This is a genomic window from Franzmannia qiaohouensis (genome assembly GCF_031451695.1).
Taxonomy (GTDB): domain Bacteria; phylum Pseudomonadota; class Gammaproteobacteria; order Pseudomonadales; family Halomonadaceae; genus Franzmannia; species Franzmannia qiaohouensis.
Genome location: NZ_JARWAM010000006.1, coordinates 223,304 through 279,908 on the forward strand (window position 1 = coordinate 223,304; position 56,605 = coordinate 279,908).

Annotated in this window: 55 protein-coding genes and 1 pseudogene (2 of these 56 cut by a window edge); 17 read left to right on the plus strand and 39 right to left on the minus strand. The window is 59.5% G+C overall.

Annotated elements, in window-relative coordinates:
• Positions 1–787, plus strand: the 3' portion of a protein-coding gene (locus QC821_RS10175; protein WP_309720548.1) for an SIMPL domain-containing protein. It extends 2 nt beyond the left edge of the window; the window shows 787 of its 789 coding nt (coding positions 3–789); the start codon is cut by the window's left edge — 1 of its three bases falls inside, at position 1; its stop codon occupies positions 785–787.
• Positions 788–862: 75 nt separating this feature from the next.
• On the opposite strand, the gene serS is transcribed toward QC821_RS10175, so the two are convergent.
• On the minus strand, positions 863–2,140 hold the full coding sequence (serS, locus tag QC821_RS10180) for a serine--tRNA ligase (RefSeq protein WP_309720551.1): 1,278 nt from the start codon (positions 2,138–2,140) through the stop codon (positions 863–865).
• 202 nt (positions 2,141–2,342) lie between these two features.
• Here serS and ydiJ point away from each other — a divergent pair, with 202 nt between their 5' ends.
• The 7 genes from ydiJ (at position 2,343) to QC821_RS10215 (ending at position 10,318) form a co-directional block, all read left to right on the plus strand.
• A complete protein-coding gene (ydiJ, locus tag QC821_RS10185) occupies positions 2,343–5,462 on the plus strand; it encodes a D-2-hydroxyglutarate dehydrogenase YdiJ (protein WP_309720554.1) in 3,120 nt (1,039 codons plus the stop codon).
• Positions 5,463–5,498: 36 nt separating this feature from the next.
• Complete coding sequence (locus QC821_RS10190) at positions 5,499–7,106, plus strand: ATP-binding protein (RefSeq protein ID WP_309720556.1); 1,608 nt, start codon at positions 5,499–5,501, stop codon at positions 7,104–7,106.
• 17 nt (positions 7,107–7,123) lie between these two features.
• Entirely contained in the window at positions 7,124–7,825 is a 702-nt protein-coding gene (locus QC821_RS10195; protein WP_076748631.1) for a response regulator transcription factor, read from the plus strand.
• A gap of 130 nt (positions 7,826–7,955) precedes the next feature.
• Entirely contained in the window at positions 7,956–8,528 is a 573-nt protein-coding gene (locus QC821_RS10200; RefSeq protein ID WP_309720563.1) for a phosphoribosyl-AMP cyclohydrolase, read from the plus strand.
• Between the two features lie 95 nt (positions 8,529–8,623).
• The gene (locus QC821_RS10205) at positions 8,624–8,824 is read left to right on the plus strand and encodes a DUF2905 domain-containing protein (protein ID WP_309720568.1); all 201 of its coding nucleotides are present in this window, start codon (positions 8,624–8,626) and stop codon (positions 8,822–8,824) included.
• Positions 8,825–8,914: 90 nt separating this feature from the next.
• Positions 8,915–9,358, plus strand: a complete 444-nt coding sequence (locus QC821_RS10210; RefSeq protein WP_309720570.1) for a MarR family winged helix-turn-helix transcriptional regulator — start codon at positions 8,915–8,917, stop codon at positions 9,356–9,358.
• A gap of 138 nt (positions 9,359–9,496) precedes the next feature.
• Positions 9,497–10,318, plus strand: a complete 822-nt coding sequence (locus QC821_RS10215) for an alpha/beta fold hydrolase (protein ID WP_309720573.1) — start codon at positions 9,497–9,499, stop codon at positions 10,316–10,318.
• A 9-nt stretch (positions 10,319–10,327) separates the two neighbouring features.
• Here QC821_RS10215 and QC821_RS10220 read toward each other — a convergent pair whose 3' ends face one another.
• From QC821_RS10220 to QC821_RS10335, 24 genes and pseudogenes are all read right to left on the minus strand, one after another.
• Complete coding sequence (locus QC821_RS10220) at positions 10,328–11,266, minus strand: dihydrodipicolinate synthase family protein (protein ID WP_309720576.1); 939 nt, start codon at positions 11,264–11,266, stop codon at positions 10,328–10,330.
• Positions 11,223–11,522 carry a CcdB family protein gene (locus tag QC821_RS10225; RefSeq protein WP_309720579.1) on the minus strand — a complete coding sequence of 100 codons (300 nt, stop codon included), beginning with the start codon at positions 11,520–11,522 and terminating at the stop codon, positions 11,223–11,225. Before QC821_RS10225 ends, QC821_RS10220 begins: the two co-directional genes overlap by 44 nt.
• The gene (locus tag QC821_RS10230; protein WP_309720582.1) at positions 11,522–11,767 is read right to left on the minus strand and encodes a type II toxin-antitoxin system CcdA family antitoxin; all 246 of its coding nucleotides are present in this window, start codon (positions 11,765–11,767) and stop codon (positions 11,522–11,524) included. Before QC821_RS10230 ends, QC821_RS10225 begins: the two co-directional genes overlap by 1 nt.
• 102 nt (positions 11,768–11,869) lie before the next feature.
• Positions 11,870–12,175 (minus strand): annotated as a pseudogene (locus QC821_RS10235) (IS91 family transposase); the annotation flags it as partial.
• Entirely contained in the window at positions 12,176–12,328 is a 153-nt protein-coding gene (locus tag QC821_RS10240; RefSeq protein WP_309720587.1) for a helix-turn-helix domain-containing protein, read from the minus strand.
• A gap of 69 nt (positions 12,329–12,397) precedes the next feature.
• A complete protein-coding gene (locus QC821_RS10245) occupies positions 12,398–13,291 on the minus strand; it encodes a dihydrodipicolinate synthase family protein (protein ID WP_309720590.1) in 894 nt (297 codons plus the stop codon).
• A gap of 59 nt (positions 13,292–13,350) precedes the next feature.
• Complete coding sequence (locus QC821_RS10250) at positions 13,351–13,797, minus strand: GNAT family N-acetyltransferase (protein ID WP_309720593.1); 447 nt, start codon at positions 13,795–13,797, stop codon at positions 13,351–13,353.
• 41 nt (positions 13,798–13,838) lie between these two features.
• Positions 13,839–14,939: an SLC13 family permease gene (locus QC821_RS10255; protein ID WP_309720596.1), complete on the minus strand. Its 1,101-nt coding sequence runs from the start codon at positions 14,937–14,939 to the stop codon at positions 13,839–13,841.
• Positions 14,940–15,078: 139 nt separating this feature from the next.
• Positions 15,079–15,597, minus strand: a complete 519-nt coding sequence (locus QC821_RS10260; protein WP_309720599.1) for a GNAT family N-acetyltransferase — start codon at positions 15,595–15,597, stop codon at positions 15,079–15,081.
• A 122-nt stretch (positions 15,598–15,719) separates the two neighbouring features.
• Complete coding sequence (locus QC821_RS10265) at positions 15,720–16,205, minus strand: hypothetical protein (protein ID WP_309720602.1); 486 nt, start codon at positions 16,203–16,205, stop codon at positions 15,720–15,722.
• Positions 16,206–16,253: 48 nt separating this feature from the next.
• Positions 16,254–17,105, minus strand: coding sequence for a pPIWI-associating nuclease domain-containing protein (locus QC821_RS10270; RefSeq protein WP_309720604.1), 852 nt, complete (start codon positions 17,103–17,105; stop codon positions 16,254–16,256).
• A gap of 76 nt (positions 17,106–17,181) precedes the next feature.
• The gene (locus QC821_RS10275) at positions 17,182–17,856 is read right to left on the minus strand and encodes a hypothetical protein (protein WP_309720607.1); all 675 of its coding nucleotides are present in this window, start codon (positions 17,854–17,856) and stop codon (positions 17,182–17,184) included.
• A 154-nt stretch (positions 17,857–18,010) separates the two neighbouring features.
• A complete protein-coding gene (locus tag QC821_RS10280) occupies positions 18,011–19,780 on the minus strand; it encodes a hypothetical protein (RefSeq protein WP_309720610.1) in 1,770 nt (589 codons plus the stop codon).
• Positions 19,780–20,901 carry a dsDNA nuclease domain-containing protein gene (locus QC821_RS10285; RefSeq protein WP_309720613.1) on the minus strand — a complete coding sequence of 374 codons (1,122 nt, stop codon included), beginning with the start codon at positions 20,899–20,901 and terminating at the stop codon, positions 19,780–19,782. Before QC821_RS10285 ends, QC821_RS10280 begins: the two co-directional genes overlap by 1 nt.
• 207 nt (positions 20,902–21,108) lie before the next feature.
• Positions 21,109–23,052 carry a DUF3732 domain-containing protein gene (locus tag QC821_RS10290; protein WP_309720616.1) on the minus strand — a complete coding sequence of 648 codons (1,944 nt, stop codon included), beginning with the start codon at positions 23,050–23,052 and terminating at the stop codon, positions 21,109–21,111.
• Positions 23,049–23,537 carry a three component ABC system middle component gene (locus tag QC821_RS10295; protein WP_309720619.1) on the minus strand — a complete coding sequence of 163 codons (489 nt, stop codon included), beginning with the start codon at positions 23,535–23,537 and terminating at the stop codon, positions 23,049–23,051. The genes QC821_RS10290 and QC821_RS10295 overlap by 4 nt, the downstream gene beginning before the upstream one ends.
• Entirely contained in the window at positions 23,534–24,757 is a 1,224-nt protein-coding gene (locus QC821_RS10300) for an ABC-three component system protein (RefSeq protein WP_309720622.1), read from the minus strand. Before QC821_RS10300 ends, QC821_RS10295 begins: the two co-directional genes overlap by 4 nt.
• 199 nt (positions 24,758–24,956) lie before the next feature.
• Positions 24,957–25,454: a hypothetical protein gene (locus QC821_RS10305; protein WP_309720625.1), complete on the minus strand. Its 498-nt coding sequence runs from the start codon at positions 25,452–25,454 to the stop codon at positions 24,957–24,959.
• A 68-nt stretch (positions 25,455–25,522) separates the two neighbouring features.
• A complete protein-coding gene (locus QC821_RS10310; protein ID WP_309720628.1) occupies positions 25,523–26,080 on the minus strand; it encodes a LysE family translocator in 558 nt (185 codons plus the stop codon).
• Positions 26,081–26,268: 188 nt separating this feature from the next.
• Positions 26,269–27,573: a hypothetical protein gene (locus QC821_RS10315; RefSeq protein WP_309720631.1), complete on the minus strand. Its 1,305-nt coding sequence runs from the start codon at positions 27,571–27,573 to the stop codon at positions 26,269–26,271.
• 87 nt (positions 27,574–27,660) lie between these two features.
• Positions 27,661–28,782 (minus strand): PIN domain-containing protein, encoded by a 1,122-nt coding sequence (locus tag QC821_RS10320; RefSeq protein ID WP_309720634.1) that lies wholly within the window; start codon positions 28,780–28,782, stop codon positions 27,661–27,663.
• A gap of 379 nt (positions 28,783–29,161) precedes the next feature.
• Entirely contained in the window at positions 29,162–30,391 is a 1,230-nt protein-coding gene (locus QC821_RS10325) for an ISL3 family transposase (RefSeq protein WP_309720637.1), read from the minus strand.
• 326 nt (positions 30,392–30,717) lie between these two features.
• A complete protein-coding gene (locus QC821_RS10330; protein ID WP_309720778.1) occupies positions 30,718–31,146 on the minus strand; it encodes a fosfomycin resistance glutathione transferase in 429 nt (142 codons plus the stop codon).
• 297 nt (positions 31,147–31,443) lie between these two features.
• Positions 31,444–32,013, minus strand: a complete 570-nt coding sequence (locus QC821_RS10335) for a bactofilin family protein (protein ID WP_309720639.1) — start codon at positions 32,011–32,013, stop codon at positions 31,444–31,446.
• Between the two features lie 212 nt (positions 32,014–32,225).
• On the opposite strand from QC821_RS10335, the gene QC821_RS10340 reads away from it, so the two are divergent.
• Positions 32,226–32,753, plus strand: a complete 528-nt coding sequence (locus QC821_RS10340) for a bactofilin family protein (protein ID WP_309720641.1) — start codon at positions 32,226–32,228, stop codon at positions 32,751–32,753.
• A gap of 74 nt (positions 32,754–32,827) precedes the next feature.
• Here QC821_RS10340 and trpC read toward each other — a convergent pair whose 3' ends face one another.
• From trpC to QC821_RS10355, 3 genes are read right to left on the minus strand one after another with little or no spacing between them, the layout of a single operon-like run.
• Positions 32,828–33,634, minus strand: a complete 807-nt coding sequence (trpC, locus tag QC821_RS10345; RefSeq protein WP_309720644.1) for an indole-3-glycerol phosphate synthase TrpC — start codon at positions 33,632–33,634, stop codon at positions 32,828–32,830.
• Positions 33,635–33,670: 36 nt separating this feature from the next.
• Positions 33,671–34,690 carry an anthranilate phosphoribosyltransferase gene (trpD, locus tag QC821_RS10350; protein WP_309720647.1) on the minus strand — a complete coding sequence of 340 codons (1,020 nt, stop codon included), beginning with the start codon at positions 34,688–34,690 and terminating at the stop codon, positions 33,671–33,673.
• A 13-nt stretch (positions 34,691–34,703) separates the two neighbouring features.
• Positions 34,704–35,291: an anthranilate synthase component II gene (locus tag QC821_RS10355; protein WP_309720782.1), complete on the minus strand. Its 588-nt coding sequence runs from the start codon at positions 35,289–35,291 to the stop codon at positions 34,704–34,706.
• A gap of 407 nt (positions 35,292–35,698) precedes the next feature.
• On the opposite strand from QC821_RS10355, the gene QC821_RS10360 reads away from it, so the two are divergent.
• Both QC821_RS10360 and QC821_RS10365 read left to right on the plus strand, forming a co-directional pair.
• A complete protein-coding gene (locus tag QC821_RS10360; RefSeq protein ID WP_309720649.1) occupies positions 35,699–36,457 on the plus strand; it encodes a type IV toxin-antitoxin system AbiEi family antitoxin domain-containing protein in 759 nt (252 codons plus the stop codon).
• A complete protein-coding gene (locus tag QC821_RS10365) occupies positions 36,450–36,572 on the plus strand; it encodes a hypothetical protein (RefSeq protein ID WP_309720652.1) in 123 nt (40 codons plus the stop codon). The genes QC821_RS10360 and QC821_RS10365 overlap by 8 nt, the downstream gene beginning before the upstream one ends.
• A 278-nt stretch (positions 36,573–36,850) precedes the next feature.
• On the opposite strand, the gene QC821_RS10375 is transcribed toward QC821_RS10365, so the two are convergent.
• The 9 genes from QC821_RS10375 to QC821_RS10415 form a co-directional block, all read right to left on the minus strand.
• Complete coding sequence (locus tag QC821_RS10375; RefSeq protein ID WP_309720653.1) at positions 36,851–37,549, minus strand: hypothetical protein; 699 nt, start codon at positions 37,547–37,549, stop codon at positions 36,851–36,853.
• Positions 37,550–37,769: 220 nt separating this feature from the next.
• Positions 37,770–38,771, minus strand: a complete 1,002-nt coding sequence (locus QC821_RS10380; protein WP_309720655.1) for a tetratricopeptide repeat protein — start codon at positions 38,769–38,771, stop codon at positions 37,770–37,772.
• The gene (locus QC821_RS10385) at positions 38,771–39,772 is read right to left on the minus strand and encodes a tetratricopeptide repeat protein (protein WP_309720658.1); all 1,002 of its coding nucleotides are present in this window, start codon (positions 39,770–39,772) and stop codon (positions 38,771–38,773) included. The genes QC821_RS10380 and QC821_RS10385 overlap by 1 nt, the downstream gene beginning before the upstream one ends.
• Before the next feature lie 28 nt (positions 39,773–39,800).
• Positions 39,801–43,043 (minus strand): hypothetical protein, encoded by a 3,243-nt coding sequence (locus QC821_RS10390; RefSeq protein WP_309720660.1) that lies wholly within the window; start codon positions 43,041–43,043, stop codon positions 39,801–39,803.
• Entirely contained in the window at positions 43,040–43,867 is an 828-nt protein-coding gene (locus QC821_RS10395; RefSeq protein ID WP_309720662.1) for a DUF4123 domain-containing protein, read from the minus strand. The genes QC821_RS10390 and QC821_RS10395 overlap by 4 nt, the downstream gene beginning before the upstream one ends.
• On the minus strand, positions 43,852–45,954 hold the full coding sequence (locus QC821_RS10400) for a type VI secretion system Vgr family protein (RefSeq protein ID WP_309720665.1): 2,103 nt from the start codon (positions 45,952–45,954) through the stop codon (positions 43,852–43,854). The genes QC821_RS10395 and QC821_RS10400 overlap by 16 nt, the downstream gene beginning before the upstream one ends.
• 229 nt (positions 45,955–46,183) lie before the next feature.
• Positions 46,184–46,702, minus strand: a complete 519-nt coding sequence (locus QC821_RS10405) for an Hcp family type VI secretion system effector (RefSeq protein WP_309720668.1) — start codon at positions 46,700–46,702, stop codon at positions 46,184–46,186.
• 298 nt (positions 46,703–47,000) lie between these two features.
• Positions 47,001–48,497: an anthranilate synthase component I gene (gene trpE / locus QC821_RS10410; protein WP_422720105.1), complete on the minus strand. Its 1,497-nt coding sequence runs from the start codon at positions 48,495–48,497 to the stop codon at positions 47,001–47,003.
• 260 nt (positions 48,498–48,757) lie between these two features.
• Positions 48,758–49,423, minus strand: a complete 666-nt coding sequence (locus tag QC821_RS10415; RefSeq protein ID WP_309720674.1) for a phosphoglycolate phosphatase — start codon at positions 49,421–49,423, stop codon at positions 48,758–48,760.
• A 235-nt stretch (positions 49,424–49,658) separates the two neighbouring features.
• Here QC821_RS10415 and QC821_RS10420 point away from each other — a divergent pair, with 235 nt between their 5' ends.
• Positions 49,659–50,957, plus strand: coding sequence for an NAD(P)/FAD-dependent oxidoreductase (locus tag QC821_RS10420; protein WP_309720677.1), 1,299 nt, complete (start codon positions 49,659–49,661; stop codon positions 50,955–50,957).
• Here the strand turns inward: QC821_RS10420 and QC821_RS10425 are convergent.
• Positions 50,951–51,235 carry a GIY-YIG nuclease family protein gene (locus QC821_RS10425; RefSeq protein ID WP_309720680.1) on the minus strand — a complete coding sequence of 95 codons (285 nt, stop codon included), beginning with the start codon at positions 51,233–51,235 and terminating at the stop codon, positions 50,951–50,953. The two genes, QC821_RS10420 and QC821_RS10425, sit on opposite strands and share 7 nt — an antisense overlap.
• On the minus strand, positions 51,228–51,923 hold the full coding sequence (gene rpe / locus QC821_RS10430; protein ID WP_309720683.1) for a ribulose-phosphate 3-epimerase: 696 nt from the start codon (positions 51,921–51,923) through the stop codon (positions 51,228–51,230). Before rpe ends, QC821_RS10425 begins: the two co-directional genes overlap by 8 nt.
• An 83-nt stretch (positions 51,924–52,006) precedes the next feature.
• Between rpe and QC821_RS10435 the strand changes: the two genes are divergently transcribed.
• From QC821_RS10435 to QC821_RS10455, 5 genes are all read left to right on the plus strand, one after another.
• Positions 52,007–53,206 (plus strand): MFS transporter, encoded by a 1,200-nt coding sequence (locus QC821_RS10435; protein WP_309720685.1) that lies wholly within the window; start codon positions 52,007–52,009, stop codon positions 53,204–53,206.
• 108 nt (positions 53,207–53,314) lie between these two features.
• Entirely contained in the window at positions 53,315–54,337 is a 1,023-nt protein-coding gene (gene cysP / locus QC821_RS10440; protein WP_309720687.1) for a thiosulfate ABC transporter substrate-binding protein CysP, read from the plus strand.
• Positions 54,334–55,191: a sulfate ABC transporter permease subunit CysT gene (gene cysT / locus QC821_RS10445; protein ID WP_309720689.1), complete on the plus strand. Its 858-nt coding sequence runs from the start codon at positions 54,334–54,336 to the stop codon at positions 55,189–55,191. The genes cysP and cysT overlap by 4 nt, the downstream gene beginning before the upstream one ends.
• Entirely contained in the window at positions 55,191–56,012 is an 822-nt protein-coding gene (gene cysW, locus QC821_RS10450) for a sulfate ABC transporter permease subunit CysW (RefSeq protein ID WP_309720691.1), read from the plus strand. The genes cysT and cysW overlap by 1 nt, the downstream gene beginning before the upstream one ends.
• A 1-nt stretch (position 56,013) precedes the next feature.
• Positions 56,014–56,605, plus strand: partial view of a sulfate/molybdate ABC transporter ATP-binding protein gene (locus QC821_RS10455; protein WP_309720693.1) — the 5' portion only. Its footprint extends 500 nt past the window's final position; the window shows 592 of its 1,092 coding nt (coding positions 1–592); its start codon is at positions 56,014–56,016; its stop codon lies beyond the right edge, outside the window.

Sequence of the window (56,605 nt, forward strand, 5' to 3'; positions counted from 1 at the left end):
GATACTCTCCCGTTCCATGCGTCGTCCGTTCGCTCTGCCACTGGCGCTGCTGCTGGCTACCAGCCTCGCGGCCCCGCTGGCGATGGCCGACATGCCCCGCCCCCAGGAGTCACGCCTCAGCGTGCAGGCCCAATCCAGCGTCGAGGTAACCCCCGACAAGGCCAGCCTCAGCGCACGACTATGGGAGCGCACCCCGGCAGTGGCTGCCGGTGACGACCAGCAGACCGACCCCGACGCCCTGCGCGAGGCCCGCGAGCGCCTCGAGGAGCGCACCGGCGAGCTGATCCGCACCCTGGAAGAGGCCGGCCTGGAGCGCGACGCCATCAGCGCCGGCTCGCTCAACGTGCGGCCCGACCATGTCAATGCGCCGCGCCAGCAGGATGGCGAGCGCGAGACCCTGGTGCGCACCCAGCTCGAGCGGCCGATCACCCTGACCATCGACGATCTCGAGCAGCTGCCGGTGATTCTCGATGCCCTCACCGAGGCCGGCGTCAACGCGCTGGACGGCGTGCAGTACGACCTCCACGACCGCGACGCCGCCACCGACCGCGCCCTGACCCAGGCGCTGGAGAAGGCCCGCCACAAGGCGCAGCTGATGGCCGACACCCTGGAAGTGAGCCTGGGCAGCGTGACCAGCGTGAGTGAGGTGCAGTCGCCGGTGTTCATGCCGCGCATGATGGCGATGCGCGCCGACACCATGGAGAGCCAGGGCGCCGGCGCCGAGTACCGCCCCGGCACCATCGCCATCGACGCCGAGGTTAGCGTGAGCTGGGAAATTCAGGACTGAAGAAGAAAGAGCGAAGAAGGAAGAGGGAAGAAACAGAAACCCCACCATCGGTGGGGTTTCCGCGTATGGAACGTCTTACGCGTTGATCACTTCGACGCCGCCCATATAAGGCCGCAGCGCGGCGGGGATGGTGATCGAGCCGTCGGCCTGCTGGTGGTTCTCCATCACCGCCAGCAGGCAGCGGCCTACCGCCAGGCCGGAGCCGTTGAGGGTATGCAGCAGCTGCGGCTTCTTCTGCTCCGGATGACGGAAACGCGCCTGCATGCGCCGCGCCTGGAAGTCCTCGCAGTTGGAGACCGAGGAGATCTCGCGGTAGGTCTCCTGGCTGGGCAGCCACACTTCCAGGTCGTAGGTCTTGGCCGCGCCGAAGCCCATGTCGCCGGTGCACAGCGTCACCACCCGGTAGGGCAGCTCGAGCTTCTGCAGGATCGCCTCGGCGTGGCCGCGCATCTCCTCCAGGGCGTCGTAGCTGGTGGCCGGGTCGACCAGCTGCACCATCTCCACCTTGTCGAACTGGTGCTGGCGGATCATCCCGCGGGTATCGCGCCCGTGGGAGCCCGCCTCGCTGCGGAAGCACGGCGTATGCGCGGTAAGCTTCATCGGCAGCGCCTTGGCGTCGAGGATCTCGTCGCGGGCGAAGTTGGTCAGCGGCACCTCGGCGGTGGGGATCAGGTGGAAGCCGCGCTCGTCGTCGAGCTTGAACAGATCCTCGCCGAACTTGGGCAGCTGGCCGGTGCCGGTCAGCGACGCCTCGTTGACCATGTAGGGCACGTAGCACTCTTCATAGCCGTGCTCGAGGGTCTGGGTATCGAGCATGAACTGGGTCAGCGCGCGGTGCAGGCGCGCGATCTCACCGCGCATCACCGCGAAGCGCGAGCCGGTCAGCTTGACCGCCAGCTCGAAGTCGAGGTTGGCGCACTTGGCACCCAGGTCGACGTGATCGAGCACCTCGAAGTCGAAGGTCCGCGGGGTGCCCCAGCGATGCAGCTCGACGTTCTCCTCTTCGCTGTCGCCCTGGGGCACGCTCTCGTGGGGCAGGTTGGGCAGGCCCACGACCACCGCATCCCACTCGGCCTGCACCTCGGCCAGGCGCGCCTTGGCGGCGTCCAGGCGGTCGCCCAGGTCGCTCACCTCGTCGAGCAGCGGCTGGATGTCTTCGCCGGCCGCCTTGGCCTTGCCGATCGCCTTGGAGCGCGTGTTGCGCTCGTTCTGCAGGGTCTCGGTCTCGGTCTGGATCTCGCGACGCCGGGATTCCAGCGCCTCGAGTCGCGCGGTGTCGAGAGTAAAGCCACGCGTGGCCAGTCGTTGGGCAACCTGTTCGAGGTCACCACGCAGCAGTTTCGGATCGAGCATGGAATCCTGTCCGTCGCAATTCGGTGGTGGGGGAAACGCCAATCAGCCGCTTATTGTAGGGAAAAGCCCGCCCTTTCACCACGCCACCCGCCGCGCATCAAGATGCGCGGTGCATCCGCCTCGGGTAGAGTAGTGGCACGACTCCAACAGCCCGCGCGGCTTGCCAAAGCCGACGCCCGCGACCGATGGCTTGAAACGACCGATGATCGCACGACTGGATACTGACTCTCCCGCTGCCCTGCCCGACCTCGACCATCACTACCTGCGTTTTATCGAGGCGCTCAAGGCGGCCGGTTTCGAGGGCGAGATCGCCCCGGACTTCGCCAACCGCACGGTGTTGGCCACCGACAACTCGATCTACCAGCGCCTGCCCCAGGCGGTGCTCACCCCCAAGGGCGCGGATGACCTGCAGCGCATCGCCCATCTCGCCGGCCAGGTCGAGCATCGCCGGGTGGTGCTCACCCCGCGCGGCGGCGGCACCGGCACCAACGGCCAGTCGCTCACCGACGGCCTGGTGGTGGATGTCTCCAAGCACATGAACCGGATTCTCGACATCGACGTCGAGAACCGCCGGGTGCGGGTCCAGGCCGGGGTGGTCAAGGACCAGCTCAACGCCGCCCTCAAGCCCCACGGGCTGTTCTTCGCCCCGGAGCTCTCGACCTCCAACCGCGCCACCATCGGCGGCATGATCTCCACCGACGCCAGCGGCCAGGGCAGCTGCACCTACGGCAAGACCCGCGACCACGTGCTCGAGCTCGACACCCTGCTGCTCGGCGGCGAGCGCCTGACCAGCCGCCCGGTGGACGACGCCGAGCTGGAAGCGCTGTGCGCCCGCGACGATGCCACCGGCCGCGCCTACCGCACCGCCCGCGAGATCATCGACACCCAGCGCGAGCTGATCGACGCCAAGTTCCCGCCGCTCAACCGCTGCCTGACCGGCTACGACCTGGCGCATCTCAGGGACGCGGAAGGACGTCTCGACATCAACAGCCTGCTGTGCGGCTCGGAGGGCTCGCTGGGCCTGCTCAACGAGGCGGTGCTCAACGTGCTGCCGATCCCACAGCACGCCACCCTGGTCAACGTGCGCTACGCCGACTACATGCATGCGCTGCGCGACGCCAAGGCGCTGATGGGCGACGGCGACGATGCCCAGGCGCGCCCCACCTCCATCGAGACCGTCGACGACAGCGTGCTGCTGCTGGCCATGGACGACTTCGTGTGGGACAGCGTGGCGGAGTTCTTCCCCGCCGGCGACACCCCGGTGCGCGGCATCAACCTGGTGGAGTTCAACGACGACGACCCCGAGCGCCTGGCGGCGCGGGTCGAGGCGTTCTGCCAGCACCTGCAGGAGGACACCAGCGTCGAGCGGCTCGGCCACACCCAGGCCGTCGGCCGCGAGGCGATCAAGCGCGTCTACGCCATGCGCAAGCGCGCCGTGGGCCTGCTCGGCAACGCCAAGGGCGAGAAGCGTCCGATCCCCTTCATCGAGGACGCCGCGGTACCCCCGGAGCACCTCGCCGACTTCATCGCCGAGCTGCGCGCCGCGCTCAGCGGGCGCGGCCTCGACTACGGTATGTTCGGCCACGTCGACGCCGGGGTGCTGCACGTGCGCCCGGCCATCGACATGAAGGACCCCGAGCAAGCGACGCTGATCCGCGAGCTCTCCGACGAGGTCGCCGAACTGGCCCACAAGTACCACGGCCTGCTGTGGGGCGAGCACGGCAAGGGCGTACGTTCGGAGTACGCGCCCAAGTTCTTCGGCGAGCTCTACCCTAGCCTGCAGCGGGTCAAGGCGGCCTTCGACCCGCACAACCAGTTGAACCCGGGCAAGATTGCGACTCCCTCCGAGTCGCTTGAAGAACAACCCGTGCGCCTACTCGACCCCGGCCTGCTCACCGTCGATGGCGTCACCACCCGCGGCGAGCTCGACCGTACCATCGACGAGCGGGTGTGGCAGGCCTACGCCGCCGCGGTGTACTGCAACGGCAACGGCGCCTGCTACAACTACGACCCCGACGACGCCATGTGCCCGTCGTGGAAGGCGACCCGAGAGCGGGTGCACTCGCCCAAGGGCCGCGCCAGCCTGATCCGCGAATGGCTACGCCAGCAGGACGCCGCCGGCATCGACCTGGTCGAGGAGGCGCGCAAGAAGAAGGCCGAGGGCGCCTGGGGCTTTATCAAGGACCTGCCCAAGCGCAGCCTCAACAGCCTGCGCCGCAAGCGCGAGGCGGACGCCTCCCACGAGGTCTACGACGCCATGGCCGGCTGCCTGGCGTGCAAGTCCTGCGCCGGCCAGTGCCCGGTGAAGGTCAATATCCCCCAGGTGCGCTCGCAGTTCCTCGAGGTCTACCACGGCCGCTACCTGCGCCCGCTGCGCGACTACCTGATCGGCGGGCTGGAGTTCATGGTGCCGACCCTGGCCCGGGTGGCACCGCTCTACAACGGCCTGCTCGAGACCCGCCTGGTCGACCGGCTGCTGGCCGGGCCCATCGGCATGGTCGACAGCCCGCGGCTGTCCCGCGCCAGCCTCAAGAAGCAGCTGGCCGCCTGGGGCGTGGCGGAGGCCACCCCCACCTCGCTGGGGCTACTCACCGAGGCGCAGAAAGCCAGAAGCGTGGTGATCGTGCAGGACGCCTTCACCAGCTACTTCGAAGCCAAGCTGGTGATGGACATCGTCGAGCTGCTCAGCCGGCTCGACGTCAAGGTGTTCGTGGCGCCCTACTCGCCCAACGGCAAGCCGCTCAACGTACAGGGCTTCCTCGGCGCCTTCGAGCGCACCGCCGCCAAGCAGGCCAAGCGCCTGCGCAGCCTGGCCGAGCACGGCGTGGCGCTGGTCGGCATCGACCCGGCGATGACGCTCACCTACCGCCAGGAGTATGTCAAAGCGCTGGGCGCCGAGGCCGTGCCCGAGGTGCTGATGCTGCAGGAGTGGCTGGTCACCAATGCCCGCCGCCTGGCGCCCAGCGGCGTGACGCTCGACGACCCCGGCTACCGGCTGCTCAGCCACTGCACCGAGGCCACCAATGCCCCGGGCAGCCCCAAGGCGTGGCAGCAGGTGTTCGCCGCCTTCGGCCTGGAGCTTTCGCTGATCAATACCGGCTGCTGCGGCATGTCCGGCACCTACGGCCACGAGGCGCGCAACCTCGAAACCTCCAAGGCGATCTACGCGCTCTCGTGGCAAGCCCAGGTGGAGGACCCGGCCAACGCCGGCAAGCTGCTGGCCACCGGCTACTCCTGCCGCAGCCAGGCCAAGCGGCTCTCCGACCAGGCCCTGGCGCACCCGCTGCAGGCACTGCTCGGCCTGCTGCGCCAGCAGCACTGACAAACGCGACGGCAGATCACCGGAGTTCGATGGCCCATGTTTCAACGCCGCCTGGGAATTGCGCTGTTCACCCTCACGCTGCTGGCGTTGATCCAGGGCGGCATCGCCGTGTGGGCCATTGATGGCGCCCGGCAGAAAGTCGAGCTCGGCCGCCTCTCCAGCGACCTGCATAGCGGTTTCCTGGCGCTCTCCGACAGCAAGCACCGGCTGCAGACCTGGCTGTCTCGCGCCCAACACGACGCCAACCCCGACCTCGAGCAGCGCCAGGCGCTGCTCGAGGAGATGCGTGCGCACCTGGCGCGGCTTCACCAGCTCAGCGAAACCCTGGCCGACCATGCCCTGGTGGAGATGGAGCAGCCCGCCAGCCTGGTCGAGGAACGCCAGACGGCGTTGAACGTCTTCGATCAGTTCCTCGACACCCTGGAGAGCCAGGAGAGCGTCCCCCCGTTCGACCTCGAGGCCAGCGACCTCAACCAGTTCGAGGGCCGCGACCTGCGCCTGATGATGGCCGACACCCTGTCCCGGGAGCGCACGCTGCTCGCCAAGCAGCGCAACGAAGCCGACCGCTCCCTCCAGCAGCTGGTGCGCACGGTGATCCTCACCACGCTGACCCTGAGCGCCATCATCCTGCTGGTGTTCTGGCACTTCGCCCGTGCCCTGCGTCGCCCCATCGGCGAGCTGATGCGCGGCGCCCAGGCCCTGCAGCGCGGTGAGCTCAGCCACCGCCTGGACGACAGCCTGCAGGACGAATTCGGCCGCATCGCCGCGCATATCAACCACATGGCCAGCGAACTGGATCAGCATCGGCATACCGAGCGCGACCGCCAGCAGCGCCTGGAAGACCTGGTGGAAACACGCACCCGGGAGCTCGAACAGGCCCTGGAACGGCTCCGGCAGCTCTCCCAGCAGCGCCAGCAGTTGCTCGAGGACATCAGCCACGAGCTACGCACCCCGGCCACCTCGATACGCGGCGAGGCGGAGATCGCCCTGCGCGGCCAGCCGCGCAGCGAGAGCGAGTACCGCCAGGCACTGCAGCGCATCGCCGGCGATGCCGTTCACCTGAGCGGCGTCATCAGCGATCTACTGACCATGGCGCGCAGCGATATCGCCGAGTGGCAGATCCAGCACCAGCCCCTCGACCCGCTTGGCCCACTGCGCGATGCCATTGGCCAGGCCTCCACCCTGGGCCGGCTGCGCGGCATCAGCGTGACCACTGGCCAGCTGCAGACGGCCACGCTGCTCGGCGATGCCCAGCGCCTCCAGCAGGTCTTCGGCATCCTGCTCGACAATGCCGTCCAGTATTCGCATCCCGGCGGCCAGGTCAGGGTCGAAGCGCAGGTGATCGAGCACCAGGCCGGCAGCGTCTGGGAGCTGCGCATCCGCGACCACGGCATCGGATTGGCGGCCCAGGAGGCATCACGCGTCTTCGAGCGCGGCTACCGCAGTGCCGAGGCGCGTCGCCACCGCCCCGACGGGCAGGGAGTCGGGCTGGCCATCGCCATGCTGCTGATGCGCCTGCACGGCGGCCAGCTGCAACTCGAGAGCATGGACGATGGCGGATGCCTGGCCCTGCTGCGCCTGCCGGTGCATATGCCCGCGGCCGCCGCCATCGAAAGCCCCGCCCCTCCCCCTTCGTCGGCCTGATCTCGGAGCCCATCACCATGCATATCGTCATCGTCGAAGACGATCCCCGGATTCGTGACTTCCTGCAGCGCGGGCTGGCCGCCGAGGGCCACCAGGTACAGAGCTTCAGCGAGGGGCAACCGGCACTGCTACATCTCGTCCAGGCGGCACGCGACGGCGTGACCGCCTCGCCGCCTGTCGTCATCCTGGACCGCCTGCTGCCGGATATCGGCGGACTGGAAGTATGCCGCAACCTGCGCACCGCCGGGGTGACCTTCCCGATCCTGATGCTGACCGCCCTCGACAGCGTCGAGGACCGCGTCTCAGGGCTCGAGGCCGGTGCCGACGACTACCTGGTCAAGCCGTTTGCCTTCGAGGAGTTGCTGGCCCGGCTCGGCGCCATTTCGCGACGCCACGCGGGGCACGCCAGCGCCGAGCAGCGCATCGTCAGCGTTGGCGACCTGGTGCTCGATCGCGACCAGCGGCGTGTCACCCGCGGCGGCCGGCGGATCGATCTCACCCCGAAGGAACTCGCCATCCTCGAGCTGTTGATGTCCGCGCCCGGCAAGCTGTTCAGCCGCGAACGGATCCTGGCCAGCGTATGGGGCGCCCACGAAGATCCGCTGACCAATGTCGTCAATGTCTATATCCGGCGCCTGCGCCGCAAGCTGGACGACGGAGACACCGAAGAGTCGCTGATCACCACCCAACGCGGCTTCGGCTACCGGCTGGAGGCCTGAGCGTTCACCTTGTGTTAATCCTGGCGGCATTGCTTATTCACCCCGCGTCGATCGGAACGCAGTGCAGCCTGCGTTACGCTGGTCGGGCTTTTCCATTAGCCCTAACCCGCTTAGCGACAGGAGTTGAACGATGAATATCAAGACACTGGTTACCGCGACCGCCCTCAGCCTCAGCCTGGGCACCGCCGGCCTGGCAAGTGCCGCGCCGGTCACGCATCTGGGCGGAGACATCAGCGAAGAGCAGGTGCTGGAGGCACAGCGGGCCTGGGGCGACGCGCTGGTCGCGATCTCCAACGCCTACGAGGCAGAAGGCATCGACGCCGCCCGCGAGCTGGCCCGGGAGGTGATCGACAGCGCCTACGGCTACGACATGGGCGAGGTGCTCTTCAAGCCGACCCTGGCCGCCGCTCCGCAAACCTTCCGCACCACCCCGGAAGGCGCGCTGGCGTACTTCGTTGGCCATAGCGACGAATACAGCGACGACAGCGGTTTCGCCCTGAATGGCTGGCAGGAAGTCAGCATCGACAATGCCGCCATCCTGATCAGCGGCGATGTCGCCATGACCATGGGCAACGTCTCGATCCTCGATGCCGACGGCAACACCACCACCGTGGACAAGTCCTGGGGCTACCACCTGGACGACGAAGGCCAACTGCGGATCGTGCTGCACCACTCATCACTGCCCTTCAGTGAAGACGAGTAAGCGCTAGCTCTCCTAGTCTCAGGCGACCGGCGGGAACTCCCCGCCGGCCGCTTGCGGTCAAAACGTCGGCGCCACAGCAACGCACAGGAGGCCGCATGTCGCGCACCCTGATCCTTATCGGCCTGATCATCGTCGCCATCGGCATCCTCTGGCCGTGGCTCTCCAAGCTGCCCTTCGGCCAGCTGCCCGGCGACATCGCCGTGCGCCGTGAGGGTTTCTCGTTCTTCTTCCCCATCACCACCATGATCCTGGTCAGCGTAGTGCTCTCGCTGATCATGTGGCTAACGGGGCGATAAGTGAGCGGCCACACACCCAACAGCCCACTAGTCGGTTGCGCTGCTGGCATCGAGTAGACAGACCCAACCTGCATAGTGTATATACACATTATGGACGACGAGATTTCAAATGAAGCACTGGATCTGGTGGCCGGCGAGTGTATCTGCCGGCGCGCCAGGATGGTGGCACGCACGGTCACCCGCGTCTTCGACGACGCGCTGCGGCCCTGTGGACTGCGCATTACCCAGTTCACCCTGCTAGTGGCAATCGGCAAGGGGGCGCCCGACTCCATTTCTCTCCTGGCGGAGTGGTTGGCCATGGAGCGTACCACCCTGGTGCGCAACCTCCAGCTTCTGGAAAAGGAGGGCCTGATCGAGCGTGGCCCCGAAGGAGGGCGTCGCGCCAAAGCCACCCGACTGACCCAGGCGGGCCGCCAGCGGTTGGCTGAAGCCTTCCCCTATTGGGAACAGGCCCAGAAGACGATGCATCAGCGCCTCGGAGACGAGTGGCAATTGACCCAGAGCACGCTGGATAAGCTGGTGCGCAGCGGGTGATATTTTTTTACTTATTGTCGTGTAGTTACACATGTGGAGGCGATGAATATGCGTACACAGCAAACACGCTGGTGGCCCATGGCGCTTGCCTGCTGCCCAACGGCTTCGCGGCACAACAGCGTGAGGTGATCCATGTCCATGCAACGGCGTCTTCGCTTACTGACCGTGCGCGGCCTCTCCTGCCTGCTTCCGGGCTACTTCGGCACGCTGGGCGCTCGCGCCTTCATGCGCCCCCGCCTCTCCAGGCGCCACCACCGCTGGAACAGTGCCTTCGCGGCAAGCACGCCGGTCATGGTCGACATCGATGAGGTACGGGTGCCGGTATGGCGCTTGGGAAGCGGCTCGCCTGTGCTGCTGGTGCACGGCTGGGAGCAGGATCACGATGCGCTGGGCGGCTTCGTGCAACCGCTGCTGGATGCCGGCTACTCGGTGGTGGCCTTCGACCTGCCGGCACACGGCGCCGCCACCGGCAAGCAGGCCCCGCTTCCGCTCATGGCGCGAGCCATCGCCGCGGTTGTCGAGTCAGTCGGCCCCTTGCATGGCGTGGTCGCCCATTCGGTCGGCGGAGCGATGACGGTGCTCGCCGCGCGAGATTTCGGCCTGCAGACGGGCAAGGCGGTCTTGATCGGCGCGCCGAGTGGAGCCCGCGCCTATGCGCTGGCCCAGGGGCGGCGTCAGGGGCTGTCGCGGCGGGCGCTAGCGAGGATGGAAGCGCGTATCTCCGCGGCACTGGATGAACCGCTGGCGCATTACCGGGTGGACCTCAGCCTTCAGGAACTGAAGCTGAACGCCCTCTTGATCCACGCCAGGAACGATTCCGTGGTGCCGTTTGCTGACGCCAGGGCCAACGCCACGGCCGGCAACACAGCGTCCCTATGGCGGGAGGACGGTGGCCACAACCGCCTGCTCGGGGACACCACGGTGATCCGTGAGGCCGTGGATTTTCTGGGCCAGGCGTAACGGCTGGGACTACGCCAGCGCCAGCTCATCGATTAGTGCCGCCAGGCGCTGCCGCGCCTCGCCGTCCACCGCCTTGAGCGGCCGCGGCAGACACGGCGACTCGACCAGCCCCTGCAGCTCGGCCGCGGCCGCGGTCACGCGCAGGCTGCCGCCGGTTTCGCTAAACAGCTGCCACAAAGGCCGCAACCGCTCGACCAGCCGGGTCGCCTCCTCGGCATCGCCGGCCTGGGCGGCGCGGGTGATCACCAGCATGGTTTTGGGGAAGGTTCCACCAATCGCCGAGTACCACACCTCGCAGCCGGCATTCAGCCCCAGCGCGGCGAAGGCATCGCCACTGACGCCAATCGTCACATCGGAGGGAATCAGCGCCCGCAGCCGCGCCACGCGGGCCTTGGCCTCGGCAGGGTCGTTCGGCACGCCAGGGATCTTGATCGACGCAACGTTGGGCAGATGCGCGATCTCCCCATGCAGCTCATCGCTGAAGGTGAAGTGCGTGGTGCCGGGATTGTCGTAGACGCACAGCGGCACCGACAGCGCCCGCGTCACGTCCTCGAACAGCCCGTACACCTCCTCGGGCGACAGCCGCTGGTACGACACCGGCGCCAACATCACCGCGCTGGCCCCGGCCTGCTGGGCCTCTTCCGCCAGCGTGAGGACATCGCGTGTGCGCACGGCACCGATACCCACCATCACCGGGGTATCGCCGGCGTGCTGCACCGCCAGCTGGGCGACACGCGCACGCTCCGCCACCGACAGATAGGCATAGTTACCGGTGGAGCCCAGCGCCCCAATCGAATCGACCCCAGCCGCCACCAGGCGCTCGACCAGCCGAACGAAAGCCGCCTCGTCGATACCGCTGGCATTCAGAGGGGTCAGGGGAAAGGCGCTCAAGCACTTTTTTGCATCAAAAGCCCAAAAACAGCATGTCCAACGCCGCGGAGATTTCATCTTGCTGCTCAGCAAGACTACCAACGCAGGAACGCAATTCGCCATCGGGCACAGCAGCCATGAACTGAGTGACCATGACTAGCTCCTGCCCCTCAATGCTAAATACAGGATTCAGCCGCTGGGCTGGGAATGGTGCGGAGGAACTGGGTAACAGTGGCACGACAACCCGGGTGTTCAAGCCACTAAGAATATCTGACTGAACATCCAGCAGATAACCGGACCCAGCCCCATTTTCGAAGATGTCGAAACGGGCCATCAGAACTGACGGTGCCGTGCGAGCGGCAAACCGTTAGCTTCAACGTAGGCGTTCGAGCTTGCCAGTGCTTTGGCATTTTCTTTCAGCCACTTCTCCTGCTTGTGCAGCTTCACAGCCTCCCCGATCCCCGCCTCAGCAGAACGAGAGATATTGATTCCCAAGGCTTTTGCCTCATTGAGAAGAGCACTATCAAGCGATAGATTCGTTGGCCTTCGGGCAGATTTGGTAGCTTCAGCAGCATGCATGGTTCAATCCTCTCGCGGAACGATGCCTTAATTATATGCGCATGATTTTTGCGCATCAAGATTGCGCCAAGGCAATGCCTGTTGGACTAAGCCGCCATTCGGGGCCATCAAGGCATTGAGCTGATGATCCACGTCACCGGCCCGGGTAACCCAGTCGAGCTCGCCGGCAGTGGCCGCCCAGCGCAGGGCGCTGACCGTGTGTCCACCATAGTGGCGCGACAGCGCCAGCGCCGGTAACAGGTAATGCCTACGCGCTCCATGCCAGCGGCCATCGTCGCCCAAGGCGAAGGTGCGTAGCGCCTGCCAGGCGCTCTGGAACAGCAATCGGTGGATAACCTCGGGATGCAGTTGAACCCAGCCGTTGAGGCGGTAGGGCAGCGTGAACATGACATGGTAGGAGCGTACCGGTTAACCCCGGAGTTCGAGGTCTTCCTGGATCACCTCTGGATGGCGAAATGCAATCTCAATCAGCGCCTTTGCAGGCCCTGAAGGCTTGCGCCGCCCCTGCTTCCATTCCTGCAATGTGCGTGGAGAAATGTGCAGGACTTCCGCATACTGCAACTGTGTCAGGCCAGTTTTCGGTTGGCCAGAAAGCCGTAGTGACGGACCCGCATCAGCCCACGGTTGGGACTACGCCAACGCCAGCTCATCGATCAGTGCCGCCAGGCGCTGCCGCGCCTCGCCGTCCACCGCCTTGAGCGGCCGCGGCAGACACGGCGACTCGACCAGCCCCTGCAGCTCGGCCGCGGCCGCGGTCACGCGCAGGCTGCCGCCGGTTTCGCTAAACAGCTGCCACAAAGGCCGCAGCCTCTCGACCAGCCGGGTCGCCTCCTCGGCATCCCCGGCCTGGGCGGCGCGGGTGATCGCCAGCATGGTCTTGGGAAAGGTCCCGCCAATCGCCGAGTACCACACCTCGCAGCCCGCATTCAGCCCCAGCGCGGCAAAGGCATCGCCACTGACGCCAATCGTCACATGGGCGGGGATCAACGCCCGCAGTCGCGCCACGCGGGCCTTGGCCTCGGCGGGGTCGTTCGGCACGCCAGGGATCTTGATCGACGCCACGTTGGGCAGATGCGCGATCCCCCCATGCAGCTCATCGCTGAAGGTGAAATGCGTGGTGCCGGGATTGTCGTAGACGCACAGCGGCACCGACAGCGACCGCGTCACGTCCTCGAACAGCCCGTACACCTCCTCGGGCGACAGCCGCTGATACGACACCGGCGCCAGCATCACCGCACTCGCCCCGGCCTGTTGAGCATCTTCCGCCAGCGTGAGCACATCGCGGGTACGCACGGCCCCGATACCCACCATCACCGGGGTATCGCCGGCATGCTGCACCGCCAGCTGGGCGACGCGCGCACGCTCCGCCACCGACAGATAGGCGTAATTACCGGTAGAGCCCAGCGCCCCAATCGAATCGACCCCAGATGCCACCAGGCGCTCGACCAGCCGAACGAAAGCCGCCTCGTCGATACCGCTGGCATTCAGAGGGGTCAGGGGAAAGGCGCTCAAGCCAGTGAACATGGTCGGTGCTCCCAGGTAGTGGTAGGAAAACGCTCAAGGGGCCAAGGGATGCGTTAAGCCTACCATGACAGTCGCTTGGTAAATCGGATCTGCCCATCCTCGAGGTGGCCGCTATCGACCCAGCCCAGGTGCCGATAGAAGCCAGGCGCACGAAAGCGCTCCTCCTCCCCGGTAGACAGCCACGCCTCCTTGACCCCGGCTCGCCGCAAGCCCTCCTCCGCCGCTGCCATCAGCGCACCGCCAACGCCCTGACCATGGCACCCAGGCCGCACAAAGCAGGCGAAGACATACCCCTCGGAGATCTGCGCCATCGAGAACCCCACGGGCTGGCCGCCGATCTCGGCGATGGTGGTCACATAGTCGCCGCTGGCCACCATCTCCCCAACGCTCTCGACGGTGATCCCCAACCCCGCCAGCTCATCCCGGGACTGGTGATTCTCGGTGACCGAGCAGCGGATATCGAACAGGGTCTCAACGTCATCGACGCTGGCATCGCGTAGCATCATGTTTTTCTCAATAGCGGGCACCCAAACGGCCCCAGGCATTACTACAGCCTCAGCAACAGCGCAACCAGCCATCCGCCGAACAGCACCGGCACCGACCAGACATGGAATTCGCGCCACAGGCCGGGCTGATAGGCGAGACGCAGGGCAATCAGATTGGCCAGCGAACCGATCGCCAGACCGAACCCACCCACCGTCACTCCCCACGCCAGGGCCTGCCAGTCATCGGTAAACGAGGCCAGGAAGATAGCGGCGGGCACGTTGGACATGACCTGCGAGGTAAGCACCGCAGCGGTAAACACCTCCCCCGGCAGCTGCAGCAGGTGATGGGTGATGCCCTGCACCGCAGGCAACCCCGACAAGAGACTCATGTTGATGAACATCAGCGCGAACACCAGCAGCAGCAGCCAGTCCACCCCCAACAGCAGATGCCGCCGGTAAAACAGGTAGAGCACAATCAGCACGGCCGCCCCAACGGCCGCATAGCCCCAGTCGGCCATGACCAGAAAAGGCACATACAGCAGCAGCGAGACCCAGAACAGCCGGCGGTCCCGGGGCACCGCGGCGGCCACACCGGACACCGAGATGCGCTGGCGGGGAAAGGCCAGCGGTACGGCGGCGATCAGCAGGGCGGTAAGCGCCAGGGCCAAGGGCGCCATCATCGCCGTGAACTCCAGGAACCCCGCACCAGAGGCCTGCCACATGAAGAGATTCTGCGGATTGCCGATGGGGCTAAGCGCAGAGCCGGCATTGACCGCCAGCGCCTCGAAGATGATCAAGCGCCCCAGGGGAAGCTCCGCGACACGGCGAAGGCTGACGGTAAGCGGCACGACGATGAACAGCGCCACATCATTGGTGATAACGGCAGACAGGCCCGCAGAGAACAGAATCAGATAGACCGCCAGCAAGCGCTCACCCCGCACCCGCTGCAACAGCCAACTGCCCGCCAGGCTGAGATAACCACTCACCTCCAGACCCCGGCTCAGTACCATCAGCCCAGCCAAGGCCCCTACGGTCTTCCAGTCGACCCGCTCATACAGAGCCCAACCCGCATCGGGAGAAAGCCACCACAGCGGCACCAGCGCCGCCAGAAGCACCATGAAGAGAACATCTTGCACCACCCGGGACAGGGCATGACGGAACATTGAAATGGGGGCCTTTTAGCCGTGGAGCGAATCTGCGAAGGATACCATCAACGCTCCCCAAGCCACGCTACCACGCCATGAACGTAAGATGACCGAAGAGAGCCCCCTCCTGCATATGGCCGCCATGCGATACCTAGCCTTAGCCGCTTTCTTGACCGGTAGCCGTGACTTCTTCTCGATACATCTTGAAACCACGCGCCAAATAGTTAGCCAATGCATTCGGATGGTCCAACGTACAAGTGTGAACCCACACTCTCTGGGTACCGGACCAATCCCATGCAGACTTGATGGCATGGCTTAACAGCGGCCCACCAAAGCCCTTGCCAATAGCACCGGGGGCCAAACCGAAGTACAGGATCTCGGTATTGACTCCATCTGGCCGGTACAGCTCATAATACCCAGCGATACTCCCACGGTAATAGGCCACCCAAGTACGATGACAGTCGCTTTCTACTAGCGCTCGCCATTGATCATCAACCCAACTATCGCGATCTCCCCATTCCCAATCGGAACCAACAAGCTGATATAGAAACCTATTCAACTGATACTGTGGCTCCTCGCACTCCACAACGGATAGAGTGTCGGGAAGTGGCTTAGAGTGGAGCTCATGTACAGATTTCATCTCTAGGAAGAAGGTTTTTACATCGCTTGCGATCATTCTATAGCCTCGAACGAAAAATTATAACGCTCAGCTCTGCACCGGAGGAAGTCCAGAAGTTATTGATGCGTGTCCACTGGAGTGGGGAAGTCCAGCTGCGACATAATTGACTTGTTATACGTCTATTCACCAGACCTTCTAACAACCGAAAAATAGAAAATGGCGAGCACTAATATAAATACTAACGGATTTTCGTCGATCAGACTGAATTGCTTAGAAGCCAATTCAACAACTATTTGAAAACAATAAGCTAATATGCCAAAAACAACCATTACTAGCAAAGTTCTAAGTACTTGATGGATACCTCGAAGCTCCAAAAGCAGTTGCATCTCTAAAGGGTCTTTCTCTTTATCAGAAATATTATCTACAAGATTCTTGGTCGGTGAAACTAAGGACAGCACTGCTCCAATGACTGAAGCACTGGCAACGCCAGCTGTTGGATCACCAAGTGCGAGCGCAGCTAACCCTGCTGCTACACTCCCTCCAGCAGTTAAAAAATTCAGCCATCCCGACTTCTTGATTTTCTTCTTAGCGATGGGCTCGATGGAGTACTTCTCAATATCGTCCCCTGGATCATCCTTTTTCCAAAATTTCCAACGTAGAGGCATGTTACTATCTCCTGAGCTGTTTAGACGTATAACGCCTGAGTTAGAGCGCTACTCGTAGAAGCTATCAGTATTGACATTTAGACTCTCAACCGATGCGAACTCTCCTAGCGGCGCTTTCATTTTGACAAGAATTGAAGCTCTGAACGGAAATGAGTCGGACGTCACTACTCCCATGTCTCGTTTCACATCTCCGTCGGACCCGTACTGCAACCCCACTTCTACTGTTCCCTCGACAGACACTAAAACGGACGTTGATCGAATGTCTTCGACCCAGACCTCTTCTATCCAATGGCCGTCAGTCCACCCGTGGGTTGCTATTTCATCAATTTCATCGATGCCGTCTGAAACTATTCTATCGATCAAATGCTGGTCAACGTGCTCCATTAACGAGTCCCTGACAGAGCGCCTACAGTCGAAGACTTGTTCAACATAACTAGTCGCAGCATCGAGACAGTCTTCTGTAAGTTTTCTCGCTTCCACATCCGAGACATTAAAGGTGTCGGGCCCAATGTGAGTGTATTTGCTGAGGACATTCTGAGCTTCAACCAAGTTTTTCAGAACATCATCAACTTCCACAATACCGAGTTTTTTCTTAAGAAACTGATCAGACAAACCACCCTGAATCGCATACTTCGCTCTGTGAGAACGAGTTATCCCACCAGTCGCACTTTTTTCGGGCTTGAACCACGGGCACTTCTTGACCTCCTCGGCGGGCGCCGCTTCATGAAGAATGTGGCGCAAGAACTCCCTCAGCGAATACGCGAAGTTGTTGAATCTCAGCGCCCCTCGAACCTCAAGATTGTCGAAAGCGGCCGTCAGCAGATCTGACTGGAACGCAGACTGTGAACCGCGGGCGATTCTGTGTTCGTAGGCCTTGCGAAGTGCAGCGAACTTTGCCATAGCGCTCTAACGCCCGGTGCAGCGGGCAAATTGGAGCGAGCAATGAGCGGAAATTTGATCCGCCTGCCGCCACTTGTTATACAATAGACACCTCGATAATTTGATAGTGCTTACGTTGACGTTCAGCCGTACATTCGATCACCGCTCCAGAAGCAAACAAAACCTCTAACTCATGAGATAGGAATTGATTCCTGTTGTTGCTGAACAGGAAAATAGGAGTACTTATCATCGGCGATACGGTTATGACCCATAACTGCCTAGGGTTGTGCGTGTTCGCATGTGCACCTGCAACACCAGCACAAAGGGTTGTAGAAAACGGTTTAGTTAACGTGAATTTTTGCCCTGCTCGACACACGCCAGAATTTACTGGCCAAACTCCACCATGGAAAACAACCTGACCTGGTTTTGGTAAGAGGCCAATCCTTCTAATTTCGAAATCGACCCCACTCAAATCATAGTGGGGATATTCAACCCTGTACTTCTTTAAGTTAGGAACACTATAGAGAGGTGGCATAGCTGACTTGCAGTCTTTATATGCCGAAGAATTTCGCAGATTATACTCCAAGCACATTTGCAGTCCGTTAACAAAAAATTTCCTTGCAGTGATTTCAGCGAACTCAAGAGGCGTATTCGCAACTTCAGGCGTACGTAATACTTCACCAGTGTGTTCTGCTAATGCAATCTGCATTGCCGAAGGAGCGGACTCACTGATGGGATAGACGTTCACTAAAGGGAGTTGCTGATAGTTCATTCAGAGATCACCACAAAAATCCTGATGCGCTGTCATGAATGCATAACGCTTGCAGCATGCGCACCCTTGAAATGCAGCCGAAGGCGCAACGGAAAGGGTGTCGCTGTACCTGCATTTGTTATGATATCAATGACGCCTATCCTCTTGCTATCATTTAGATGGCCGTCAAATCAATAGTTTCATCATGCAATTCTTGATAATCCTCTAGTGACTGAGAAAGAAAGCCACGTTCAAGTTCTCCACCACCAATATAGATTAGCTTCGATTTTTCAGGGAAGTAAGCATCTTTAACGTCTTTAACACTGATTTTCTCGATAGGTTTAATATCTTTACTGTATCTAACCTCAGCATCACTTCTGACATGCTCCGATATAGAAACGAATGTCTGGGTATCTTCCGGTAGGTTGTTGCTAACAAATGATAAAATAGTCTTTAGATTAGTCTCATCTATATCTTCTTTGAAAATGGCGTCCAACAAAAAAGGAAGCCTATGTGCAATTTTTGTTTTCGCAATGATAGCGTTCAATGCAAAATGATAGGCCATAACAGTCTTATGAAGCTCAACACCTTGTCGCGGGAAAGAATTAATTGAATATATGTTAAGATATCTAGAGTCAGCTAACGGATTAAGTTTCAACTGCGCCGTATAATAAGAAAATATTCTTTTAAAATCTCTTTCTTTTGTTTTCCTTGCAGAGACTGTTTCCTGCTCCGTATTCATGGAATTAATGGACGACCTAACAGCGTCTAATTCATTTTCTGAATCGCCAATGTCTTTTTGCATTTTTTTGTATAATTTAATATTTGCCTTGTTATCCACCCATTGATCAAAGGTAACTCCGTCCACATTTTTGCTTAAAAGAACGCTGTAACCATCATGGATTTCTTTTCTAAATTTTTCAATCACTTTATTTGATGAGTGTATTTGTGACTTTTTTGTTGTCAGTTTGTCAGCAATGTGTGACTCTAGCTCAACTGTATCATTGTATTTCTGATAATGGCTATACAAACCCTCTAAAGAATATGACAATACCTGGGTGCAGGCTGGGCAGCGATCAATATCATTATACTTCTGGCTATTGACATTACTCCTAGTTCTCTTAAGAATTTTATGGTGGTTCTGTAGTAACGAAAGCTCATTGCATAGCTTTATATATTTAATTCTTTCTTCTTCCAAGGAGTTAGACTTTTTAACGTAGCTTTCAATGTACTCTTCTGCCTTCTCACCAAAGGTTTCGTCAACTAAATTTGAAAACTGGAATTCGGCCTTTTTGCTATATCGATTGAGGTTTTGGATATCAGCTGTCAGCCGAGCTTTTTTTCTCGTAAGCTCTCTATACTCCACCCTATCGAAGCTGTTATTTATCCCAAGATAATAGTCTAAGTAATCGTCTTTAAACCCTTTGTAATATTGAAGATTAGAAAATGATTCACGCAAATAAACCCAGCCTACAGACTGAGAAATATAATATGGCAAAAACATGCTTTCGAGAGGGGCAGACTTAAGCTCCCCTTTTTGTTCTAAAAGCAGGGTAAAGCCAACCAAATCGCGTATATAGTCTTTTAGTTTGACGTGCTCAACGCTATTATCAGCATCTATTCCATGAAAAGGAACTACTCTTCCCTTCGGCTCCCTTACATAGATGGATTTCGGCTCCCTAATAATTGTGTATTCTTCTTTAACTCCATCAACAGTCTTGGTGAAGTCCACTCTGAATATTGGATTATAACTAAGAATTTCAGCTAGATTTTCACGAACATCATTCACACCAAAAGCAAACAACAAACTCTGAAGTAGAGAGCTTTTCCCAGATGTATTACGCCCACTAATAATATTCACACCGGAGGAAAACTCATCAAAAAAACAGAGGTTATGTGAATCGGAGCTGACAAACAGCCTGTTGAAATTAATAGTTACACTCATTAGATATCCCCACCATGGCATTCTACATATGCACACAAAACAGAGAAGAAGATGTCGACATCCTTTAGGTTCATACTATTTTTATTCTTTATATCATAGACGTATTTATAAAACATCTCTTCATGACTATAAAAATCCATAGAGTAATCATTCTCCCTAATGAAGCTTTTTATTATTTGATGCTCTCTGTTTGCCATGTCTTTCAGTAACTCAAAGGTATTCCTGATATGGTTTTCGTGGTTATTTTGGATACCTATAGGAACTTGGAATTTACGAGATAAGTCCGTTGAATAACTTCTCCATAGATTAAATGTCTTTTGTTCAGTCTCAATAATATCAATTGCTCTCTTGATCTCGCCGCCTTCAACCCTCTTACTGCTGTCAAGTAAGTTAATAATCCCACCTTGATTGTACACAGCTTCCACTTCTCTAAATAAGCTAAGAAGCAGTTCAACTGCTGCATTAGGGTCTGAAACATGTGGAAAATTCCTACACATAAGTCCAACCAAAATATCTTTTTGGTCTTTTTTTCTGCGTGGTAGGTCAACCCATTCAATACGCAGATTGTCGAGTTCAGGCTTGTGATATGTGATCTTTTCCTTTTTACAGAAACTTTCTACTTTCTTATCAATCACGTTTTGAATTTCTTCAGGTATACCATCATAGCTACACTTGAAGTTCTGCTCGTTAAGGAAGTAGGTTATTTCCTTTTTCCCATCTTCCTTTTCATCTTTGCTGGGTTTGTAGTTCAGTTTAATATCGGTATTTGATATGAATATCAAATCATGAGTGTAGCTTTGGCACTTTGGAGCTGTATCTTTTATTAGGTCGTATCCAACTTCAAGCATCTTCGCAACAGCTTCGGCAAATCGTTCGTTTATAGTCCAGACAGCGCCTGAAAGTTTCTTAGCCTGATAAGAATGGATTTCTTCTATTTTTTCCCGGCAATCCGATCTGTAGCAGAAGAGGAAGTCATCATGGTGTTCAATGCACAGGAAGAACTCTCTCCCCTTGAAACGGTCATAATCATTAAGCAGCAAGTACAATGCGCAATTTCGCTGAAACTCGAAGCCCAATATAGCATCTACACCTGCGTTTGCTGCCTTTTTTGTTTTGGTCAAAGCTTCACCTTCCAAAAGCAGAATACTTGAAATTACTTTAGCCCTATACGCCTACTCATAACGCCCGGCTCTCTCGCCGGTTTGGAGCCGCGAAGCGGCGGACAATCGGTCGCCGTGCAGCCGATTGTTATGCCAAGATCGCTGAATCCCACTGTAAGCAAAATAGCTGTTCTGAAGACAGCACAGTGCTGGACTGGAAGACAGTCTTCAGGGCCATTCTTCCGGGACCAAAGCCGGTGGTTTAGTCCATGGTTGTTCAACAAGCGAGTCTTGAAACCATTTCTCGCGAAGGTTTGCGTGCTCAGTGACAATCAGTTGGAAACCTGGGGCATCCTCCTGCGTAAATTTGAGCAACAGTTCAAACAATCGTCGGACTGCATCCAGATCTGCATCAGACTCTGTCTTTTGAACTGATCCATCGGCATCTTGATAGACCTGTTCGGACGGGAAATAGACTTGGGTTGGCTGATCGATCAGTAGGAATTGCGGGATAGGCCGATTGTTCTTGACTGCAAACAAATGGAGAGCAAGTAGTGCCGACAGGTGATAAGCCAAATGGTTCTCGCCACCACCGGTTCTATTCATCGGAACCGAGCGTTCAAGACGGTCGAAAACTATCGTAATGTTCGCTAAGTCGAATCGTGCCGGGTACTCATGAAACTCCGCCTCAAACTGTCGAATGTAGTGCGTTAGCTGCGATGAAATGATGTTCAATATCGACATCAACCTCTCGTTGCTGTCGTCAGCACCGATCCGCTCTTCTAAGCCTTCAACCCTTAGCTTGAGGCGGCGGTTTTCTGCCTCAAGCCTATCAAGCTCTTCATTCGGGGCAAGGTTCTCTAAAAAAAGGCTGATGCGGCCGACCACGCGCGCAGCAGCATTGTTACGATCGCCCATCTGAGCAATCACTTCGTCAGCCGCGATCGCTGCGGCCATCTCAGCTTCTTTTTCTTTAATAGCACCAGCAATTTCCTGAGCATTACCTTCGAGGTCAGATAAGTAGGCATCTAGCTTGGGACGCTGACTGGTAGCAATTCGCAGCTCGGTGTCAAGTGATTGGAGCTCATGTAGAAGAACCGTAGCGATAGGTGTTTCTAATTCAAGGTTTCGCTCACTAAATGGCCACTGCCATTCACCAGTTTCTGAATCCCTGGGAAGCGCCTTGATTGAAGCCAACCGCTCCAATTGCTCGGTGGCTTCACTCTCGTAGCCACCGGCACGTTTGGAGAATTGTCGTGCAGCGTCAATCCTGGCCTGTGCTTTGCGGCGATCCTTTCTCAGCTGGCTAAGTTCCTCTTCAATACGCGAAACCCTGTTGCCATCATCTTCTGGAATCTTCTCGGGTTTCCAAGAGAGGGCACTTCTCAAAGCTTCGATAATCCCGCCTTCATTAGTGTCAACATCGATGCTGGCAACCACTCCAACCGCCCTAGCCTCCGAGTAAAGACCAATTGCCTTCTCCTGTGCCGTGTCAACAGTATCACGTGCTTGTTGCAGCATTTTTGAATTGATCTTAAGGTCCCGCTTTGCAACACGCAGCTTGGATTCAAGTTTGTACCTATCCTCCGATGATACCCCGAGAAGAATTGGTAATGTGTCGCGGATAGTCTGTGCAGGGTTATACTCGTCTTGGCGATAGTTGAAAAGCTGATCCTTGTTGGCTACTAAACCCTGCTTCTGGAAAAGGTAATAGAACGTGTGTTTAATGTGCGCTTCGTATCTATCCCGGCTGTGCTCAATAGCAACATCGGTACGGTTTTCGGGAATTCCAAGAAGCCGTGAGAGAAGTGCGGTTACTGCTTCGTCGTTCGAGTTTATTACTAACTCTTTGAATGGTGGGGCCTGCAGATTTGTGCCCCTGCGAAGCATTGTTGTACTGCAACTTGCCCCACCACTAGGTGGAGTTGTCTTCGCAACTAGAACTTGTTCACGGTCGAACTGATAGATGACAGCGTACCATGCAACCTTGTCGCGGATGATACCTTCCGGGACATTGAACGTGGATCGGCCCATGCAATATTCAATGATATCAGAGAGGGCCGACTTACCGGTGGAAGACCTCCCAGTAATGACATTGAGGCCATCAACCTTGAACTGCAGATCACGGCGCTTTCCTTCATGACTGTATATGTGGATAGACTTAATCTTCATGGGCGTATTCCAAAAGCCGTATAAACTGTTACTCGGTCGGCGATACGCGCGAACTCCTTCCCGAGGTAGCGCGCCACGCGCTGGCAAGACTTTGTTTCCTGTGTTCCCGTTACTGACTTTTTAACTTTGCCTGAAACCGTCTGAAGGCGCCCATCAGCTGATAGCGAGATACAGCCTCGTTCCATCAATAAGTCGAAGCCTTCGAACGCGTACGGGATCATCGTTGTGGCCCTGTCGGAAAAGCCCACCTGAATTTTTGGGTTTTTCTCCATAATTTTCAGGAGGTAGCTCCGAGAACCGGCAGCGATTACTTCGCGCGAATCCTTTTGCAGGCAAAGTGGAAGAACAAGTAAGCTCAGTGAGAAGGGCATACCGCGGGGATCTTCCTCCTCGTAACCCTGCAGGGCGCGAAACAGGATCAGGCCGCAGAAGGCAGGATTGAACAGGGTCCGTATTTCGAATGGGCGTTGTTCCCAGCGTTTCACTTCGATACCTCAAGGGCCATGTTAAGGCGGTCAAGGAAACAAGGATGCCAATAGACCCTGGGTTCAGGTGTGCCATCAGCCAGTATGTGAAAAGAGCCTCGGGTGACATATGGCTCGGTCACCCTTGCACGGATGCGTAAAGATTCTATGTTCCCACTCTGCATGTCCGCCCAGTTATAAAGCTCTTTGCCGGCTTGTTGAAGAATCTCCTCGGCGGCGGTCTCATCCAGACCTTCGAATACGACGTCCCTGTAGCGACTCCATTCATCAACAAGACGGTCTTCGTAGTCTTCGATTTCTCCTTCCAACATTAGGTTTTCACGTGCCCACTCTGATCGTTGCTCGAACGCCCGATAGTAATCCAAGATAGCATTTCGGATTCGGTTGGAGGACACCCCAATCTCACGTAGTTGCACGACGAAGTTACGAGGATCTTCTTCAGTATCGATCTCACCTTCAGGCTTAATCCCGCGAAAAGTGATAGGAAGATTGTCCGACCTGTATTCCTCGGAAATGGCGTAGAGTTTGTCCGACACTTCGAACCCAAATATCTCTTCGTCCCGACTGCATGTCAGCTGCTTAATAACCTCGTCGTTCCACCACCCCTCAAGCCTCTCGAACACCGCATTCCGGTGCTCACGTCTGATAACGCGCAAATGTTTTTCTTTAATGATTTCCGGGATGTCCTCAATCCGGGGACTACTATCGAGAATCAAAATACGATCTAAAAAATCCTGCTTTTCCGTGAGCGTCAGTTCGTTGAATTCATTAGCAATAGATTGAATAGAGACAGCCTTAGACTTGTTGAGGGCTTCTTCAGCCTGCTCAAGTAATGTCTTACCCTCATTGCCACTGCTACTCCAATCTGGCAGGAATCCCCTAAGGAATGATGTATCGGATACCTTGCTCGTCGTTAATAAGAAAAATCGCAGATTACATGCGCTACCACCATCACGCTTGTACCGTGCCAACCAAATGCGAATAGACTTCCAAAAGTCTATTGACAAGTCGGTTAAACGGTCACCAGCAGCCTTGTGCTTGAGCGATGCAAGGGACTTGATACCATCCTTGTCAACGAAATCTAGATCGTCGTCTTTTTCCAGTAAAACAGCGGTGGCCTCCGGCAAATCTAGCAAGCGGAGAAGTGCGAGGCGTGGCTGATAGATGTATCCTAAGCCCTGTTCGCTGGCTGCGTATTTGTCGGAAACGGAGTCTGTCATGGCATATCCAATAGATACCTGATTACGGCTTCAATGTTGTGACCTAACACAGCATCTGGAAATTTCAACTTCACGAACTTTCTTCATGCTACGCCGCTGTAGAGCACTACAGCGGCATAACCGGCACGGCTCAGGCGCCCGGGAAAGTGGCCGCGCCGCTTTCCCGGGTCGCTTGGAGCCGATGGTTAGGCCTTTGCGATTAGACGGCAAGGGGAGGTTGCCCCCCGTATGCTTCCAGCAACTTCTGCAACTGTTCGTTTTCCTTGAGATTTCTCGCAAACGCTTCTAGCTGCTGACGCTTTGTAAGCTCGTTCCACTTGGGCTTCTTCTTGGCATGACTGACAAAGAACTCCCAAAGGCGCTGATACGCGTGTTCAGCGAACTGTATCTTCTGAACTTCAATAAGGTCCGGTGCGTTCGGGAATGTAAGAAGCCGGTATTGCGCTGGACCGATGCGTTCGAAAATTGGGTGTCGTACCTTCCCCTCTTCATCACCCGCGTTAATGCAGAAGTTATTGATTGTCCTAGTTACGGTCGCCTCGCCCTCGGCACCCATGTTGCGGTCGGTCTTTAGTAGCGATGCCACCACAGCGTCGATTTCCGCGACACCATTTGGGCGCTTCAGAAAAACTCCAACGATATCGTCAAGCCACGTACGCTTCAGAGGAAGGAGCTGTAAAAGTTCATCGTCGTTCATCTATACTCCTGTAAGCCTAACGCCGCATTCAGCGGCTTGTCCGCTGCAATGCTTTGTTAGCAATTATTCTAAGGCTTTAAAAAAGCCAACTTTGCACCAAAACCAATAAAAACGACCCCAGTTACTGACTTTAACCACTTAGTGAAGCCAACGCTACTTGCAAGCCCTCTCAATTTAGACAGCAATAAGACCATGGCAGAAAACCAAACTAAATTGATAGCTGCATGTGCAGAAACTAAAAAGTATGCTTGAGAAGCACTCTCGCCAATGGATAAGAACTGTGGAAAAGCCGCTAAGTAAAACATAGATACTTTGGGGTTCAACACGTTAGTGAGAAATCCTTCAACGAATGCTCCGCGAATGGATATGACCTTTTTACTTTCTTGAACAGATGCCACTGGCACACTTTGCCTCGCTTTCCAAACAGACAATAGAGACTTAGCCCCTATCCAAAAAAGATAACCGGCCCCCAACAGTTTGAAAACAAGAAACGCGTGAGCTGACTGCACGAGAAGAACCGATATACCCAATATGGACAAAGTCCCATGAACATAAAATGCCGCAACAAATCCCCATACATTAGCAAATCCAGCCTTACGCCCAGATATGGGTACAGTCTTAGCCACCAACACCATTTGGGCCTGGTGAAATCACTAGTAAAGTTGCCACAAAAATAAAAGTCAGTAGATTCACGATATCCATTTTTCTTTACCTATTGGTTGAATGACACAGCCAGCTAAGCTCAGCATCACCGGCAGCAAAAAGCAGAGCGAGGAACGAGCGACGCTTTTTGCTGTCCGAGTGCATGTGTTGGTTAGCTCCTGTTTTGAGTTCTAATGACCTCATTCATTTTGGCCAGCATTTTTCTTTGCTCCTCAAGTGGAAGGTCATTAAAGTCCGGCACATTGCAACCAACTATCTTAATTGGGCCTTCACTCGTGAAGACATATCCGCCGTCACCTTCGATCTCCAATAAACGGAAACTACTCCCACATGATCTGCAAAAGAGATCGCTCGTATTGTGGGGAGGTTTCCAGTTGCGCGTTTGCCCACACCGACAGGTCAATGGCAACGATTGTTCCGATCCGATCAGACCGGACTTTACAAAGAAGTAGTATTCGCAGTTCCTTGACGCCAATGCTTGCTTCTGTGCGTTACTGATGTCTTCGAGCGCCTGCCGCAGAGGGTCTGCTGCATCCGGCACCAAGATCCCCTGCAATGCTCTTACGAGGCACGGCAAATACACGTCACTAAGCAACTGGATAATCGCATCAAGCATCTCATACTTAAGTTCACTGAAGTTTTCGGTGCTAGGCAGATACGGACCTTGATCGTCTCCGAAAATGACCTCGCTCTCCTGACCAGAGGTAAAGAACGTTGATACATAGCCAATGTGCGTAAACTCCGATGAGAACTTGAACAGGTTCTTAAGGGTGTCGGAAAGATTGGGGTTGCTGGCTGGACCGACTATCCCAAGGATGTAATCTACCTTATTGGCGAAGGTCGGCTGTTGACACCTCGTGATCGCTGAGTTCTTCCATTGCGAAAACGAGAGCTGGCGGAACTCGTTCAACGTGTCTTCCACCTCTTGGTTGAAAAGTGCTTGGCGAATCGATCGCGTCGCGAACCTGTCAAAGCTATTGAGCGATACCAAAACATGGTAGTTCAGCTCCTCAGCCTCAAGCTTCAGCATTTGATACCCATCAGATACGAGGCTGTCGACAAGCTGACGCGTTGTGGTCGCCAACTCATTGTAGTCATCGAAACTTCTTCGTAATTGGCCAACAGTATCAACCGTCACACCATTCCGGTCATCGGGGGAGGCTTGTTGGACGAACTTTCGAAGGATAGAAAGGCTATTCCGAAGAATCGTGGGAATGACTGCCGTAAACGGCGCTTTCGCTTCCCCGTGTTGGTATTCAGCGGCGAGGCGACTCTCATTCGAGAATTCGGCAGCAACGGTCTCCAAAATGCCTACAAGTTGTGAAAGCGATTCCTCAAGACTCCGGTTGAGATGCCCAATATTGTTGCACAGAACCTCGTAATTGCTGAGGGCAGCGGCACTTTTACGTTCCGACAGGTTCTTGCTGATGGCCTTAAGTATATCGTTTGCGTCCATTTGAGTTTCCTGAGCTAACGCCGCGCTCTGCGGTAATTTGGGAGCGCCAGCGACCAAATTTTCCGTAGCAGCGCCTTGTTATGTGCTCTAGTCGTATTCACTATAATCGGGTTCAATCGTTCCGAAATCAATTGCTCCAATAGGACTTACAACCTCAATTTCATCCACCGTAAGATCGCCGATTGGGCCATCAAGATCACCAGATATCGTAATAAGTATTTCTGACTGAAATTCTTCAACTGCCGTTGCGGTAATACCGCCCATATAGACATGATCACGATCTATCGAGTCATAGACTGAAAGAGAGAATTCACCCTCCGCCTCTACAGTGATATTTGCTAACGCTTCCAATACAACCCAATCTTCATCTTTATCAATTATCCGGAACTCTTTATCCAAAAGCTCAAACTCTTTAAACCACCCGTGACAGCCTTCAGGCTCCCAATATAGGTGTGAATCAGCGTCTTGATCAGGGGTAAAACCATCAAAAACAGACTCCAGCCCTGATTCAATTGATGACAGGAAAGTATCAGCAGTACCTTCGTTTAGGGCTTTTTCTAGGTTAGCTAATAGCGCGTACGGAGCATTAGTCCTGTTAAAGCTGGATAGGCCTTTCGACAGGTCTTCTTGATAATCTATTCGATCCGATGATTCACAGTAACTTTTCCAGTCTCCATCTTTGGCTACTGCTAATACGTCAATGTCATTTTCATCGGCCCATTCCTCAACAGCCATAAGCACGATGGCATCTGGAAATTCATTCTTCTTTTTCCCAGTCTCGGCGAATGGTGGCTTATTTGAGAAATATTCCGTAAGAAGATCTGACACCGATACGTAATCGCCACTATCTAATACCAATGCTCCTGTAGAATCTATAAATTTTTCAACTCTGCTCTCAGCAAGACCTTCGATTTCTTTGCTGTCTATAAGTACCTGTTTAGCAGGATTTAGCTCGCTACCTTCAAAAAACAGGTGGTCCCCAGCATCATTCAAGGCTTTTTCTAAAGCAGCTTTTGATACTTTAATCTTACTTTCGAGGTGGCTTTTGACCTCATTTTTAATCACATCAGGAAAGAGGTATTCAATAGGACTTTTTTTAAACTGAGATAGTTTACCTAGTAGCCCTTTTTCAAGTCGCAAACCATTTCCATCAAATATTGAGGTGTCGACTAAAAGTGCTCCGTATTCTTTTTCTACTTCTTCGGTCATTGACTACTCCCTGACACATAACGTCGTGGTGTGCGGCGAGGCCGCATTTGGCGGACTGCTTGCTCTGCAAGCAGTGTGACAAATGTGGAATCGTCCGACACTACCACCTTGTTATTTGCTGATGGCGCTGCACTGACATTTGCAACCGAAAATGGATGCGCCGGCAGCTAGCCGAAAGCGAGCGAGGGGAAGGAGCAATTGCTGGCCTCTTCTCTGCCTTAAGACCAAGCGGTCGTCCTGTACAGCAAATCACGACTTGCTTACCGGCGACCGCTTGGTCTTAAGGTTTGATGATAGGCAGAGGTCTGTCAATTTCATTTCCTATACTTTGTTCTCATATCAGCCAGCCTCAATATACTGTTTGGATATGGCTCTTCCCTTATTTCAGTGGGTTAGGAGTCATTTCCAGCCCGCCGAAATGAAACAGGATCGCCGTTTTGAAGCGCTCTTTGCTGCGGTATCCCTTAGCCCTGACTCGCAGGCCCCGGATCCTGCCGTTCAGTGCCTCGGCCAGTCCGTTGGAAGCCTTCAGCCGCATGGCGTTGAGAATGCCCCAAAGTTTCTCTTCCACTTGCTCGGCAGCGGTCACCACCGGCCGAATATCAGACGCCTTGGCCAACCGAATCCACTCTTGCCAAGCGGCTCGGGCACCACGCACGCGGTTACCTTTCCAGATGTTCCGCGCTTTTTCCTTGAGGTACCACGCGATCGTGGTATTCGAGAACTGGCTCGATAGCCAATTGAGAGTGGCGCGCTCTCGCTCATCGAGCCTGTCTCGGCGCTTCAGCCAAGAGTAGCGCGACTGATGGGCTGTCCGGCGCAGAGAGGCGTCTACCGAATGGAGTTCGGACTTACGCGTCGCATTAAGCGCATCGTTCAGGGTCTGGGCGATATGAAAGTGGTCGAAGGCAATCTTGCGGCGCGCCTTCTCAACATGAACGAACGTGGCCTTGCGATAGGCAGGGCTCATGTCCATTGAGACGGATTCGATACTGGCGCGTTGCGCTTTCGTGAGCGACAAATAGCATCGCGACAGACTGTCGGCAGACTTGCCATCTTCGACGACAATTACCCGCCCTTGGTGATTCGAGAGGATGGTGACGTAGTCGTGGCCCTTACGGAAGGCGGTTTCATCCACTGATAGAAAGCGCACATCCGGGGATGTCCTTGCCGCCAGGCCTCTCCGAACTGCCCGCTTCATGATGCCGTCAATGGCCGTCCAGCCCAGTTGCAGTTGCCGACTGACAGCCTGGATCGATGCTTCCTTCAGCCATTGAATCACCAGGGCCTCAAAGAGCGCGGTGTAGCGACTGTTGCCTTCTGCCCAGGGCACCTGGATCGTCAGACAGCCATGCTCTGGACAGCGGACACGAGGCACATCCGCCACCACCTTGGTCTGGAACTGACAGGTGTCGAGATGACGCCACTGGCGGCGTCGCTTGTCGTAACGTGGAGCGGGCTTATCACACTGGGGACAGCACAGATTCGCAGAGGTATCGCACTCGACCTGCACCTCGACCAAACCACTGATCTCATCAAGGTCCACATCGCTGACGAACCACGGGGTAGAAAGGCCGAGAATACGTTCGTAGAGCTGGTTCTGATCCATGGTCTCCCCATCACAGTGTGATCATGACAGGGACTATGGTGGTAGAACGGAAGGCCAGATGGAACCAGCACCCACTACATTAGGTGATGACCCTTGGATATACAGCATTTTTTTGCTTCATGTACTAGGCTGATATTGGATCTCGCTCGCTATCGCGCAAATAACAGGTATTGGATAGCACGCTCGTTCATTATCTTGAACGCGCCGGCGTGTTCAACAATCTTATCTAGCCTGCTTTCTTTGCACCTAACCCATTGATACCTAAAGAAACTAAGTATAGCTCGGCAACTTATGCAGAAGTCGCGAGCGCGCTGCATTTGCCGGTTTCAATCATCCTTTTGCTGTTGAACAAACCACTTCAGCCCGTCATAGGGCTGTTCCCTGAGCGCCGCCAAGCGGCTTTTAAGGTCACCGGAGTGGATCTCCAGCTTGTGCCCATCGGGGTCTAGGAAGTAGAGGGAATCCCCTTCGCTGCGGTTGTGCTTCCAAATGGTGGCGTTGCAGGCACGGATGGCGTCAGCCGTGTCGTTGAAGGCTTGGCTGGGTACGGAAAAGGCCAGGTGGGTGTAATCAGGATGGGGAGCACTGCGTGCTTCGGCATCAAGCGAGAGGCAGATCCAGTCGTCGCCGGCTTGCAGGTAGGCGCCACGCGTCCATTTAGCGATGGGCTTGAGGCCTAGCACCTCGGTATAGAAGGCGAATGCACGCTCGAGATCGCTGACGGCCAAGGTGACGTGGTTAATGCCGGTGATCAATGCCATCTCCCTGTCGATGGGCAATCGTTAGGCACGCTACCGCCCCGAGAATGCATATCGCGTTGATGCGATAGTCCCGTACGTACGCATTTTTCTACAGCCGTCTCAGCGGCCTTAGGGATTCATACTAGGCGGGATGGCTCTTGCCGGCAAAACGAATCAGGCGCCACTTATCAACGCAGTTCGTGGCTTTGCACTGGGTTAGTGATGGGTAAGTAATGGCTTACTTGCACGGAAACGGGCAGCCTTGGCTGCCCGTTGTTTGTGGTGCTAGTGGCGCTGTAGCCGTTGGTTGGCTCAGGTGTTCTCTTCGCGCTGTGTTTCCGCTTCGGCGGATTCGTCGGCGTCGTCATCGTCGATTGTGGGCTCGGCGTCGTGTTGGGCGTAAGGCTGGGGCGCCGGCTTGCTGACGCTGCCGCCGAAGGCGGAGCGCAGGACGTCGTTCTCGGCGTCCATATCGATGTTGCCTTGGAAGACGGCGCCGTCCTCGAGCACCAGGCAGGGGGTGATGATGGTGCCGGTGATCTGCGCGGTGTGGTGAACGGTGATCTTGTGCGAGGCGATCAGGCGCCCTTCTACGCTGCCGGCCACGTTTAGCGTCTGTGCGACGATATCGCCCTCTACGCGGCCGTCGTTGCCGATGCTGACGGTGTTGCGCTTGAACTCCACCGTGCCGACTACCTGGCCGTCGATGATCAGCTCCTCCTCACCGACGACGCTGCCTTCGATGCTGGTATGGGCGCCGATGGTGGCCGGGCGCCCGTTACCGCTGCGCGGCTCGTCCCTGCTTGGGGCCGTGTATGAGGAAGCGGGAGGCGACCCCGTATGATCGGCAGGAACACTGGTGGGCTTGTGCTTGCTGAACATAGGGAAAGGCTCCGGGTAGCGTAAGGGGGAACAATGCGATGCTAGGAGTATTGCCGCATCAGGGTAAGAGCAAAGGCAAGAGTAGCCCTTGAAAATGGCCGTTAGTCGTGTTTTCTGCCCCTCGCGCGAGCCGCCTATACTGACGCTGGGCATCTTACTTCTATCAAGGGGCAGCTATGGGGGGCGGAGACGCGTTATTCATCGCGGGCGTAGTGGCGCTCATCCTGATCATGCTGGATGGCAAGCGGCGTATGCGCAAGCGTGCCGTGGCCAACCAGGCCTCTCCCGTGCACGCTTCCCCCCAGCATCAACTCGCCCCGCCCCAGGAGCCCGCCACGCCGTCGCTCCGGGCCGAACAACCCGCCAAGGTTAGCTTGCCGACGGTGCCCCTGGTGGCACCCACCCAGCGCTTGTCAGCACCCGACGGCAGCCTGATCGGCGAGACCCTGCGCATTGCAGGCAAGGTGCGCGCCCGCCAGCCGTTGGTGATCCACGGTACCATCGAAGGCGACGTCGAGGCGCCGGAGCAGCCTGTCACCATCACCGAGACGGGGGGCGTCTCCCGCCGCATCGAGGCTCGGCTGATCAGCGTTGCCGGGCGCGTCGAGGGCCTGCTGGTGGCTACCGACCAGGCCATCCTGCTGCCCAGTGCACGGGTCAACGGCAGCATCGAGGCGAAGCGCATGAAATGCGCAGAAGGCGCCTGGCTGTCGGCCAAGGTTCGCGTAACGTCGCGCTAGGCGCGCCCTCCTCCCATAACGCACATCGGGCAGCCTGGGCTGCCCGTTGTTGGTGCTGCTGGTTGGTTTCCGGTTTAGAAGAACAGCCGCCGCAGGGCTTCGCCGGGGTCCTCTTCGCGCATGAAGGCTTCGCCGACCAGGAAGCCGTGCACGTCGTGCTCGCGCATGCGCAGTACGTCGTCGCGGGTGTGGATGCCGGACTCGGTAATCACGGTAACGCCTTCGGGGATTTGCGACAGCAGCTCGAAGGTGGTCTCCAGGCGGGTGTCGAAGGTGTGCAGGTCGCGGTTGTTGATGCCCACCAGCGAGAGCTCCAGGCGCAGGGCGCGCTCGAGTTCGCGCTGGTCGTGCACTTCCACCAGCACGTCCATGCCCAGTGCTTCGGCCTGCTGGTAGAGGTCGAGCATACGCGCGTCGTCCAGCGCGGCGACGATCAGCAGGATGCAGTCGGCGCCGATGGCGCGGGCTTCGCTGACCTGGTAGCCGTGGGTGATGAAGTCCTTGCGGATCACCGGCAGGTCGCAGGCTTCACGGGCTTCGATCAGGAAGTCTTCGTGGCCCTGGAAGAAGTCGGCGTCGGTGAGCACCGAGAGGCAGGCGGCACCGCCGGCCTGGTAGCTGGTGGCGATCTCGCCGGGGCGGAAGTCTTCACGCATCACGCCCTTGGAGGGCGAGGCCTTCTTGATCTCGGCGATCACTGCCGGGTCGCCGGCCTCGATGCGTTCGTCCAGCGCCTTGATAAAGCCGCGCGGCGCGCTCTGCTGGCGCGCCAGGGCCAGCAGGTCGGTCTCGGTCACCGCCAGGCTGCGCTCGTGTACTTCTTCGTCCTTGCGCGCCAGGATCTGCGCGAGGATGGTGGGCATGCCCTGTGTGGTTGTCATGTCGCTATGTCCCCGTAGCAGCATTGCAGGGTGCCGTCAGTCGGCAAACACCCGGGTGAAGTCGGCCAGTTCTTTCATCTTTTCCCGCGGCAGCCCGGAGGCCTGGGCGTCCTGGGCCATGGCCACCCCTTCCTTCAGGGTATCGGCAATGCCGGATACGTAAAGGGCGGCGCCGGCATTGAGGGCGACGATATCCGCCGCGGGGCCGTCGCCGGCCAGGGCCTCGTGCACCAGGCGCAGGCTGTCTTCGGCGGTGACCACCTTGAGCGGCGTCAGCGCTTGGCGCTCGATGCCGAAGTCCTCGGGGGCGATGGTGTACTCGACGATCTCGCCCTCCTTGAGCTCGGCGACCCGGGTCGGCGCGGCCAGCGAGATCTCGTCGAGGCCATCTTCGGCGTGGACCACCATCACATGGCGGCTACCCAGGCGCTTGAGCACCTCGGCCATCAGCCGCACCAGCTTGGGGTCGTAGACACCGAGCAGCTGGTTGGGAGCGCCGGCCGGGTTGGTCAGCGGGCCGAGGATGTTGAACAGGGTACGCACGCCCATCTCGCGGCGCGGGCCGATGGCGTGGCGCATGGCCTGGTGGTGCATCGGCGCGAACATGAAGCCGACCCCGACCTGGTCGATGCAGCGCGCCACCTGCTCGGCGTCGAGCTCGATCTTGATGCCGGCCACGGCGAACAGGTCGGCGCTGCCGGAGGAGGAAGAGACGCTGCGGTTGCCGTGCTTGGCGACATGGGCGCCGCCCGCCGCGGCGACGAAGCTGGAGGCGGTGGAGACGTTGAACAGGTTGGCGCCGTCGCCGCCGGTGCCGACGATGTCGACGACGTTCTCGCCGTGCACGCTCACCGGGGTCATCAGCTCGCGCATGACCTGGGCGGCGGCGCTGATCTCCTCGGCGCTCTCGCCTTTCATCGAGAGCGCGATCAGGAAGCCGCCGATCTGGGCGTCGGTGGCCTCGCCGGTCATGATGGTGCGCATTACCGCGTGGGTCTGGTCGAACGTCAGGCTCTGGCCGCGCATCACGGCGTCGATGGCCTCTCGCATCTGCATGGGGCTGTCTCCGTTAGGCGCGACGTGAAAGAAAGTTCTGCAGGAGCTCGTGCCCCTGGCGCGTCAGGATCGACTCGGGGTGGAACTGCACCCCTTCGATGTCCAGTGTCTTGTGGCGCAGGCCCATGATCAAGCCAGGGGTGACGTCGCTGTCATCCACCCAGGCGGTCACTTCCAGGCACTCGGGCAGGGTCTCGGCGGCCACTACCAGGGAATGATAGCGGGTTACCTCCAGCGGGTCCTCGAGGCCGGCGAACACACCATGGCCGCCGTGGCGCACCCTGGAGGTCTTGCCGTGCATCACCTGGGGGGCACGTACCACCTCGCCGCCGTAGACCTGGCCGATGGCCTGGTGGCCCAGGCAGATGCCCAGTATCGGCAGCTTGCCGGCAAAGTGCTCAATGGCGGCCATCGAGATGCCCGCCTCGTTGGGCGTGCACGGGCCGGGAGAGACCACCAGATGGCTTGGCGCCAGCGCCTCGATCTCGTCAATGGTGATGGCGTCGTTGCGGAAAGTGTGCACCTCGGCCCCCAGCTCGGCCAGATACTGCACCACGTTGTAGGTGAAGCTGTCGTAGTTATCGATCATCAGCACGGACATGGCCATGACTCTGTGTTCCCTATGATGTGTGCTATCGCTAATCGGCGCCGTTACCCAGTGTTCTTAGGGGCCGCGCCAGCCGTGCAGGGAGTCAGCAGACACAAAAATGCCGCCCTGACGGCGGCATTGTTCACTCGTCAGCGTGCCGCCCCTGATCAGGAGCGCCACCACTGGCGAATACGGCGTGTCGGTTGAAATCGGATCATCACAGAATCATGCCGCCGAGGGGCGCCGGGTGTCAATGCTGGGAGGCGTGGCCAGTAATATGGCATGTCTCGCTGCGCGATGCCTGCCTTGGGGGTCGCGCTTGATTAGATTTATACGCCAAATTCAATCATGAGGATAATTTCCATGCATTTCTCTGTCTCTGCGTAGCGCATGATTAGTTACTGCACTATATTTAAACCATGAGTAGAAATACCAGGCATCAGGTAATCAAGCGTTTGTTGACGGAACTCCCCCGTGGGGCGCCGTTCGACCTCGCCATGCTCGAATCCTTCGGCGTGTCGCCCCAGTTGGCCGCCCGCTACGCGGAGAGCGGCTGGCTAGTGCGCCTGGCGCATGGCGTCTATGCCTTCCCGAATGACGACTTCGACGTCAGCGGGGCCCTGCGATTCCTGCAGGAGAGGGTCGCCGGCCTGCATGTGGGGGGCAAGAGCGCTTTGGCGATGCAGGGGGTGCGACACAACCTGGCCTCCCGGGAGACCTTGGTGCTCTGGGGTGACGCCCGTTTTACACTGCCAGCCTGGTTCACTAAGCGGTTCCCGGCACGGTACGTCAACGCCAGGCTGTTCGATTGGCCCGATGATGCGCTCGCCGACAAGACTCTGCACACACCACCGGGACAGGCGGCAGGACTACAGGTAGCCGTACCGGAGCGTGCCGTTCTGGAACTGCTCTACGAGACTGGCACCCGGGAAAGCCTCGAAGAGGCCCGCAACCTGTTCGACGGCCTGCGATCGCCGCGTAAGGATGTACTCGGGCGCCTGCTGGCCTGCTGCACCAGCGTCAAAGCCGTGCGCCTATTCCTGACTTGGGCACGGGAGACTGGTGTGGCCGACGCCGATGCGCTGCTGGAGCAGTATCCGGTACGCACCGGCAGCAACAAGCGCTGGATGAGTCGCCTCGATGACGGCACCTTACTGAGTCTGAACCCTCATGGATAAACATTACGCCGACACCGTTCGCCTGCTGTTAAGCATCGCTCCAGAAGTGTACGGCAACAACATCTTCGCCATGAAGGCCATGCCCGGCTGCGGAATGAACTGGCGCTACGGCTGAGTGATGCTCACCGGCAGTTCCTGAGCGGGCTGTCCCTGGTGCAACCGACTGGTCATTGCTGCAATGTCCGCATGCCGAGCAGTTGCCGGCCCTGCGCTGGAAACTCGCCAACCTGAACACCTTTCAGAAACGTCGTCCGCAAGACTTTATCGCACAGGCTGACGCTCTTGATACAGGGCTGGCCGTCTCCCCTTCCAGGGACTGAGGTATGGTGCCTGGCGATGCCTTCAGTACTGGGCCTGGAAATGTCTATGCAACCCGGGGCGATTCATATTTTATCATGAAGAGTAGAGGTCAGTTCTCACCATGCGAAGCTCAGTTTCCACCAGTCTTTTTCTTGTCTCTTCATTATCACAATTTTCTGTACTACAGATGTCCTCATCGAAATCGTACTGAGAAATTGTATCATTGGCTCTCAAGGAAAGACGCATTGCTTCTTCTAGATCACCATTCTGCTGATATGCTTTGGCGATCTCGAGCTGGACGATGCCCATGCTCAGTGAATTAATGAGATGTGGAACGACAGCCTTTGCTTCTTCAATATCCCCTTGCCTCGCTAACGAAATCCCATGACTCTCCAAACGCGAATTCCTTACCTCTGGAATGGGAATTGTACTGACGACGATAAATTCAGCCTGATTTTCAGAAAGAAGCTCAGAGGCTTCATCTTCAACAGCATCTGCCTTTAAAAGTATATCTTCAACAGACTGAGAAGATGCTAAGACAGCATTTCCTTGGAGCTCATCTCCCTTTTTGGTGTCCGCATATCTCGTACGGATGGTCTCTATCTTGTGTCTAGCTTTGCTATAAGCAGTCAATTTATCACTAATAGAAGCATCAGAGCTGAGCGCATCAATTTCTGCTATATCCTCCAGCAAAGCCTCATAAAGGCTGCTTGCCTCACGCTCCTCCTTTGAACACCCTACTAAAATAAAAACAAATAACAGCACGGAGATAAATTTTCCTGCGCCTTTCATATAATCACTCCTTGACGTGAACATATTTAGTATTTTCCTGGCTAGGGCGACACCCCGGCATGGCTTTGCTATATAAAAACACACTGATAAGAATTCATATAGCGCTGCGCCAGTCTATTAACTGACTTAGCCCTGTATGAACTAGAATTTTCCATCAACAACCACTCCGATTCACATCAACTTAGTAGTTACTTGCATAACAAAAATCATCGCCATGACATTAACGTCCATGAGGCCCAAAAAACTTCATTGGAAAATAGGAGAGAGGTGGTTCGCGATTGAGCCACTCCTCCATCATGTGCTCACCTTCTTCACGATGTTCCACAGTCACATCATCACTGTCACCGTAATATCTCAGCGCACTTTCGACGTGCATATTCGGCGCTTCCTCATTAACTGCCAAGAGTATGGCCCAGCCCTTTCCAGGCTCTTTCTCCACTTGGCACATACCGTTATTCTCTTCGTCCGGCTCTATGTAGCAATAGGCAAGCCACTGCCTGGCGTTAATATGCCCTCCCTCAGAAGCCTTCAGCATCCACTCCCAAGACTCATCATAATGACCTTGTTCGTTCAAGAGACGTGCAAGAGCGCTCATAGCTCGTGGATAACCAGCTTCTGCAGCCCTTCGAAACCACGGCTCTGCAGCCTCCAGACGTTCAGTTTCATCTGAATAGGCAGTCCGATCATCTTGTATTCGCTGCCCCAACCTGTGCTGTGCTTCCACATTCCCCTCTTCAGCCGCTTGCTTCAGCCATTTCAGAGGGGCCGAGGGGTATCCAAGGGTGGCGTACACTGGATAGAGTGCAAACATAGCGTCGGCATCTCCTGACTCGGCCATGGGCAGGGCGGCATGAAGGGCTGCTTCACCCCAATCCTCACCATTAGCTGGGCAGATGTCCTTCCTTTCGCAGGCACCGCTCGATCGTAAGCGGAGCATCGCGTATGGGTCACCATGCTGAGCGGCGCGGTGATACCAATCTAGAGAAGTCTCCCCCCTAGTAGCTTCTCCAAGATAATACATCGAGTCTACATCGCCGGCTTCGGCTGCAGCTTCTAAATAGGGAATACTAGCTTCATACTGATGGGCACTATATAGTCGTACCCCTGCCTCCTTGGCAGTTTGAGCCTCTTCATCCAGCGCCCAAGCTGAAGACAACATTAGCGTTGTTAACGTCAGCCCCGCCATCATGCTCTTGGTGATTGATCGCATAGGTAAAAACATCAGGGTCCAAATTTTTCGGGGAAGTAGGAAAGCGGAGGCTCGCGGTTAAGCCATTCGTCCATCATGGCCTCACCCTCTTCGCGCTGTTCGGGTGTGAGCTTTTCTTTATATCTTTCAATAGTCGTAGCAGAGTACGCCGCCGGAACTTCCTCATTAATAGCGAGCATGACACCCCACCCTATGGCTGGCGTTGCCTCAGGAGCACCTTGACATAAACTCCGCCCTTTAGCTTCAGGTACAATATGGCATGCTGCCACCCAGCGACGTCCATTGATATGCCCAGCCTCAGATGCATTAATTATCCATTTCCACGCTTCTTCATAAAGCTCAAGGTTGGTTAATATCGACGCAAGGTTATTCATAGCAGGCGCATAGCCTGCTTCCGCCGCCATACGAAACCACGACTCCGCAGCTTCCAAGCGCTCGGTGTCGCTGTCGTACTTCTCTTCATCGTTACGCGCTAATCGGCCCAACCAGTTCATGGACTCAACGTTGCCCGCCTCGGCAGAGCGCACTAGCCATTCCATGGCTTTTTCTTCGTCGGGATCTTCAACGTAGTAATAAATATCGTACAGCGCACCCATGGCCTCGGCATCGCCCGCTTCTGCCTTGGGCAGCGTCATTTCGAGGGCGGCCTGGGGCCAGTCATCGCCATTCGCTGGGCATACATCACCAAGCTCACAGGCACCGCCATCGAATAGCCGTAGCATGGCATAGGGGTCGCCATGCTGTGCGGCCTTGTGATACCACTCCAGTGCAGCCTGCGAAAGACCACGACTTAGTAACCGATTCGCCTCGCCAAGGTAGTACATTGACTCTACGTCGCCGCTATCAGCAGCAATTTCAAGCGGAGGCTGCATTGTTTCCCACTGATGTATACCCCACAGCCGCATTCCTTCTTCCTTAGCTGCTTTGGCCTTATCATCCAAGGCTAAGGACGTAGGGATTGCCAGCGGCGAAATCAACAAAGTAGCCAGCATTATCCATGTTATGAGTCGCATCATTATTTTCCTTGATATATCAATTATCTTAACGCGCACAAATTGGTGTACCTAGGCCCTTAGAATAGCGATCGTAGTTTTCCTTTGATTCAACAACAGAGTCATTTATGATACCTGACTCCCTACGCATAAACTGATCCAAGTCGTATTTATGGTTATCATAAGCTGTACCTGGATAATTGTGAGGTGGCTGGCCATCAGCGGTCATCCTAACCACTGCTTTGGTGAACAAGTATTGTGCCGGGGTCGGAGTCTCACGGCTTAGGTAGCACAGTGGGCCATAAACATTCATAGTTACCCCTTCCACGATCCAGCCCAAGCATTTAGATATGGCGATTTGCTGAAAGTCCAGTGCTTCCTCGGCACTGAAGGGTCCGCTGGCACTACGACCTCGGCCTCTGCCCACCTCTTCGACGTCAAATTCTCGTGGCGTACTGATAAGCAGGTAAAGCAGTGCACCTAATGCCTCCGGCGTTAACTGCTGCACCCAGTTACGCATTTGATCTTGTCGCGGGTCGTTGGTAATGACATACGCAATCGGCCCCGCATTCTGCCCGCCGGTCATGGCGCTGTACAGCCGCTCGATACCAGCCTTGCCGCGGGCGGCGAGAAGGCCGACATTGAGCAGAGTGGTGGTAGCCAGATAGCCAAGCAAGCTCATGCTTTCATAAGCCTCTTCGTCGATCCACTCGGGCTTGACGTAGTTGTTGTCCACCATGGCGCGGTGGAGCATGGCCAGCCATAGGTCGAGGCTGTCGACATCCAGCTCGACGGAGAGGCTGCCGCCAGCCCCTTTGCCGATCACGACACGCGCCGCCACGCGCAGCACGAACTTGCCGTTCTGGATGCCCAGCGCGAGGCCAAGCTTGCCCCCCAAGCCTGCAGCAACCTCGCCCCCCAGGGTGGCCGTGCCGAGGGCTCGCCACCCCGTCAGTGACTGGCTGGCACGCTGCATGTCCATATCGGAGAGTGCGGCGCGGCTGGGTAGGATACGCTGCAGGTTCTCGGGAGGCTCCCAGCTCAAGGCACAGCGGCTTTCGATGCCTAGCCGCGCGCCGGCAAAGGCTTCCAAGGTTGGGCCTTCGGCTTCCCTTTTTGCCCAGTCGACCCCGGTGATGCTAAGTCCATCGTCGTCCAGGGAGAAGCCCGTCTCGGCAGCAAGCGCCAGGCTGGCGCCGGCAAAGCCCTTGGCGACGGCATCCAGCACCAAGGCATAACGGCCCAGGTCACGCTCTTCATTACGCTCTGAGAGGGTCGCCATCACCGAGCGCGCCTGTTCTTCCCGGGGCAGCACCAAACGGCCCAACGGTAGCTCGCCACGGGCGAGGCTAAAGGTGCCCTTGGCTTCCCAGCGGTAGGTGACATCAGCCGAGGTACTGTTGGGGTCACCGTCATCGAACTGCCAATCGCCATCAGGGGTGTGCTTGATGGCCAGCTCATCGCGCCGCGTAGTGCTCAGATCGCTACTACCGCCGCTGCTCATTTCAACGTCGGCATCGAAGAACGTCAGCGTCGGCTGCTGAGCGACGACCTCCCAAGGGGTATCGCGGTCGCCCTCGTCACGTTCTTCATTGAGGTCATAGCGGGCCATACCTACCAGTCGCATCATCTGGGCCTGGGCACTGGCGTCAAAGAGCCGGAGCTGCTCTCGGCTCGGCCCCATGAACAGGAGCTTCTGCAACGCCTTCCCCCATGCCTCCTTGCTCGCGTCGTCAAGGGATTCCACCTCGTGGCCCTGTTCCTCGAGATAGGCGAAGAAGCGCTCGGGCTGAAAGAATCCCAGCGACTCATCGTGCCAGTCGGGACGGTGCTCTATCGCTTCACAGCCGCGTCCTTGCAACCACTGTGAGAGTGCCGTTTCTGGCGCCTCCCACAAATGGGCCGGGAGCACGCCATCGGCATTGATGGCGGCATCGAGCCGCTGCCGCTCGCTGGCGCTCATGGCCGGGATCAGTTGATAGAGGCTGAGATGGCTGAGCGATTGCTCTGCTTTCGGTGAGCTGAACTCACGAAGCGGGAAGTCACGCCGTACCAGAAGCTCGATCTCGCGCTTCTGATACCCCATGGCATGGCGGTCATCGTCGATATCGGTATGCCAGATCAGCACTCGACCAGGCGTCATCTTATTGACGGCCTGATCGGCTTGCTTGAAGAGATCGGCCAGCGACTCTTGCAACGCTTCGTACTGACGGCGCTCATCCTCGAACAGAAAGATCGGCAGTTGGGCATGCCCAGCGGTACCGGACTCCCATTCGCTGAGCTTCTCTTCCACCGCTTGGTGTAACTCGACGCCCTCCTTGAGCGCACGGCAGTAGTCATCGAAAGCCTCGACCCCTTCTTCCATAGACCCCGGCGGCGACAACGCCAGCTCTGGTGTCGCCACCCCCAGGGAAGCCAGCGTCAGTATGCTGTCCAAGTAGTCCTTATACTTACTCTCCTGTTGCGCCGCGAGCTCCTGAACATGGCCGACAAAACCGCACGCCTGCGCCGCTTCTTCGGGAGGGTTGGATTCGCATAATTCAATGAAGGTTTGATACTCGGCGAGCACCTCTTGCAACGAGAAAGGCGTGGGCTCACCGCCGCTCCCTGGGTTGAAGTGGTACTGCCGCTGCGCCTCGGCTCGGCACGTCCGATAGGTTTCCAGCGCACGCTCGATTTCGGCTTCCCAGGGGCCGTAATAGCGCTCGCCCTCAAGGTGATAGCCCGCTTCCTGTGCACGATTCAGGCCCTGGCGATAAAGGCGCCGGAGCTCTTCCTCCAGGTCATATGCCTCGGGACTGATGCGCCGACTGATCCAACGGCTCAGCGCCACTGGCGCCGAGTGGCGCCATAGCTGCTGCATGAGCGTGCGCTGATGTGCGATACGCTCTTCCAACGTCGATTCTTCAGCCGCTGTGATCTCCACCAGCCGCTCGAAGCACTCTTGGAAACGTGCCCGCTCGGCATCGTCGAGGAAATTCTCGGCTCTGGTCGGCAGCAGGCACTCCATCAGCCCCGCCTCTTCATTGAGCAGCCGCAGCCGCTCGCCGGCATCCTCTTCTTGCGTCCACGTCTTAAGCTGTTCGGCAGCCTCTAGCAACGTATCGGAGACATCCTTGGTCAGCAGCCAGAACGTGTGGGTCCCCGGCAGGTAGAGAATATCGGCCCAGCACTGCTCTTCGCAGACATGCTGACAAGCGGATTCGACGTTGCCGCCCTCTTCATCAGGCGCGACGTACACACCGATCATGATGGGATCGTCCGGGGTGGGGATACGTGATCCTGCACTCATGTCAGGCTCTCCAAGGCATGGACTTTCTTACGCGGGGGAAGCGACGCGACAAGCGTCTGCTCGACCGCCGAGGGGAGGAGGTCATCGGGCTGGCAGATCATCTCTAGCAGGCGTCGCAAGTGATCGGCACGGGTTATCCCGGCGCGATTCAACCGTGCAAGCCGCGCCAGCCACGCCTCTGGCAGTTCGTACAGCGGCGTCTCCGTGGTTCGGCTCAGCCACCAAGCGCCGGGGGCCGCACGCAGGGCAGCCTCTCCCTCTCGGGTCAGCGGCAAGATCTCGTGCGCAACCTCACTTTCAGCTACCTCGTGCCAAGCGAGCCAGTGCCGCTGCGGTATCGGTGTAAAGACTCGACCTAAGGGGGCAAGCCACGCTGGCAGCGACGTGCCGGGAAGCGTCGCCAATAGCGCCGTCCAGGCGGCGGGGTCCTGGATATTGATCAGCGACTGGCCGCCGTGGGGATCGTCAAGCACGAACAGGCGGCGCAGATGATCGACCAGGTCGTCCAGCCGGGTGTTATGCGCCGGTTGGAAGCTCCAGCCCAAGCGCTGCTCTCGGCATAGCGCCTCGCCGTACTGCCAGGCCTCGCTGCCAACTTCGAGTTCGATGAGCCAGGGGCTGGCGTCGATCAGCGGCGCCAACGGCGTGGTGGCGAAGAGCGTGACGAAGTCGTACTTGCCCGGTTTCCCTAGCAGGTCAGCGCTGGCCTCGGGGTAACGACGCTGGTCGAGGACCAGATAGACGGGCCGCTGAGCGTCGACCCAGGACGCCAGTTCTCCCGTCCCTCGCGTGCGTTCGGGGAGTTGCGTCAGCCAGCCAGACATGGACAGTCCTCGCGGCTGCATTGGGTGTCGTTGATCTTGCCGCACAGCGGCATCAGGGCGGCCTCGCTCAGTTGGAAGTCCTTGAGCTTGGGTAGCGAGGTGGGCGGTATCGCCTCATGCACCTCCGCCACCGCTCTTCCCGGCAGCAGCGGCGCTTCGGCGGCTTGGCCGCTGCCCGAGCCGGGGCTGCCGCCGGCGTTGATCTTGACGCTGGGGCCGCTGATGGTCACGCCGCCGCCGTCGAGCTTGAGGAAGCTGCCGCCGGCGTTGAGGGTGAGTTCGCTGCCGGCGTCGAGCACGACCTTGTGGCCGGCCTTGATATGCAGTTCGCGGCCGCTTTCGGTGAGCCAGGCCTGGCCGGCCTTGACGTGCAACGTGCCCTGGACGATCAGGTGCTGGCTGCCTTCGGTGTGCTCATGGCGCTGGCCGTGGACGGTGTGGTGATCGTCGCTGTCGATCTCACTGATGCGGTCGTTACGCACGCTGAGGTAGCTGTCGTTGCCGACGGCCTCGGTGCGGTCGTTGTTGGTGAGCAGTTCCAGGTCCTTCTGGGCGTGCAACCAGATCTGCTCCTGGTCGGCCTGGTCCTCGAAGCGCAGTTCGTTGAAGCCGTCACCTTGGTGACTCTGGGTGCGGATCACGGTGCGCGTCTTGTGCTCGGGCAGCGTATAGGGCGCGGTATTGACCGCGTGGTAGGTGCGCCCGGTGATCAGCGGCTGATCCGGGTCGCCCTCCAGGAAGCTGACGATCACCTCATGGCCGATCCGCGGGATGGCGATGCTGCCGTAGCCGCCGCCGGCCCAGCCCTGGGCGACGCGGATCCAGCAGCTAGCAGTGTCATCCGGTTCGGCGTAGCGGTCCCAGGGGAACTGCACCTTGACCCGGCCGTGTTCGTCGCAGTGGATCTCTTCGCCCTCGGGGCCGACCACGAAGGCGACCTGGGGGCCGTCGACGCGGGGCTTGGGGTCAGGTTCGGGGCGCCAGGCGGCGTCGCCGGGGGTGAGCACGATCTGGTTGTAATAACGCGTCATTCCGGCAACGTCGGAAGAGGTGACGCCGTCCTCTTCCAGCGCCTGGGGCTGTTCGCCGCGGTGGATGACGCGCACCACCTGCCAGTCGCAGTTGAGGCTGTCGGCGTCGTGGTCGCTCAGCGTGAAGCGGCTGCCGGGGGCGAGCTCGGGCAGGTCGCTCTCGGCCTCGGCGGTGGCGGCGTCGCGGCGCAGCGCGTCGAGGCGGATGCGGGTGAAGGGCTCGCCGGAGGCGTCGTGCTTGTAGCGCCCGGGGTAGTCGTAGTGCTCGTAGTCGTCTCTTTGTGCATGTTCCTCGAGGCCCCCGGCCACGTGCTCGTGGAGCTGTGAATAGGCCGGCTGCGTGAAGGAGTAGTCCTTGAGGGTGGCGCTGGCCGGGGCGACCCGGGCGACCTGGCGGAGCCTGCGCACATGGCGGGTCGGCGGGGTGCCGCCGGCGCGGCTGTGGTAGCTGCGCTCGCCCAGTTGGGTCAGCATCTGCGGGTCGTCGGCGAACACCAGGCGGTGGGCGCCGCCGACCTCATCCTCGCCTTTTTCGAAAAACTCGTGGAAGTAAAACAGCCCCTCTTCGGCGGCCAGGCGCTGGAGAAAGGCCAGGTCGGTCTCGCGGTACTGCACGCAGTACTCGCGCTCTTCGGGCTCGCGGGTGACGGCGAAGGCGACGTCGGTGATGCCGCGCTCCTCGCACAGGGTGTTGATGATGGTCAGCGGCGAGACCTGCTGGAAGATGCGCGAGTTGTGGCGCAGCGAGAGGCGCCACAGCGCCGGGCGGATCACCAGCGAGTAGAAGGTGCGGCGGTGGCCGCGGTCGCCGCGGCTGAACTCGGCGGCGATGCCGTGGATGCGGCGCAGCGGTTCGCCGTCCTGCCAGATCGTCAACGTCAGCTCGCGGTCGAGGAAGGCCTCGGGGCTGAGGTCGGGGTCGCGGCTGGCGAACTCGACCGCGAGGCGGAACGGCGCCGAGAGCGACTCCTCGAGGGTGAAGTCGATCACCGCCAGGTCGAGGGCGTCGTCACTGGCCAGGGCCAGGGTGAATTGCAGTCCGGTGGCGTGGGCCATGGGTTCCTCCAGGCAAGTGATAATCAGCGCCACCCGGGAGGTTACCGCTCACCGGGCAACACGCAAGCGGTAGGGCGTCACTGTGGTGGATCGCTGACACGGCATATAGGCAATCGCTTACATGCGCTGATGCCAGGGCTCTCTGCGAGCCCTGGCATCAGCACATCGATAAGGCATGGCGGTGCTCGGGTTGCGAGACATCGGGTGAGCCCCACCATGCCTTCGAGGCTTACGACTCGAGCGGGGCGCGCCAGTCGTCGGAACCTGAGGTGCCGGCCACGGTGTGCTCCCAGTCGATCTTGCGGTAGGAGAGCGAGACGTCCATCAGCTGGGTGAACTCGGCGCTGTTGGAGTCCTGGGCGTGGGGCATGCGCAGGTTGATGTCGACGATGGTGGCGTCGGTCAGGCTGGTGGTGAAGAAGTGCTCCTGCTTGCCTTCCACCGAGGTGCGGTACCACTTCAGCTCGACCTTGGGCAGCATTTCACCGGAGGCCAGGGCGTTGTACATCAGCGGCACGGCCTTGTTGAGGGCCACGGTGAAGATGAACGGCTTGTGGGCACGCTGACCGGAGGGCTGGCCGGACTGCGGGTCGGTGGGCACGGTAACGACGTGCTTGAATTCCTGGACCAGCATCTCGTCTTCGTGGCCTTCGACGTAGATGTTACCCACGGAGTCGGGGGTGAAGGCGCCGGCGGTGATGTTGCCCTGGGTCTGGCCTTCGATGCTGATGTAACAAGGTGTAGGCATGAATGTTCTCCTGATGGTTGAAAACGTCCGGTGGACGCCACTTATAGAGCACTCCTCATGCCATAAAACTAATAAATTAATATATTCAGCTAGTTATAGATTTTCGCCACGCCATGGCTAAGAAAAATTAGGCAAGATCTTGCCCAGGGCGAGCAAGATCTTGCCCGCTGGGCAAGAAGTTGCCTAATTAAATTTCGGAAACGGTGGCGTACCGATGCGTAGCGCCGTAATACGACAAGGCCGAGGCGTATGCCTCGGCCTTGTTATCAGCTCGCTATACCACCCTAGGAGAGTGCCGCTATTCGAGGTTGTCGAGACCGCGCTCGGCCATGGCCACGGCGCGGAACAGCGCGCGGCCCTTGTTGAGGGTTTCCTGCCACTCCATCTCGGGGACCGAGTCGGCGACCACACCGGCGCCGGCCTGGATGTGCAGCTCGCCGTCCTTGATCACCGCGGTGCGGATGGCAATCGCGGTGTCGAGGTTGCCGTGCCAGGAGAGGTAGCCCACCGCGCCGGAGTATATGCCGCGCTTGACCGGCTCGAGCTCGTCGATGATCTCCATGGCGCGGATCTTGGGCGCGCCGGAGAGCGTGCCGGCGGGGAAGGTGGCGCGCAGCGCGTCCATCGCGGTAAGGCCCGGCTTCAGCTTGCCTGTGACGTTGGAGACGATGTGCATCACGTGGGAGTAGCGCTCCACTGCCATCTGGTCGGTGACCACCACCGAGCCGGTCTCGCTGATCCGGCCCACGTCGTTGCGGCCCAGGTCGATCAGCATCAGGTGCTCGGCGATCTCCTTGGGGTCGGCCAACAGGTCGGCCTCCAGCGCCTGGTCTTCTTCTTCGGTCTTGCCGCGCACCCGGGTGCCGGCAATCGGGCGCACCGTGACCTCGCCCTCTTCCAGCCGGGTGAGGATCTCCGGCGAGGAGCCCACCACATGGTGGTCGTCGAGGTTGAAGAAGAACATGTAGGGCGAGGGGTTGAGGCTGCGCAGCGCGCGGTAAAGGTCCAGCGGCGGCGCCTGATAGGGGATCGACATGCGCTGGGAGGGCACGCACTGCATCACGTCGCCGGCCAGCACGTAGCCCTTGATCTTGTCCACCGCGGCCTTGAAGCCCTCCTCGGTGAAGCCCGAGGTGAAGTGCCCCTCCTCCACCGCGCTGCGGCCGGTGCCGGGGCTGACGGTGTTGAGGGTGGCACTGCGCAGCTGCACTTCGAGCCGCTCGAGGCGCCCGCGGGCACGCTGGTAGGCCTCGGCCTCGGCGGGGTCGGCGTGGGTCCACAGCGTGAGGCGGCCGGAGAGGTTGTCGAACACCACCAGCTCATCGCACACCATCAGCAGGATGTCGGGCACCCCAATCGGGTCGGGTTTGTTGGCCGCGGCCTCGCTGCGCAGCCGCGGCTCGACGTAGCGAATGGTGTCGTAGCCGAAGTAGCCGACCAAACCGCCGTCGAAACGCGGCTGGTCGTCGAGGCGCGGCACCTTGAAGCGCGCCTGGAAGTTCTCGATCCAGTCCAGCGGGTCCTCGACCTCGTGGCGCTCCACCTCGGCGCCATCGATGAGGTGGCGCACCGTGAAGCCGCGCACCTCGATGCGCTCCTTGCACGGCAGGCCAATGATCGAATAGCGGCCCCACTTCTCGCCACCCTGCACGGACTCGAGCAGGAAGGTCCAGGGCGCGTTGGCCAGCTTGAGGTAGGTGGAAAGCGGTGTATCCAGGTCGGCGAGTACCTCGCGGGTCACCGGAATACGGTTATAGCCAGCCTCGGCCAGCTCATTGAAGCGCGCGGAAGTCATCATGCCCGGCGTGTCCTCACAGTGTTCGTCAATGCGGGGCCTGGGGTGGCCCGATTCGGGAGCGATTCGGAAGGTCGGGCTCGCTTAGCGAGCCCGCGCGGCACTCACCATCGCCAGCGCTTGACGTCGCGCATCAGTTCCCCGCCGCCGAGAGAGGCGACCGGTTGCTGCACGTAAGAGAGGCGGGATTCCAGCGTCATGGTGCGTCCATGGTGTGGGGTATCGGCCGTGGAGCGGCGCGATCTTGTTGATTCGAGACCCTAAACGAGTTCCGCAAGCGATTCAACCAGGCCATCGGGGCGGCTCGCGGCCACCGGCTCGCCGTGGTTGTAGCCGTAGGGCACCGCCAGGGTACGAAAGCCGGCACGACGGCCGGCCTCGATGTCGTGGCGCGAGTCGCCAACCATCAGGCAGTCGCCGGGGGCGACCCCGAAGTGCCGCGCCAGGTGCAGCAACGGCGCCGGGTCGGGCTTCTTCTGCGGCAGGGCGTCGCCGCCCAGGCACAGCCCGAAGTGGCCGGCCAGGCCAAAGCCCTCGAGAATCGGCGCAATAAAGGCCTGCGGCTTGTTGGTCACCAGCCCCAGCGGCATGCCGGCCGCGCAGAGGCCGTCGAGGGCCTCGCGCACCCCGGGGTAGAGCCGGGTGCGGGCATTGGGCTCCAGCCCGTAGTGGTGCAGGAAACGCTCATGTACCGCGGCCAGCCGCTCTGACCCCGGAGCCTCGCCCAGGGCGTCACCAAGCGCCCGCTCCATCAACTTGAGTGAGCCGTTGCCCACCCAGTCACGGACCTTTATCTCGCCGGCCGGCGGCAAGTCGAGTTCGGACAGGGCGGCGTCCACCGCGGCGGCCAGGTCAGGCACCGAGTCGACCAGGGTGCCGTCGAGATCGAAAGCCACCAGTTTCACGCCTTGCAGCAGCGGATGCATTATTTCTTTTCCTTTCAGTGAGTTGCCGAAGGCCCACGGCCAGCATCCGGTTCATGCATGTAATATTACGAAAAAACATGCCCCAAATCAGCGATCGCCCATAGGAAAACGCGCCGTACCGACCTATGCTAGGCGCAGATATCGCCGCTACCGGGCAGCGTCCTCGCCCCGCGTGCCGTTGATCCGACCCAGGCGATGCATTTGCTGATCCTTTTCATCATTTCTGGAGTCTCTCATGCCTCTACCACGCATCGTGGTGGTCGGCGGCGGCGCAGGCGGACTCGAGCTGGTCACCCGGCTCGGACGCAAACTCGGCAAGCGCAAGCGTGCCGAGGTGGTGCTCGTCGACCGCAACCCCACCCATATCTGGAAACCGCTGCTCCACGAGGTCGCCACCGGCGTTCTCGACTCGGGCCTCGACGAGGTCTCCTACCAGGGGCACTCCAAGGCCCACGGCTACCAGTTCCAGCGCGGCACCCTCAGCGACCTGGATCGCGAGGCCCAGACCCTGACCCTGGCGCCGATCCTCGACGACGACGGCAGCGTGGTCCTGCCCTCGCGCAACCTGCACTACGACTACCTGGTGCTGGCGCTGGGCAGCGTCTCCAACGACTTCGGCACCCCAGGCGTCGCCGACCACTGCCACTTCCTCGACAGCCCCAAGCAGGCCGAGGCGTTCCGCCACGACATGCTCAACACCTTCCTGCGCTACAGCGATCCGGAGCGCCGCCTGCACCCCAAGCTGGCGGTGGGTATCGTCGGCGCCGGTGCTACCGGGGTGGAGCTTGCCGCCGAGCTCTACGACGCCTCGAAGATGCTGCACAGCTACGGCTTTACCAACATGGATAGCGGCCAGCTCGACGTGCACCTGATCGAGGCCGCGCCGAGCATCCTGCCGGCACTGCCGGAGCGTATCACCAAGGCGGTCCACCGTGAGCTGGAAAAGCTCGGCGTCAATATCCACGTCGAGACCCGCGTCACCCAGGCCGACCCCGAGGGCTTCATCACCGCCGACGGCACGCGCATCGAGACCGATCTCAGCGTGTGGGCGGCGGGCATCAAGGCGCCGCCGTTTCTCTCCGAGCTGGGCCTGGCCACCGAGCGCAACCACCAGATCAAGGTCAACCCCGAGCTGCAGAGCATCGACGACCCGCGCATCTTCGCCTTCGGCGACTGCGCCAGCTGCCCTCAGGCGGACGGCAAGCCGGTGCCGCCGCGGGCCCAGGCCGCCCACCAGCAGGCCTCGCGGCTATACCGCAACCTGCTGGCGACGCTAGACGACAAGCCGCTCAAGCCGTTCGTGTTCCGCGATCGCGGCTCGCTGATCTCACTGGCCCACTTCGACGCGGTGGGCAGCCTGATGCGCGGCGCCTCGGCGCGCAGCCTGTTCCTCGAGGGGCGCATCGCCAAGTTCTTCTACGCCTCGCTGTACCGCATGCATCAGTTCGCCATCCACGGCGCAGTGAAGACCGGCATGACCATCGTCGTCGACGGCATCAATCGGTACCTGAAGCCGAAGATGAAGCTTCACTGATTGCCGGCCTGGCGCGCCACCCAGGCGCGCTTGGCCGGTGCCGCCAGGCGCTTGATCTGGCGCTCCAGGCGCAGCGCCTCGGTGTGGCTACCCACTGCCTGCTGGTGCACCAGGGTCAGCGGCCCCTTGCCGCGCAGCGCCCGGGCGCCGCGCTTGCCGCTGCAGTGCTCAGCAAAGCGCCGCGTCACGTCGGTGCTGATGCCGGTATACAGCGCCCCAGCCGCGGTTTCGACCACGTAGAGGTGCCACACCGGCCCCGCCAGCGCCTGCTCAGACACTCGCCAGCTCGTCGCGCAGCGCCTTGAGCACGCCGTCGTAGCGGTGCGGCTCGTCGGCATTGCGGGCCTTGAAGATCGCCGAGCCGGCGACGAAGGTGTCGGCCCCGGCGCGGGCGATCTCGGCGATGTTCTCCACCTTTACCCCACCGTCGATCTCGAGGCGAATATCGCGCCCCGAGGCGTCGATGCGCGCCCGCGCCTCGCGCAGCTTGTCGAGGGTGCCGGGGATGAACGACTGGCCGCCGAAGCCGGGATTGACGCTCATCAGCAGGATCATGTCGACCTTGTCCATCACGTAGTCGAGGTAGGAGAGCGGCGTGGCCGGGTTGAACACCAGCCCCGCCTTGACGCCGCCGTCGTGGATTAGCTGCAGCGAGCGGTCGACGTGCTCGGAGGCTTCGGGGTGAAAGGTGATATAGCTGGCCCCGGCGTCGATGAAGTCGCCGATCAGCCGATCCACCGGCTTGACCATCAGGTGGGCGTCGATGGGCGCGGTGACGCCGTGCTTGCGCAGCGCCTCGCAGACCATCGGGCCGATGGTCAGGTTGGGCACGTAGTGGTTGTCCATCACGTCGAAGTGGACGATGTCGGCCCCCGAGGCGAGCACGTCGTCGACCTCTTCACCCAGGCGAGCGAAGTTGGCGGAGAGTATGGAAGGAGCGATCTTGAAGTCGCGGGGGCTGGCCATGTGGCGCTTTCCTCTGATGCGGGGTCGCGAAATTAGATAGTCTGGGCGCACAAGTCTACCAAAAACCGCGACATGGAATCGTCATGCCCACGCTCATTCTGGCCATCGCCGAGCTGTTCGGCACCGCCCTGTGGTTCACCCCCAATGCCGTGCTCGCCGACCTGCAGGCGCTGTGGCGGCTCAGCGACGCCGACCTCGGCTGGCTGACCGGCGCCGTACAGGGCGGCTTTCTGCTCGGCACCCTGCTGATCGGCCTGGCTGGGCTCGCCGACCGCCTCGACGCCAGCAAGCTGTTCGCCGCCTGCTGCCTGCTCGGTGCGCTCTCCAACGCCCTGCTGCCCTGGGCCGGCGGGCTGTGGGGTGCGGTGGGCCTGCGCGTGATCACCGGCATGTGCCTGGCCGGCATCTACCCGGTGGGCATGAAGCTGATGGTCGGCTGGACACCGGGCAAGAGCGGCCTGGGGCTGGCCTGGCTGGTGGGCATGCTGGTACTGGGCACCGCCCTGCCCCACGGGCTGCGCGGGCTGGGCGAACTGAGCGCCGCGATTCCCTGGCAAGGCGGCATCTGGGGTGCCTCGCTGCTGGCGGTGGCCGGCGGCGCCATGGTGTGGCGCCTCGGCGAGGCCCCCGCGGTGCGCCAGGCCAAGCATCGTGTCGGCGGCCCGGGCGCTCGCCTGGCGGGGCTCGAGGCGTTCTCCATCGACGCTTTCCGGCGCGCCGCCAGCGCCTACTTCGGGCATATGTGGGAGCTATATACGCTGTGGGCACTGCTGCCGCTGATGCTGCTGGCCGCCGCCCCGGGACTGGAGACCGCGCACCTGGCGCTGCTCGCCTTTGCGCTGATCGCCGTGGGCGGCCCGGCCTGCTGGCTGGGCGGCGCCCTCAGCCAGCGCGTTGGCAGCCGCCGGGTGGCGCAGCTGGGCCTGGCCGGCTCGGCGCTGTGCTGCCTGGCCTACCCGCTGCTCGGCCCGCTGCTCGCGCCGGCAACGGCAGGCGGCTCGCTGCTGCCGCTGGTGCTGTTCCTGGCGCTATGGAGCGCGCTGGCGGTAGTCGACTCGCCGCAGTTCTCGGCGCTCTCGGCGGCGGCCTGCCCGGCGCGCATCGTCGGCAGCGCCCTGACCCTGCAGAACGCCATCGGCTTCGCCATTTCGATGCTGTCGCTGATCGTGCTGATTCCGCTGTGGCAGGCCCTGGGCCCCTGGCTGGCCTGGCTGCTGCTGCCCGGCCCGCTGATGGGACTATGGTGCCTGCGCCACGCCCACGCGCGCGGCGTTATACACTGACGCTATCGCGCCATATTGCAAAATTGAATAACAAACAGGATTGTCATTCCTTAATCGTTGGTTTAGCCTTCGTTCCAATCACACTCTTCTGTGTTGGAGCCGAATCTGATGTCAGCCAATTCCCTGTTTCGTCGCGGCGCCCTCGGCGCCTCCCTGGCCGCCGCCCTCACCGCTGGCGTGGTCACGCCCAGCGTGGCCGCCGAGCGCGAGCTGCTCAACTCCTCCTACGATATCGCCCGCGAGCTGTTCTCGGCGATCAACCCCGAGTTCATCGCCCACTGGCAGGAACAGCACGGCGAGGAGATCGACGTCCAGCAGTCCCACGGCGGCTCGTCGGCCCAGGCCCGCGCCATCCTGCAGGGCCTGCGCGCCGACGTAGTGACCTACAACCAGGTCACCGATGTGCAGGCCCTGGCCGACGACGGGCTGGTCGCCGAGGACTGGCAGGACGCCTTCGACAACAACGCCTCGCCCTACTACTCCACCACCGCCTTCCTGGTGCGCAAGGACAACCCCAAGGGCATCGAGAGCTGGGACGACCTGGTGCGTGAGGACGTGCAGATGGTGTTCCCCAATCCCAAGACCTCGGGCAACGGCCGCTACACCTACCTGGCCGCCTGGGGCTTTGCCGAGGAGCATTTCGACGGCGACGAGGAGCAGATCCACGACTTCATGCGCACCTTCCTGCGCAACGTGGCGGTGTTCGATACCGGCGGCCGCGGCGCTACCACCAGCTTCATCGAGCGCGGTATCGGCGATGTGCTGATCAGCTTCGAGTCCGAGGTCAACAACATCCGCGGCGAGTACGGCAGCGACGACTACGAAGTGATCGTGCCGCCGGTCAGCATCCTGGCCGAGTTCCCGGTGGCGGTGGTCGGCCCCAACGCCGAGCGTAACGGCAACCTCGACCTCGCCGAGGCCTATATCGACTACCTCTACAGCGAAGATGCCCAGCGCCAGCTGGCCGGCTTCAACTACCGCGTGCACCATGAGGCGGTGGTCGAGGAATTCGCCGACCAGTTCCCGGAGACCGAGCTGCTGCGCGTCGAGGACGTGTTCGGTAGCTGGGACGAGGCGATGGAGAACCACTTCGCCAACGGCGCCCTGCTGGACCAGCTGCAGCGCAGATGATTACGCTCGCCAACATCACCGGCAGCGCCCCCAAGCGGGTGCTGCCGGGTTTCGGCTTATCGCTCGGCATCAGCCTGACCTTCGTCTCACTGATGCTGCTGCTGCCCATGACCAGCCTGTTCGGGCAGCTCTCGGGCATCAGCCTGGCGGAGTACTGGCGGATCATCACCGACGGCCGGGTCGTCGCCAGCTATGTGGTCACCATCGGCGCCGCCGCGGTGGCCGCGCTGGTCAACGCCGTGTTCGGGCTGCTGCTGGCCTGGGTGCTGGTGCGCTACGACTTTCCCGGCAAGCGCCTGCTCGACGCGCTGATGGATTTGCCCTTCGCGCTGCCCACCGCGGTGGCCGGTATTACCCTGGCCACGCTCTACTCGAGCAATGGCTGGATGGGCCGGCTGCTCGACCCGCTGGGCATCCAGGTCGCCTACACCTGGGTGGGCATTGCCCTGGCCATGGCCTTTACCAGCATTCCCTTCGTGGTGCGCACCGTGCAGCCGGTGCTCGAGGACCTGCCCAATGAGGTCGACGAGGCCGCGCTGACGCTGGGCGCCAGTGACGCCACGGCGTTTCGCCGGGTGATCCTGCCGCACCTGTGGCCGGCGCTGGTGACCGGCACCGGCCTGGCCTTCGTGCGCTCGCTGGGCGAGTTCGGGGCGATCATCTTCATCGCCGGCAACGCGCCCTACGAGACCGAGATCACCGCGCTGATGATCTTCGTGCGCCTGCAAGAGTACGACTACGTCGGCGCCTCGGCCATCGCCTCGGTGGTGCTGGCCGTGTCGCTGGCGCTGCTGCTGGCGATCAATATCTGGCAGGGCCGCTTCATCAAGCGCCTGCATGGAGGAGGCGGCTGATGCAACGGATCGGTGACGCGCCGCGGGTACGGCGCATCCTGGTGATCAGTGCCGTGCTGTTGGCGGCGCTGTTCCTGCTGCTGCCACTGGTGGCGATCTTCGCCCAGGCCTTCGCCCAGGGCGTGGCGGTGTTCTGGAGCAACGTCAGCAATCACTATACGCTCCGCGCCATCGGCCTGACGCTGTTCATTACCGTGCTGACGATTCCGGTGTGCCTGGTGTTCGGCGTGGCGCTGGCCTGGCTGGTGACCCGATTCACCTTCCCCGGCCGGCGCCTGCTGCAGACCCTGATCGACATCCCCTTCGCGGTGTCGCCGGTGGTCGCCGGCCTGGTCTACCTGCTGCTCTACGGCCGTAACGGCTGGATCGGCAGCTGGCTCGACGGCTACGACATCCAGCTGATGTTCGCCTGGCCGGGCATCCTGCTGGTGACCATCTTCGTCACCTGCCCGTTCGTGGCCCGCGAGCTGATCCCGCTGATGCAGGCCCAGGGCTCCCGCGACGAGGAGGCGGCGGTGACCCTCGGCGCCTCGGGCTGGACGCTGTTTCGCCGGGTCACGCTGCCCAATATCCGCTGGGCGCTGCTCTACGGGGTGATCCTCACCAACGCCCGTGCGGTGGGTGAATTCGGCGCCGTGTCGGTGGTCTCAGGGGCCATCCGCGGCCAGACCAACACCCTGCCGCTGCACCTCGAGCAGCTCTACCAGGACTACAACACCGTGGGCGCCTTCGCCAGCGCCGCGCTGCTGGCCCTTATCGCTTTGCTGACGCTGGCCGCCAAGGCCGGCCTGGAATGGCGCGCCGCGCGCCAGGAGGCTTGATATGAGCATCCGTCTGACCAATATCGCCAAGACCTTCGGCCGCACCCAGGCCCTGGAACCGATCGACCTCGACATCCACGACGGTGAGCTGGTCGGCCTGCTCGGCCCCTCGGGCTCGGGCAAGACCACCCTGCTGCGCATCATCGCCGGGCTCGAGCAGGCCGACGCCAAGCCTGCCGGGCGCATCCAGTTCGGCGACCGTGACGTCACCCAGGTCCACGTGCGCGACCGGCGCATCGGCTTCGTGTTCCAGCACTATGCGCTGTTCCGCCACATGTCGGTGTTCGACAACGTCGCCTTCGGCCTTACCGTGATGCCGCGCAAGCAGCGCCCCAGCAGCGGCGAGATCCGCGCCCGGGTCCACCGCCTGCTGGAGATGGTCCAGTTGGAGGACTTCGCCAAGCGCTACCCGGCGCAGCTCTCCGGCGGCCAGCAGCAGCGTGTCTCACTGGCCCGGGCGCTGGCGCTGCGCCCCGACGTGCTGCTGCTCGACGAGCCGTTTGGCGCGCTGGATGCCAAGGTGCGCCAGGACCTGCGCCGCTGGCTGCGCCACCTGCACGACGAGCTCAATTTCACCAGCGTGTTCGTCACCC

Excerpts from the sequence above, each read along its gene's own strand:
- trpC (WP_309720644.1), bottom strand. The coding sequence starts at position 33,634 with ATGACAACCACACAGGGCATGCCCACCATCCTCGCGCAGATCCTGGCG.
- QC821_RS10390 (WP_309720660.1), bottom strand. The coding sequence starts at position 43,043 with ATGAGTGCAGGATCACGTATCCCCACCCCGGACGATCCCATCATGATC.
- QC821_RS10220 (WP_309720576.1), bottom strand. The coding sequence starts at position 11,266 with ATGAAATCTCCGCGGCGTTGGACATGCTGTTTTTGGGCTTTTGATGCA.
- QC821_RS10355 (WP_309720782.1), bottom strand. The coding sequence starts at position 35,291 with ATGTCCGTGCTGATGATCGATAACTACGACAGCTTCACCTACAACGTG.
- QC821_RS10400 (WP_309720665.1), bottom strand. The coding sequence starts at position 45,954 with ATGGCCCACGCCACCGGACTGCAATTCACCCTGGCCCTGGCCAGTGAC.
- QC821_RS10360 (WP_309720649.1), top strand. The coding sequence starts at position 35,699 with ATGAGTAGAAATACCAGGCATCAGGTAATCAAGCGTTTGTTGACGGAA.
- QC821_RS10200 (WP_309720563.1), top strand. The coding sequence starts at position 7,956 with ATGAATATCAAGACACTGGTTACCGCGACCGCCCTCAGCCTCAGCCTG.
- cysT (WP_309720689.1), top strand. The coding sequence starts at position 54,334 with ATGATTACGCTCGCCAACATCACCGGCAGCGCCCCCAAGCGGGTGCTG.
- QC821_RS10275 (WP_309720607.1), bottom strand. The coding sequence starts at position 17,856 with ATGAACTATCAGCAACTCCCTTTAGTGAACGTCTATCCCATCAGTGAG.
- QC821_RS10395 (WP_309720662.1), bottom strand. The coding sequence starts at position 43,867 with ATGTCTGGCTGGCTGACGCAACTCCCCGAACGCACGCGAGGGACGGGA.
- QC821_RS10215 (WP_309720573.1), top strand. The coding sequence starts at position 9,497 with ATGCAACGGCGTCTTCGCTTACTGACCGTGCGCGGCCTCTCCTGCCTG.
- QC821_RS10335 (WP_309720639.1), bottom strand. The coding sequence starts at position 32,013 with ATGTTCAGCAAGCACAAGCCCACCAGTGTTCCTGCCGATCATACGGGG.
- cysW (WP_309720691.1), top strand. The coding sequence starts at position 55,191 with ATGCAACGGATCGGTGACGCGCCGCGGGTACGGCGCATCCTGGTGATC.
- QC821_RS10245 (WP_309720590.1), bottom strand. The coding sequence starts at position 13,291 with ATGTTCACTGGCTTGAGCGCCTTTCCCCTGACCCCTCTGAATGCCAGC.
- QC821_RS10435 (WP_309720685.1), top strand. The coding sequence starts at position 52,007 with ATGCCCACGCTCATTCTGGCCATCGCCGAGCTGTTCGGCACCGCCCTG.
- QC821_RS10325 (WP_309720637.1), bottom strand. The coding sequence starts at position 30,391 with ATGGATCAGAACCAGCTCTACGAACGTATTCTCGGCCTTTCTACCCCG.
- QC821_RS10265 (WP_309720602.1), bottom strand. The coding sequence starts at position 16,205 with ATGCCTCTACGTTGGAAATTTTGGAAAAAGGATGATCCAGGGGACGAT.
- QC821_RS10290 (WP_309720616.1), bottom strand. The coding sequence starts at position 23,052 with ATGAAGATTAAGTCTATCCACATATACAGTCATGAAGGAAAGCGCCGT.
- QC821_RS10210 (WP_309720570.1), top strand. The coding sequence starts at position 8,915 with ATGGACGACGAGATTTCAAATGAAGCACTGGATCTGGTGGCCGGCGAG.
- QC821_RS10195 (WP_076748631.1), top strand. The coding sequence starts at position 7,124 with ATGCATATCGTCATCGTCGAAGACGATCCCCGGATTCGTGACTTCCTG.
- QC821_RS10365 (WP_309720652.1), top strand. The coding sequence starts at position 36,450 with ATGGATAAACATTACGCCGACACCGTTCGCCTGCTGTTAAGCATCGCT.
- QC821_RS10300 (WP_309720622.1), bottom strand. The coding sequence starts at position 24,757 with ATGACAGACTCCGTTTCCGACAAATACGCAGCCAGCGAACAGGGCTTA.
- QC821_RS10270 (WP_309720604.1), bottom strand. The coding sequence starts at position 17,105 with ATGGCAAAGTTCGCTGCACTTCGCAAGGCCTACGAACACAGAATCGCC.
- trpE (WP_422720105.1), bottom strand. The coding sequence starts at position 48,497 with ATGACTTCCGCGCGCTTCAATGAGCTGGCCGAGGCTGGCTATAACCGT.
- QC821_RS10305 (WP_309720625.1), bottom strand. The coding sequence starts at position 25,454 with ATGAACGACGATGAACTTTTACAGCTCCTTCCTCTGAAGCGTACGTGG.
- QC821_RS10250 (WP_309720593.1), bottom strand. The coding sequence starts at position 13,797 with ATGATGCTACGCGATGCCAGCGTCGATGACGTTGAGACCCTGTTCGAT.
- QC821_RS10280 (WP_309720610.1), bottom strand. The coding sequence starts at position 19,780 with ATGAGTGTAACTATTAATTTCAACAGGCTGTTTGTCAGCTCCGATTCA.
- rpe (WP_309720683.1), bottom strand. The coding sequence starts at position 51,923 with ATGGCCAGCCCCCGCGACTTCAAGATCGCTCCTTCCATACTCTCCGCC.
- cysP (WP_309720687.1), top strand. The coding sequence starts at position 53,315 with ATGTCAGCCAATTCCCTGTTTCGTCGCGGCGCCCTCGGCGCCTCCCTG.
- QC821_RS10385 (WP_309720658.1), bottom strand. The coding sequence starts at position 39,772 with ATGCGACTCATAACATGGATAATGCTGGCTACTTTGTTGATTTCGCCG.
- QC821_RS10315 (WP_309720631.1), bottom strand. The coding sequence starts at position 27,573 with ATGGACGCAAACGATATACTTAAGGCCATCAGCAAGAACCTGTCGGAA.
- QC821_RS10380 (WP_309720655.1), bottom strand. The coding sequence starts at position 38,771 with ATGTTTTTACCTATGCGATCAATCACCAAGAGCATGATGGCGGGGCTG.
- QC821_RS10415 (WP_309720674.1), bottom strand. The coding sequence starts at position 49,423 with ATGCATCCGCTGCTGCAAGGCGTGAAACTGGTGGCTTTCGATCTCGAC.
- QC821_RS10205 (WP_309720568.1), top strand. The coding sequence starts at position 8,624 with ATGTCGCGCACCCTGATCCTTATCGGCCTGATCATCGTCGCCATCGGC.
- QC821_RS10375 (WP_309720653.1), bottom strand. The coding sequence starts at position 37,549 with ATGAAAGGCGCAGGAAAATTTATCTCCGTGCTGTTATTTGTTTTTATT.
- serS (WP_309720551.1), bottom strand. The coding sequence starts at position 2,140 with ATGCTCGATCCGAAACTGCTGCGTGGTGACCTCGAACAGGTTGCCCAA.
- QC821_RS10320 (WP_309720634.1), bottom strand. The coding sequence starts at position 28,782 with ATGACCGAAGAAGTAGAAAAAGAATACGGAGCACTTTTAGTCGACACC.
- QC821_RS10405 (WP_309720668.1), bottom strand. The coding sequence starts at position 46,702 with ATGCCTACACCTTGTTACATCAGCATCGAAGGCCAGACCCAGGGCAAC.
- ydiJ (WP_309720554.1), top strand. The coding sequence starts at position 2,343 with ATGATCGCACGACTGGATACTGACTCTCCCGCTGCCCTGCCCGACCTC.
- QC821_RS10225 (WP_309720579.1), bottom strand. The coding sequence starts at position 11,522 with ATGGCCCGTTTCGACATCTTCGAAAATGGGGCTGGGTCCGGTTATCTG.
- QC821_RS10190 (WP_309720556.1), top strand. The coding sequence starts at position 5,499 with ATGTTTCAACGCCGCCTGGGAATTGCGCTGTTCACCCTCACGCTGCTG.
- QC821_RS10260 (WP_309720599.1), bottom strand. The coding sequence starts at position 15,597 with ATGATCGCAAGCGATGTAAAAACCTTCTTCCTAGAGATGAAATCTGTA.
- trpD (WP_309720647.1), bottom strand. The coding sequence starts at position 34,690 with ATGCAGATGCGAGAGGCCATCGACGCCGTGATGCGCGGCCAGAGCCTG.
- QC821_RS10420 (WP_309720677.1), top strand. The coding sequence starts at position 49,659 with ATGCCTCTACCACGCATCGTGGTGGTCGGCGGCGGCGCAGGCGGACTC.
- QC821_RS10230 (WP_309720582.1), bottom strand. The coding sequence starts at position 11,767 with ATGCATGCTGCTGAAGCTACCAAATCTGCCCGAAGGCCAACGAATCTA.
- QC821_RS10255 (WP_309720596.1), bottom strand. The coding sequence starts at position 14,939 with ATGTTCCGTCATGCCCTGTCCCGGGTGGTGCAAGATGTTCTCTTCATG.